39 protein-coding genes and 1 pseudogene are annotated in these 48,395 nt (G+C 64.4%); 21 read left to right on the top strand and 19 right to left on the bottom strand.

Annotated features, from left to right (window positions below; genetic code table 11):
- The first annotated feature begins 710 nt into the window (after positions 1-710).
- The 11 genes from ACVOMF_RS08335 to ACVOMF_RS08285 all read left to right on the top strand — a co-directional run bounded on the left by ACVOMF_RS08335 (position 711) and on the right by ACVOMF_RS08285 (position 16,685).
- On the top strand, positions 711-3,170 hold the full coding sequence (locus tag ACVOMF_RS08335) for a GH92 family glycosyl hydrolase (protein WP_481508865.1): 2,460 nt from the start codon (positions 711-713) through the stop codon (positions 3,168-3,170).
- A gap of 98 nt (positions 3,171-3,268) precedes the next feature.
- Positions 3,269-4,327 carry a LacI family DNA-binding transcriptional regulator gene (locus ACVOMF_RS08330; protein WP_481508864.1) on the top strand — a complete coding sequence of 353 codons (1,059 nt, stop codon included), beginning with the start codon at positions 3,269-3,271 and terminating at the stop codon, positions 4,325-4,327.
- A gap of 43 nt (positions 4,328-4,370) precedes the next feature.
- Positions 4,371-5,678 carry an L-fucose:H+ symporter permease gene (gene fucP / locus ACVOMF_RS08325; RefSeq protein ID WP_481508863.1) on the top strand — a complete coding sequence of 436 codons (1,308 nt, stop codon included), beginning with the start codon at positions 4,371-4,373 and terminating at the stop codon, positions 5,676-5,678.
- Positions 5,679-5,684: 6 nt separating this feature from the next.
- On the top strand, positions 5,685-6,680 hold the full coding sequence (locus tag ACVOMF_RS08320; protein WP_481508862.1) for a carbohydrate kinase family protein: 996 nt from the start codon (positions 5,685-5,687) through the stop codon (positions 6,678-6,680).
- On the top strand, positions 6,677-7,909 hold the full coding sequence (locus ACVOMF_RS08315; protein ID WP_481508861.1) for an AGE family epimerase/isomerase: 1,233 nt from the start codon (positions 6,677-6,679) through the stop codon (positions 7,907-7,909). Before ACVOMF_RS08320 ends, ACVOMF_RS08315 begins: the two co-directional genes overlap by 4 nt.
- Positions 7,910-8,085: 176 nt before the next feature.
- Entirely contained in the window at positions 8,086-10,797 is a 2,712-nt protein-coding gene (locus ACVOMF_RS08310) for a beta-mannosidase (RefSeq protein WP_481508860.1), read from the top strand.
- On the top strand, positions 10,797-12,230 hold the full coding sequence (locus ACVOMF_RS08305; RefSeq protein ID WP_481508859.1) for a glycoside hydrolase family 47 protein: 1,434 nt from the start codon (positions 10,797-10,799) through the stop codon (positions 12,228-12,230). Before ACVOMF_RS08310 ends, ACVOMF_RS08305 begins: the two co-directional genes overlap by 1 nt.
- 298 nt (positions 12,231-12,528) lie before the next feature.
- Positions 12,529-13,188 carry a response regulator gene (locus tag ACVOMF_RS08300; RefSeq protein WP_481508858.1) on the top strand — a complete coding sequence of 220 codons (660 nt, stop codon included), beginning with the start codon at positions 12,529-12,531 and terminating at the stop codon, positions 13,186-13,188.
- Positions 13,189-13,205: 17 nt separating this feature from the next.
- Positions 13,206-15,008, top strand: a complete 1,803-nt coding sequence (locus tag ACVOMF_RS08295; RefSeq protein ID WP_481508857.1) for a sensor histidine kinase — start codon at positions 13,206-13,208, stop codon at positions 15,006-15,008.
- 200 nt (positions 15,009-15,208) lie between these two features.
- Positions 15,209-15,433 (top strand): hypothetical protein, encoded by a 225-nt coding sequence (locus ACVOMF_RS08290; RefSeq protein WP_481508856.1) that lies wholly within the window; start codon positions 15,209-15,211, stop codon positions 15,431-15,433.
- Positions 15,434-15,632: 199 nt separating this feature from the next.
- Positions 15,633-16,685 carry a serine hydrolase domain-containing protein gene (locus ACVOMF_RS08285; RefSeq protein WP_481508855.1) on the top strand — a complete coding sequence of 351 codons (1,053 nt, stop codon included), beginning with the start codon at positions 15,633-15,635 and terminating at the stop codon, positions 16,683-16,685.
- 178 nt (positions 16,686-16,863) lie between these two features.
- Here the strand turns inward: ACVOMF_RS08285 and ACVOMF_RS08280 are convergent, their stop codons facing one another.
- Positions 16,864-19,059 (bottom strand): primosomal protein N', encoded by a 2,196-nt coding sequence (locus ACVOMF_RS08280; protein ID WP_481508854.1) that lies wholly within the window; start codon positions 19,057-19,059, stop codon positions 16,864-16,866.
- Positions 19,060-19,480: 421 nt separating this feature from the next.
- Here ACVOMF_RS08280 and ACVOMF_RS08275 point away from each other — a divergent pair, with 421 nt between their 5' ends.
- From ACVOMF_RS08275 to sppA, 4 genes are all read left to right on the top strand, one after another.
- Entirely contained in the window at positions 19,481-20,500 is a 1,020-nt protein-coding gene (locus ACVOMF_RS08275) for a hypothetical protein (RefSeq protein WP_481508853.1), read from the top strand.
- Positions 20,493-21,053, top strand: coding sequence for a DUF3106 domain-containing protein (locus ACVOMF_RS08270; RefSeq protein WP_481508852.1), 561 nt, complete (start codon positions 20,493-20,495; stop codon positions 21,051-21,053). The genes ACVOMF_RS08275 and ACVOMF_RS08270 overlap by 8 nt, the downstream gene beginning before the upstream one ends.
- Before the next feature lie 141 nt (positions 21,054-21,194).
- The gene (locus ACVOMF_RS08265; protein WP_481508851.1) at positions 21,195-22,559 is read left to right on the top strand and encodes an MATE family efflux transporter; all 1,365 of its coding nucleotides are present in this window, start codon (positions 21,195-21,197) and stop codon (positions 22,557-22,559) included.
- A 70-nt stretch (positions 22,560-22,629) separates the two neighbouring features.
- The gene (gene sppA / locus ACVOMF_RS08260; protein ID WP_481508850.1) at positions 22,630-24,537 is read left to right on the top strand and encodes a signal peptide peptidase SppA; all 1,908 of its coding nucleotides are present in this window, start codon (positions 22,630-22,632) and stop codon (positions 24,535-24,537) included.
- Positions 24,538-24,768: 231 nt separating this feature from the next.
- On the opposite strand, the gene ACVOMF_RS08255 is transcribed toward sppA, so the two are convergent.
- Complete coding sequence (locus tag ACVOMF_RS08255; protein ID WP_481508849.1) at positions 24,769-24,999, bottom strand: hypothetical protein; 231 nt, start codon at positions 24,997-24,999, stop codon at positions 24,769-24,771.
- A 95-nt stretch (positions 25,000-25,094) separates the two neighbouring features.
- On the opposite strand from ACVOMF_RS08255, the gene ACVOMF_RS08250 reads away from it, so the two are divergent.
- Entirely contained in the window at positions 25,095-25,871 is a 777-nt protein-coding gene (locus ACVOMF_RS08250) for an SDR family oxidoreductase (protein ID WP_481508848.1), read from the top strand.
- Here ACVOMF_RS08250 and ACVOMF_RS08245 read toward each other — a convergent pair.
- The 9 genes from ACVOMF_RS08245 to ACVOMF_RS08205 all read right to left on the bottom strand — a co-directional run bounded on the left by ACVOMF_RS08245 (position 25,859) and on the right by ACVOMF_RS08205 (position 35,441).
- Positions 25,859-26,485 carry a DUF4124 domain-containing protein gene (locus ACVOMF_RS08245; RefSeq protein WP_481508847.1) on the bottom strand — a complete coding sequence of 209 codons (627 nt, stop codon included), beginning with the start codon at positions 26,483-26,485 and terminating at the stop codon, positions 25,859-25,861. The genes ACVOMF_RS08250 and ACVOMF_RS08245 overlap by 13 nt on opposite strands.
- On the bottom strand, positions 26,485-27,153 hold the full coding sequence (locus ACVOMF_RS08240) for a DUF4124 domain-containing protein (protein WP_481508846.1): 669 nt from the start codon (positions 27,151-27,153) through the stop codon (positions 26,485-26,487). Before ACVOMF_RS08240 ends, ACVOMF_RS08245 begins: the two co-directional genes overlap by 1 nt.
- A gap of 219 nt (positions 27,154-27,372) precedes the next feature.
- The gene (tsaC, locus tag ACVOMF_RS08235) at positions 27,373-27,933 is read right to left on the bottom strand and encodes an L-threonylcarbamoyladenylate synthase type 1 TsaC (RefSeq protein ID WP_481508845.1); all 561 of its coding nucleotides are present in this window, start codon (positions 27,931-27,933) and stop codon (positions 27,373-27,375) included.
- A gap of 231 nt (positions 27,934-28,164) precedes the next feature.
- A complete protein-coding gene (locus ACVOMF_RS08230; RefSeq protein ID WP_481508844.1) occupies positions 28,165-30,666 on the bottom strand; it encodes a DNA topoisomerase I in 2,502 nt (833 codons plus the stop codon).
- 188 nt (positions 30,667-30,854) lie between these two features.
- A complete protein-coding gene (locus ACVOMF_RS08225; RefSeq protein WP_481508843.1) occupies positions 30,855-31,778 on the bottom strand; it encodes an RDD family protein in 924 nt (307 codons plus the stop codon).
- 33 nt (positions 31,779-31,811) lie between these two features.
- Entirely contained in the window at positions 31,812-32,546 is a 735-nt protein-coding gene (locus ACVOMF_RS08220; RefSeq protein WP_481508842.1) for a pilin, read from the bottom strand.
- Positions 32,547-32,567: 21 nt separating this feature from the next.
- On the bottom strand, positions 32,568-33,041 hold the full coding sequence (locus tag ACVOMF_RS08215; protein WP_481508841.1) for a DUF494 family protein: 474 nt from the start codon (positions 33,039-33,041) through the stop codon (positions 32,568-32,570).
- A gap of 45 nt (positions 33,042-33,086) precedes the next feature.
- A complete protein-coding gene (dprA, locus tag ACVOMF_RS08210) occupies positions 33,087-34,238 on the bottom strand; it encodes a DNA-processing protein DprA (protein ID WP_481508840.1) in 1,152 nt (383 codons plus the stop codon).
- A gap of 78 nt (positions 34,239-34,316) precedes the next feature.
- Positions 34,317-35,441, bottom strand: coding sequence for a LysM peptidoglycan-binding domain-containing protein (locus ACVOMF_RS08205; protein ID WP_481508839.1), 1,125 nt, complete (start codon positions 35,439-35,441; stop codon positions 34,317-34,319).
- Between the two features lie 128 nt (positions 35,442-35,569).
- On the opposite strand from ACVOMF_RS08205, the gene def reads away from it, so the two are divergent.
- The 4 genes from def (at position 35,570) to ACVOMF_RS08185 (ending at position 39,516) form a co-directional block, all read left to right on the top strand.
- Positions 35,570-36,085: a peptide deformylase gene (gene def / locus ACVOMF_RS08200; RefSeq protein WP_481508838.1), complete on the top strand. Its 516-nt coding sequence runs from the start codon at positions 35,570-35,572 to the stop codon at positions 36,083-36,085.
- Positions 36,086-36,274: 189 nt separating this feature from the next.
- Positions 36,275-37,198, top strand: a complete 924-nt coding sequence (gene fmt, locus ACVOMF_RS08195; RefSeq protein WP_481508837.1) for a methionyl-tRNA formyltransferase — start codon at positions 36,275-36,277, stop codon at positions 37,196-37,198.
- A 4-nt stretch (positions 37,199-37,202) separates the two neighbouring features.
- Entirely contained in the window at positions 37,203-38,540 is a 1,338-nt protein-coding gene (gene rsmB / locus ACVOMF_RS08190; protein ID WP_481508836.1) for a 16S rRNA (cytosine(967)-C(5))-methyltransferase RsmB, read from the top strand.
- Between the two features lie 208 nt (positions 38,541-38,748).
- The gene (locus ACVOMF_RS08185) at positions 38,749-39,516 is read left to right on the top strand and encodes a glycosyltransferase family 25 protein (RefSeq protein WP_481508835.1); all 768 of its coding nucleotides are present in this window, start codon (positions 38,749-38,751) and stop codon (positions 39,514-39,516) included.
- A 22-nt stretch (positions 39,517-39,538) separates the two neighbouring features.
- Here the strand turns inward: ACVOMF_RS08185 and ACVOMF_RS08180 are convergent, their stop codons facing one another.
- The 5 genes from ACVOMF_RS08180 to ACVOMF_RS08160 all read right to left on the bottom strand — a co-directional run bounded on the left by ACVOMF_RS08180 (position 39,539) and on the right by ACVOMF_RS08160 (position 44,747).
- Positions 39,539-40,456 carry a glycosyltransferase family 2 protein gene (locus ACVOMF_RS08180; RefSeq protein ID WP_481508834.1) on the bottom strand — a complete coding sequence of 306 codons (918 nt, stop codon included), beginning with the start codon at positions 40,454-40,456 and terminating at the stop codon, positions 39,539-39,541.
- On the bottom strand, positions 40,453-41,400 hold the full coding sequence (locus ACVOMF_RS08175; protein WP_481508833.1) for a UDP-glucuronic acid decarboxylase family protein: 948 nt from the start codon (positions 41,398-41,400) through the stop codon (positions 40,453-40,455). Before ACVOMF_RS08175 ends, ACVOMF_RS08180 begins: the two co-directional genes overlap by 4 nt.
- Before the next feature lie 114 nt (positions 41,401-41,514).
- A complete protein-coding gene (locus ACVOMF_RS08170; protein WP_481508832.1) occupies positions 41,515-42,429 on the bottom strand; it encodes a glycosyltransferase family 2 protein in 915 nt (304 codons plus the stop codon).
- A complete protein-coding gene (locus ACVOMF_RS08165) occupies positions 42,426-43,631 on the bottom strand; it encodes an O-antigen ligase family protein (RefSeq protein ID WP_481508831.1) in 1,206 nt (401 codons plus the stop codon). The genes ACVOMF_RS08170 and ACVOMF_RS08165 overlap by 4 nt, the downstream gene beginning before the upstream one ends.
- A 279-nt stretch (positions 43,632-43,910) precedes the next feature.
- Positions 43,911-44,747, bottom strand: a complete 837-nt coding sequence (locus tag ACVOMF_RS08160; protein ID WP_481508830.1) for a glycosyltransferase family 2 protein — start codon at positions 44,745-44,747, stop codon at positions 43,911-43,913.
- Positions 44,748-44,849: 102 nt separating this feature from the next.
- Here ACVOMF_RS08160 and ACVOMF_RS08155 point away from each other — a divergent pair, with 102 nt between their 5' ends.
- The gene (locus ACVOMF_RS08155; protein ID WP_282268078.1) at positions 44,850-45,881 is read left to right on the top strand and encodes a CDP-glycerol glycerophosphotransferase family protein; all 1,032 of its coding nucleotides are present in this window, start codon (positions 44,850-44,852) and stop codon (positions 45,879-45,881) included.
- 44 nt (positions 45,882-45,925) lie between these two features.
- Here the strand turns inward: ACVOMF_RS08155 and ACVOMF_RS08150 are convergent, their stop codons facing one another.
- The 3 genes and pseudogenes from ACVOMF_RS08150 to ACVOMF_RS08140 form a co-directional block, all read right to left on the bottom strand.
- Entirely contained in the window at positions 45,926-47,440 is a 1,515-nt protein-coding gene (locus ACVOMF_RS08150) for a PH domain-containing protein (protein WP_481508829.1), read from the bottom strand.
- The gene (locus ACVOMF_RS08145) at positions 47,437-47,943 is read right to left on the bottom strand and encodes a PH domain-containing protein (RefSeq protein WP_481508828.1); all 507 of its coding nucleotides are present in this window, start codon (positions 47,941-47,943) and stop codon (positions 47,437-47,439) included. The genes ACVOMF_RS08150 and ACVOMF_RS08145 overlap by 4 nt, the downstream gene beginning before the upstream one ends.
- Before the next feature lie 100 nt (positions 47,944-48,043).
- Positions 48,044-48,395, bottom strand: a pseudogene (locus ACVOMF_RS08140) (transposase); the annotation flags it as partial.

Genomic DNA, 48,395 nt, shown 5'->3' with positions numbered 1-48,395 from the left:
CGCGTGGCGGGGCGGGCCCCCCCGCCCTCCGCGGCGCCGTGCCCACCGCCCCGCCCCGCCCCCCCCCCCCCCCCCCCCACCACCACGGGGATATCGGGGGAGCCACTGCCGAGCATGGCTCAGCACTACGCTTGGCTCCCTCCCTTTGGCCGCAGGCCAAGGGGAGGGCCGGGGAGGGGTTGGCTGTTGAGGCTTTACCGGGAAGTCCTCTGCCGAGCATGGCTCGGCACTACAGGCCGCTCTCCCTTTTACGGGAGAGGGGTTGGGGTGAGGGCTGCTTTTGGGGCTTTACCGGTAAGGCCTCTGCCGAGCATGGCTCGGCACTACAGGCCGGATTTTTCTGCCGATGTTGCGCCGCAGAATGCGCTGGGCGAAATGCCCATGCTTTACTTGGATCGATCTAAATTTTCGGCAAAGTACTTCCGGGGATGCAGGTGGGGCCGCGCAGGGCGGGGCCATGCTGGCTGCAAACCACTGAAAACACTGCCGAGTAGCGCTTTCCACGGCCCAATGTTTGTTGCTTTTGTCCCGCTGGCTGCCGTCGTGACGGCTGTCGGGGCAGGTGCGGGGGCCAACCTGTTTTGCTGATGCCTGGCATCTCTCCCCCATCCCGTTCCCGGATGGGCTGGACATCAGCGGCCCGGCTTGTCCGGGCCAACTTCTGCCGTAGCTACATCGCCGCCGTACCGACCGACCCAAGGATCCAATGCATGAGCCGATCGCCATCCACTGCCCCTTCCCGCCGCCGCCCGTTGGCAACGGCTGCCTGCCTGCTGGCGCTGAGTTTCGCGCCGTTGCTGCAGGCAGCGCCGTCGGCTGCGCTGGAGCGCGAGGTCAATACCTTCATCGGCAGCAAGGATGACGGCAATACCTTCCCGGGCGCGTCGGCACCCTTCGGCCTGATCCAGGTCAGCCCGATCGGCAGCCATTACTCGGGCTGGCGCTATGACGATGAAAAGATCCGCGGCTTCGGTCATTCCTTCATCTCCGGTGCGGGCTGCTGGGAGCAGGGCGGTCAGGTCTCGGTATTGCCAGTGACCGGCAGCATCGGTCCCGGTGGTGACTTCGACACCAAGGACCCCAAGCGCTTCGACCACAAGAACTATGCCTCGGCCTATAGCCACGATGGCGAAGTCGGCCAGGCCGGCTACTACAAAGTCCGCCTGACCGATTACCGCGGCATCGACGTGGAAACCACCGCGCTGACCCGCGCCGCCGCCGAGCGCTACACCTTCAGCGCGGGCGTCCGCGAAGGCCAGGTGCTGGTCAACGTGGCCCAGGCCAACGAGCGCCATTCGGTGATCGGCAGCGTGATCGATGTTGTTGGCGATCGCGCGGTGGAAGGCAAGCTGGTCACCAAGAGTTTCTGCGGCGGCCACCAGTACACCACCTGGTTCCGCATCGAATTCGACCGCCCGTTCAAGGCGCACGGCACTTGGGGCGAAGCAGGCGGCCTGCCCGGCGCGCGCCACAGCATGGAAGGCGAGGCCAAGCCCAATGGTGCGTGGCTGAGCTTTGACCTGGCCGATGGCCGCAGCGTCACCGCCACCAGTGCGATCTCGCATGTGGATGCCGAAGGTGCGCGCAACAATTTGCGCAGCGATGGCATGCAGGGCGGCAAGCTGCTGGGCTTCGATCGCATGCGCGCGCTGTCGCAGGCGCAGTGGCGCGAACAGCTGGGCAGCGTCAAGGTTGAAGGTGCGAATGCCGATGACCGCACCGTGCTGTATACCGCGCTGTATCACGCGCTGCTGCAGCCGATGACTGGCAGCGATGCCGATGGCCGCTATCGTGGCTACGACGACGTCATCCACCGTGCCGATGGCTGGACCTACTACGAGTATTTCTCGCTGTGGGATACCTACCGCACGCAGAACCAGTGGTTGGCCCTGACCCGTCCGGAAGTTGCACGTGATATCGGCCGCAGCTTGTTGGCGATCAATGAGCAGGGCGGTTGGTTGCCGCGCTGGGGCTATGCGAATTTCGAAACCAATGTGATGACCGGTGACCCGGTGACGCCGTTCATGGTCGACCTGTGGCGCTTCGGTGCGCTCAAGGGCCGCGAGGCGGAAGCCTGGGGCGCGTTGCGCCGCAATGCCTTCGAGATGCCGCCGATCAATTCGCGCATGGCTGGCCGTTCCGGCAATGCCAGCTATCTCGCCAACGGTTATGTGGCCTATGACCGTGCCTTCCCGTCCAAGGGAATGGACGTTGATCCGCACCACGGCGGCTCGGCCACGTTGGAATACGCATTGGCCGATTGCGCGCTGGCGCAGATGGCTGATGGCCTGGGCCACGCCGACGATGCAGCAACCCTGCGCGCACGTGGTGGCAACTGGCACAAGGTGTGGGATGCGGATGTGCGCGATGCCGAAACCGGCTTCACTGGTTTCCCGCGTCCGCGCGACGAGAACGGCAAGTGGTATACGCCGGCCGATGGTCATTACAGCCCGCGTTCGCAACACGGCTTCCATGAAGGCACCGGCTGGCAGTACCAGTGGCTGGTCCAGCAGGACGTGCCCGGCATGCTGCAGGCCATGCATGGCCGCGAACAGGCCGGCAAGCGTCTGGATGCGTTCTTCGCCTATGACGCGCTGCTGCAGTCACCGCTGACCGCTGCACGCAAGGAATGGGTGGTTGGCCCGTACAGCTACTACAACCAGTACCGCTACAACCCGAACAACGAGCCTGACCTGCATTCGCCGTGGATGTATACGCTGATCGGCCAGCCCTGGAAGACCGCCACCGTGGTTCGCGCGGCGCAGCAGCTGTTCACCAATGCGCCAAACGGCGTCACCGGCAATGACGATCTTGGCACGATGTCGGCCTGGTACCTGTTCAGTGCGCTGGGCCTGTACCCGGCAGTGCCGGGCAGTGGCCAGTTCCTGCTGCATGCGCCGCGCTACAGCAAGGCCGAGATCACTCTGGGCAATGGCCGCACGCTGCGCCTGCAGGCGCCGGGCGCCGATCCGCGCAGCCTGCAGTACATCCAGAGCGTGCAGGTTGATGGCAAGCCGCAGCCGGCGGTGTGGCTGGATTGGCAGCGCCTGCAGCAGGGCGGCGATGTGCGCTTCACCCTCGGTGCGCAGGCACCGGAGCAGGGCTGGGGCACCGCACAGGCGGACCTGCCGGTGTCGTACTGCGCCACCCCGGGCAGCGCCCAGCCGTGAGCTCGGGCAGCGCCAAGGCCGGTAAGAAGGACACGGGCAGCGCAAGCGCTGGCTGTGATCCTTTAGGCTTGGCGCATCCCGGAACCGCAGCGGAAATGATGAAAGACACTTCTACCGGCGCCAAGGGCGCACGCAAGGCCGGCCAACGCGCGGTCACCGTCACCGACATCGCACAGGCGGTGGGCGTGTCGCGGGCGACTGTGTCGCTGGTGCTGCGCGGCAGCCCCCTGGTCAATGTTGACACCCGCGCCAAGGTCGAGGCGGAGCTGCGCAAGCAGCGTTATGTGTACAACCGCACCGCTGCCAACCTGCGTCGGCGTACTTCATCGTCGATCGCGCTGGTGATCAATGATCTGTCCAACCCGTTCTTCGCCGAGTTTGCTTCCGGCGTGGACGAAGCATTGGGTGGCAAGGGCTTCGTGACCCTGCTTGGCAGCACCGGCGAATCACCGCAGCGACAGCAGGCGGTGTTGAGCACGCTGATGGAGCACACGCCGACCGGCTTCATCCTGTCGCCGGCCGAAGGCAGCGATGCCGAAGAGCTGCGCCATGTATTGGGCGCGCACGCCAACGTGCTGCTGTTCAACCGTGAATTGGCCGGCGCGGACTGGGATTTTCTCACCCTCGACAACCAGCACGGCGCGTACATGGCGACCCGTCACCTGATCGAACGCGGCCATCGTGATATCGCCTTCTTTGGCGGGCATGGGGCATCCAGTTCCTGCGCGCAGCGTCGTTTGGGTTACCAGCAGGCATTGAGTGAAGCGGGCTTGCCCATCCATGCGGACTGGTTGATCGAGTCCGCACCCAATCGTCTGGAAGCCGCTGCACGTACCGGCGAATTGTTCGAAAGCGCACAGCGTCCCAGCGCGGCGGTCTGTTACAACGACACGGTTGCATTGGGCCTGATGCTTGGCCTGACCTCGCGTGGCATACGCCCGGGTGGTGACTTCGCCGTTACCGGCTTCGACGATATCTCCGAGGCTGCGGTCGCGGTGCCGCCGTTGACCACGCTGACCGCAGATCCACGCGAACGTGGCCGGCAGGCTGCAGCCTTGTTGCTGCAGCGCCTGGACAACCCCGACGCAGCACCGATGCGTACCGTCGCACCGGTGCAGCTGCGGATCCGCGAAAGCAGTGCAGCAAGACCAAGCTGACTCCTCAACCCCATATCCCGATTACCGTATCCAGGCAGCCCACATGCACATACCAACATCGCCGTCATCTACATCAAGCCAGTCGGCGCCCGTGGTCAATACGCGTGTGGCGATGGCGGTGGCGACCACCATCTTCTTCATGTGGGGCTTCCTGACCTGCCTCAACGACATCCTGATTCCGCACCTGAAGTCGGTATTCGAACTGAACTACACCCAGGCGATGCTGGTGCAGTTCACCTTCTTCGGTGCCTACTTCCTGATGTCCTTGCCAGCCGGTCGGCTGGTTGCGCGGCTGGGTTACAAGCAGGGCATCGTCGCCGGTCTGGTCATTGCCGGCATCGGTGCGCTTGGCTTCTGGCCGGCGGCTGAGCTGCGCGTCTATGGCGCCTTCCTGGCCGCCCTGTTCGTGCTGGCTACCGGCATCACCGTGCTGCAGGTAGCGGCCAATCCCTATGTCGCGCTGCTTGGCCCGGAGCGCACCAGTTCCAGCCGCTTGACGCTGGCACAGGCCTTGAACTCGCTGGGCACCGCGATCGCGCCGATCTTTGGCGGCATGTTGATCCTGGGCAACACGGTGAAGAGTGCCGAAGAGCTGACCGCGTTGCCGCTGGCTGACCAGTTGGCCTACCGCGCGCAGGAAGCGCAGTCGGTGCAGGGGCCGTATCTCGGCCTGGCAGTGGCCCTGTTCCTGCTGGCGCTGTTCGTGTTCCTGTTCCGGCTGCCGTCGCTGAGCGAGAACAGCGAACAGGCCGACAGCGCACGCCACAGCTATGGCGATGCGCTGCGCCACAAGCACCTGCTGTTCGGCGTGCTGGGCATCTTCTTCTATGTGGGTGCCGAGGTCTCGATCGGCAGCTTCCTGGTCAACTACCTGTCGCAGCCCAACATCGGCGGCTTCAGTGAGCAGCAGGCCACGCACTACGTGTCGCTGTACTGGACCATGGCGATGATCGGCCGCTTTGCCGGGTCGCTGCTGCTGGTGCGCTTTTCGCCGCGCAAGCTGCTGGCACTGTTCGCGTTGATCAATGTGGGCTTGCTGGCACTGACCATGGCCAGCGAAGGCCAGGTGGCCTTGTACTCGATCGTGGCGATCGGCCTGTTCAACTCGATCATGTTCCCGACCATCTTCGCGCTCGGCATCGAACGCCTGGGGCCGTTGACCAACAAGGCATCCAGTCTGCTGATCATGGCCATTGTCGGCGGCGCGGTGGTGCCGTTCCTGCAGGGCGTGCTGGCCGACCGCATCGGCGTCCACCATTCATTCGTACTGCCGTTGCTGTGCTACGGCTACATCATTTTCTACGGGCTGGTCGGTTCGCGTACCAGCACCGGCGTCACCCAACAGGACTAAGGCCAGATGGGCAAGATTGTTTGTTTCGGCGAGATTTTGATCGATCTATTAGCGCAGCCACCGGCCTCGGCGGAGACCCCGCGCGCCTTCCTGCAGTACGCTGGCGGTGCCCCCGCCAACGTCGCAGTGGCGGCCGCGCGGTTGGGTGCCAGCAGCCATTTCGCCGGCATGCTGGGCCGCGACATGTTCGGTGACTTCCTGTTGGAGAGCCTGCAGCAGGCCGGGGTCGAGACCGACTGCATCGTGCGTACCGACGCAGCCAAGACCGCGCTGGCCTTCGTCGCGCTGGACGCGCATGGCGAGCGCAGCTTCAGCTTCTACCGGCCGCCGGCGGCTGACCTGCTGTTCCGCGCCGAGCACTACCTGCCGGCCTGCTTCGACGGCACGGCCTGCTTCCACGTCTGCTCCAACAGCCTGACCGAAGCGGACATCGCTGCGGCGACCTTCGCCGGCATGGAGCGCGCGCGCGCTGCTGGCGCGGTGGTCAGCCTGGATCTGAACCTGCGCCCGGCGCTGTGGCCGGCGGGTGTCGATCCCTCGCCGCGCCTGTGGCAGGCCTTGGAGCGCGCCGACCTGATCAAGCTCTCGCGCGAAGAGCTCGATTACCTGGCCGCGCCACTGGGCGCCGACGGTGATGCGCAGGTACTGCGCCGTCTGTTGGCTGCGCAGGCACGCTGGGTGATCGTCACCGACGGTGCAGGCACGCTGCGCTGGTATACCCGGCATGGGGAGGGCGAGGTGCCGAGCTTCCGTGTTCAGGCGGTGGATACCACCGCTGCCGGTGACGCCTTTGTCGGCGGCGTGCTGGTCGGGCTGGTTGAGCGTGGTGGCGCAGGCGCCGGTTTTGTCGCGTTCTGCCAGACCCCGAATGCAATCAATGGCACGCTGCGCTTTGCTGCCGCGGTAGGTGCCCTGGCGGTAACCCGCAAGGGTGCATTCGCGGCAATGCCCGCCTTGAGTGAAGTACAGCAGCTGCTGCAGCAACAGGAAGCCATCGCATGACCACTACGCCCGATTTCCGTTCCCCGGCCTTCCTGCGCGCGCATATCGCCGACACGATGGCCTTCTATCATCCGCATTGCATCGATGCGGATGGCGGTTTCTTCCACTACTACCGGGACGACGGCAGCATCTACGATCGCAGCCATCGCCACCTGGTCAGCAGCACCCGCTTCGTCTTCAACTACGCGATGGCTTATCGCGAGTACGGCAATGCGGAGTATCTGGATGCGGTGAAGCACGGCGTGCGCTACCTGCGCGAGGTGCACCGCAATCCGGCCACCGGCGGCTACGCCTGGACCCTGTGCGATGGCAAGGTCGAGGACGACATGAACCACTGCTATGGCGTGGCCTTCGTGCTGCTGGCCTACAGCTGTGCGCTGAAGGCCGGCATCGAGCAGGGTCGGGAGTGGATGGACGAGACCTGGCAGCTGCTCGAGCGCCACTTCTGGGAGCCGCAGCACGGCCTGTACCGCGACGAAGCCGACGCCAACTGGAACTTCACTGGTTACCGCGGCCAGAACGCCAACATGCATATGTGCGAAGCCATGCTGGCCGCGTTCGAGGCCAGTGGCGAACAGCGTTACCTGCAGCGCGCCTTGCAGCTGGCCGACAACATGACCCGCCGGCAGGCGGCCAAGGCTGGTGGCCTGGTCTGGGAACACTACGACATCGATTGGAACATCGATTGGAACTACAACCTGGACAATCCCAAGCACCTGTTCCGTCCGTGGGGGTTCCAGCCCGGTCACCAGACCGAATGGGCCAAGTTGCTGATGATCCTCGATCGCCACGTCGATGCCGATTGGCTGGTGCCGACTGCGCGGCATCTGTTCGATACCTCGATGGCGCGCTCCTGGGACGAAGCGCGCGGCGGCCTGTATTACGGCTTTGCACCGGAATCGCGCCGTCAGCCCAACATGGATGGCGCGGCGATTGGTGGCGACAGCTTCGTCTGCGACGACGACAAGTATTTCTGGGTGCAGGCCGAGTCGTTGGCCGCAGCCGCACTGCTGGCCAAGCGCACCGGTGATGCCGGCTACTGGGAGTGGTACGACCGGCTGTGGGCGTACTCGTGGCAGTACTTCGTCGATCATCGTTTCGGCGCGTGGTTCCGCATCCTCGACGCCGACAACCGCAAATACGACGACGAGAAGAGCCCGGCCGGCAAGACCGATTACCACACGATGGGTGCCTGCCACGAAGTGTTGAATGTGGTGCGCGAAAGCTGATCAACAGCATTCGTGTCGCTTCAGTCGTCATCCCCGCCAAGGCGGGGACCGCTCCGGCGCTTGGCTTCAGTAGCGAATTGCAGGGCAAGCGTAGTTTCGGATTTTTGTTGATGGTGGTTTGATCGCCAGTGGTACTCGGTAAGGCAAACCGGAAGCAGCACCAGGGAGGAGATGGCATGCAGCAAGCGCATTCGAAGTTTGGATCGATACAAATTCTCGCTCAACGCGCATGCCGTGGCCTGTTGCTGTGCGCGTTGTCGCTGGCTACCAGTGCAGCCGTGGCCGCGCCATTGCAGGCGCAATGGAGCTTCCGTCTGCTGCCGGGCGATTCGCAGCTACAGGCACATCCGGGCATGGATGCGTGGAAGCCAGCGACGGTGCCGGGCAGCGTGCATACCGATCTGATGGCTGCTGGCTTGATCAGCGATCCCTACGTGGGCGCGGCCGAGGCGGGTCTGCAGTGGATCGGACTCGCTGACTGGGAATACCGCGCCCGCTTCGACGTGGATGCAGCAAGTCTGGCACGGCCGCATGCGGAGCTGCGCTTCGATGGCCTGGACACCTTCGCCGAAGTCCGCCTCAACGGCGAGCCGCTGCTGAAGGCCGACAACGCGCACCGCACCTGGCGTGCACGCGTGGATGGCCGCCTGCGCGCGCAGGGCAATGAGCTGCAGATCGTGTTCCGCTCGCCCATCCGCACCTTGCTGCCGCAGGTGCAGGCGATGCCGCACAAGATCGCCGGCAACTATCCGTCGCCCTACGGGGATGAGCCCAAGGACGCGATGGTGGGCAACTTCGTACGCAAGCCGGCCTACCACTTCGGTTGGGATTGGGGTCCGCGCTATGTCACTGCCGGTGTATGGCGACAGGTGCACCTGGACAGCTGGGATCAGCAGCGCATCACCGATCTGGCAGTACGCACTGATGCGTTGGATGCGGACAAGGCACGCTTGAGCGTGCTGCTGCAGGTGGAGCAGGCGGACAAGGCCGGCACCCAGCAGGTCGTCATCGACGTGCGTGACCCGGACGGAAAGACGGTTGCACAGATCAAGCGCGATGTCGCATTGGCGCCTGGCGAGAACAACCTGTCGCTGCCACTGCAGATCGACAAGCCGCGGCGCTGGTGGCCGGTGGGCTACGGCGCGCAGGATCGTTACACCGTGCAGGCGCGGCTGGGTGAGGGCAAGCAGGACGCGCTGACGTCCAGCATCCGCATCGGCCTGCGCACCGTGCAGCTGCAGCGCGAACAGGACAAGGATGGCGGGCAGGGCTTCGGCTTTGTCATCAACGGCGTGCCGGTATTCGCCAAGGGGGCGAATGTCATTCCGTTTGATGCCTTCCCGGCACGGGTGACGCGCGAGCGTCTACGCCGCGACCTGCAGGCCGCACGCGATGCCAACATGAACATGCTGCGCAACTGGGGCGGCGGCTACTACGAAGACGATGCCTTCTTCGACATCGCCGATGAGCTCGGTTTGCTGGTGTGGCAGGACTTCATGTTCGGCGGCGGCATGCAACCGGGCTATGACCCTGCGTTCCGCGCCAACGTCGTTGCCGAAGCACGCGACAACATCCGTCGCCTGCGGCACCACCCCAGCATCGTGCTGTGGTGTGGCAACAACGAAGAAGAAACCGCGTGGAAGGATTGGGGCCACGGCAAGACCCTGAAGGAGGCCGACCCGGTGTTCGCCGAGAAGGTCTGGCAGGGCTATGTGGACCTGTTCGGCAAGGACCTGCGCAGCGTCGTCGCCGAGGAAGGCCTGGGCGTGCCGTACTGGGCCAGTTCGCCCAGCAATGACCTGGACACAAAGGCCAATGACTCGCGTCGTGGTGACAAGCACTACTGGGAAGTCTGGGGCAACCCGGCGTTGCCGCCGACGGCCTACCTGAAGGAAACCCCGCGCTTCATGTCCGAGTATGGCCTGCAGGCCTGGCCGCAGCTGTCGACCATCAACGCCTTCGCCACGCCGGAAGAACAGCGGGTGGATGGGCCGGTGATCGAGGCGCACCAGAAGTTCCTGGATGGCAAGGGCAATGAGCGTCTGCTGCACTACATCGAGATGGAATTCGGCACGCCGAGCTCGTTCCCTGATTTCGTCTACCTGAGCCAGATGATGCAGGCCGAGGGCATCGAGCTGGCCGCGTTGCACCATCGCGCCTCGCGGCCGTACACGATGGGTTCGCTGTACTGGCAGCTCAACGACGTGTGGCCGGGTGCCTCCTGGTCCAGCGTCGATTACTTCGGCAACTGGAAAGCACTGAACTTCCATGCGCGGCGCTTCTTCGCCGAGGTGGCGGTGGCCGCGTTGCGCGATGAAGGCAGTACCCGGTTCAGTCTGCTCAACGACGGCCGTGCAGCACTGCAGGGGCAGTGGCGTGTGCGCCTGCTGGATTTCGATGGGCGGGAGCTGCAGCAGCAGCGCAGGCCGATCAGCTTGCCCGCACTGTCGGCCACCGAGGCCGCACGCTTCAGCGACGCCGAGCTGCTGCAGGGCGCAGACCCCAGTCGCAGCGTCGCTGTCTTCGAGCTGCTGCGTGGCGATGCAGTAGTGGCACAGCGCCTCGTCTATTTCGTCGCCGCCAAGCAGCAAGCCTTGCAGCCGGCACAGCTGCACAGTGAGCTGCGCGCTGAAGGCAATCACTACCTGCTGCAGCTGCATGCCGAAAAACTGGTCCGCGGCATCTGGATCGGCTTCAACAATGCCGATGCCAGCGTCGAGGACAACGCCTTTGACCTGCTGCCCGGCCAGACCCGCACGCTGGTCGTGCGCAGCACCGCACCGCTTTCCACCCTGCGCACAGCCCTGCACCTGCAGACGCTGGGCGACACCCTGCAGTCCCGTCCCGTTGCATCGCAAGACAACGCTTCCGTCGAGAGGATCCACTGATGACCCGTTCCCTGCGCACCGCCCCCCTGGTCGCCGCGCTGATGCTGGCGCTTTCCGCCTGCAGCCAGCAGGCCGCTGCTCCCGCCACTACCCCGGCTGCACCGGCCGCAGCTGCTGCACCAGCCGACGCCGCGCTTCCGACCGTCGATGACGCCGAAGCCGCACGCATGGCCGAGCAGGTCCGTGAAGCCACCCGCCACGCCTGGCAGGGTTACATGCAGTACGCCAAGGGCCACGACGATCTGAAGCCGCTCAGCGGCCAGCCGCGCGACTGGTATCCCAAGCCGCTGCTGATGTCGCCGGTCGACGCACTGGACACGCTGCTGCTGCTCGGCCTGGACAAGGAAGCCAACGAAGCACGTGAGCTGATCGTCACCCAGCTGTCCTTTGACCAGGACATGGACGTGCAGAACTTCGAGGTCACCATCCGCCTGCTCGGTGGCCTGTTGTCGGCCTACCAGATGACCAACGACGAGCGCCTGCTCAAGCTCGCCGATGACCTGGGTACGCGCCTGTCGCCGGTGTTCGACAGCCCGACCGGCCTGCCGTACACCCACGTCAACCTGCACACCGGCAAGACCAGCGGCAAGATCAGCAACCCGGCCGAAACCGGCACGCTGCTGCTGGAGTTCGGCACCCTGGCCAAGCTCACCGGCAAGCAGGCGTACTACGACAAGGCCAAGCGCGCGCTGGTGGAGACCCACAAGCGTCGCTCCAAGATCGGCCTGGTCGGCCTGAACATCAACGTCGAGACCGGCGAGTGGACCAACAAGGACGCCTCGATCGCCGGTGGCATCGACTCGTACTACGAGTACCTGCTCAAGTGCTGGAAGCTGTTCGGCGACGAAGACTGCAAGAAGATGTGGGACGAGAGCATCGGCCCGATCAATCAGTACCTGGCCGACGAAGTGCGTGAAGGCGAGCTGTGGTACGGCCACGCCGACATGGACACCGGTGCCCGCACCTCTACCACGTATGGTGCGCTGGACGCGTTCATGCCGGGCCTGCTGGCCCTGGGCGGCGACCTGGACCGCGCCAAGCGCCTGCAGGAATCCAACCTGAAGATGTGGCGCCTGCATGACATCGAGCCGGAGTCGCTGGACTACGCCAAGATGGAAGTGCGCTCGCCGAGCTACGCGCTGCGCCCGGAGATCGTCGAGTCGGCTTACTACCTGCACCACTACACCGGTGACGCGCGCTACCGCGGCATGGGCAAGGAGTTCTTCGATGACTTCGTGCGTTACACCCGCACCGATCATGGCTTCGCCGCGCTGAAGGATGTCCGCAGCAAGGAGAAGGACGACTCGATGGAGAGCTTCCTGTTCGCCGAGACGTTCAAGTACTACTACCTGCTGTTCGCCCCGGCCAAGACCCTGGACTTCGAAGGCGTGGTCTTCAACACCGAAGCCCACCCGCTGCGCCGTACCTGGTAAGGCCAATCAGTTGCAATGCTTGAGCCCCTCTCCCGCACGCGGGGTAAGAGGGGCAGTTTGCGAACCACCGGTTCGCTGCTCCCTCGAACGCCCATGCGCCGGCGCCAGGGCCGGGGCGCGGAGCGGGGGGTGGGGTGAGGGGGGCTGGGGGCCTTGGGCGTCCTCCCCCTTGGTTGCCACGGCGGAAAGGCTAGGCGTCGCCAGACTGCCCCAATCCGCTCAATCGCCCGCAGCCCATCACAAGCCAACCGTAAGACCACGCTAAACTCCGCCACAACACGGACCATGGCGGGGGCCGATGGAGCTGTCTTCCATCCTGATCATCGACGACGACGCAGCTTCGCTGGCGAGGCTGGCCCGGCTCGTGTCTGAATTACTGGTCGAGCAAGCGCCGCAGATCCACACGGCCGACAATCTCGGCAACGCCCGTGAACTGTTGCAGACCCGTCACGTCGACCTGGCCCTGGTGGACATGCAACTGCCCGACGGCACCGGCGTCGAACTGATCGGCTGGATGCAGCAGCACGTGCCGCAGCTGCAGGCGGTGATTGTGTCCGCGTTCGCCGAAGAGGAAGCCATTTTCGCCGCGCTGCGCGCAGGCGCCGTCGGCTACCTGCTCAAAGACCGCGACGACATCGAGCTGAGCATCGCGCTGCGCAGCCTGCAACGTGGTGGCGCACCGATCGACCCGATGATCGCCCGGCGCATTCTGGCCTTGCTACCGCCTGTGCAGGCACCGGTCGTTGCACCAGCAGCGCCAAGCGTGCACCTGTCCGAGCGCGAACTCGGCATTCTCACTCACGTCGCACAGGGCTATGGCAATCGCGAGATCGCCGAGCTTCTGGGGCTGTCACGGCTGACCATCGACGCGCACACCCGCAACATCTATCGCAAGCTTGCGGTAGGTTCGCGGACTGCGGCGGTCTACGAAGCGCGTGCGATGGGACTGCTGCCTTGATTCGCTGGTTGCTGCTGGTGTTGTTATTCACATGCATGGCCAGCGCCAACGCGCAGACAGTGGACATCACCCGCATCACTGACGCCGAGGCGGTGCGCGCCGACTGGCAATCGGCAGCGCCTCCCGCGCAGGGCTGGGTGCCGGTTTCTCTGGCTGACCAGTGGCAGACCCGCTGGCCCGATCACGATGGCGTGGTCTGGTATCGGTTGCGTTGGCAGCAAGGCGATGCCAATCAAGCGACGGGTCTGTTGCTGGACTACACCTGCATGGCAGCTGCGGTCTATCTCAACGGCAGCCTGATCGATCGTGATCCATCCCTGGTCGAGCCGCTCTCACGCAGCTGGCATGTGCCGCGCTATTTTCTGTTGCAGTCGCCGTTGCTGAAACAGGGCGAGAACGAACTGCTGGTGCGGGTGTCGGGCCTGGCTGCATACCAACCTTCGCTGGGTGTGGTGGACGTGGGCGATCCGCAGGCCTTGCAGGCACGCTTCAGCAAGGAGGTTTTCGTCCGCCATGACCTGCAGGTTCTGGACAGCGCGATCGGCTTCGTGCTGGCGGCGGTGATCGGCCTGTTCTGGCTGCTGCGGCGCAAGGAGTCGATGTACGGTTGGTACGCCTTGAGCGCGGTGTTCGGACGCTTGTACGACAGCAATTTCTTTGCCAGCAGCCCCTGGCCGTTCGCCACCACCGATGGTTGGCAGGCCTTTATCGGTGCCTGCTACGTCGCAGCGGCTGCAGCGCACACGATTTTCCTGCTGCGCTTCTGCGAGCGCCGCTGGCCGCGACTGGAGCGTGTGCTGGTTGCCATTGCTATGCTGGTGATGGCGGGCGCCTTGTTGGTGCCGCAGTGGATGGGGCCGAACCGCAACTTCTATCTGGTGCCGACCATCGCCTTCCTGTACGTGGTGTCGTTCACCTTCATGGGCTATGCGCTGCGTAGTGGTCGTCGCGACTATCAGGTGCTGGCGCTGTGCATCATCCTGCCGATTGCGGTGTCGCTACACGACCTGGGTGTGTACATGGGTTGGTATGGCGGCGTCAGCTACCTCGGTTCATTCACCTCGCCGCTGATGTTGCTCGGCATGGGCTTCGTGCTCGCGTACCGTTTCGCCAACACCATGCAACGGGTCGAAGGCTTCAACGAAGAGCTGCGTCATGAGGTGCAACAGGCGACCGCGCAGCTCGCCGATACCCTGCAGCAACAGCATGCGCTGGAACTTGCCCACAGCCGTGCTGGCGAGCGTCTGCAGTTGGTACGAGACCTGCACGATGGTTTCGGTGGCACCTTGGTGGGTGCCATCGCACGCTTGGAGCAGGCGCCGGAAGACATGCCGCGACAGAAGGTAATCGGCGTGCTGCGCGAAATGCGTGATGACCTGCGTCTGGTCATCGACAGCACTGCGCGTGAGCACGGCGATCTTGCCGAGTTGCTGGTGCCGCTACGGCACCGTGCAAGCGGTCTGCTGGACGCGGCCGATATCCAGGCATATTGGCACCTGCATGATATCCAGGGCGTGGAGCTTGGAGCCTCGCGCAGCCTGGATCTGCTGCGGCTGCTGCAGGAAGGTTTGACCAATGTGTTCAAGCACAGCCGTGCACAGCGTGTGGATGTCCATCTGCAACGACATGGCGAGCAGCTTCAGCTGCATATCGATGACGATGGCATCGGTATTGGCGATGTTGGCGTGGGTGCTGCCAGCGGCGCAGGGCTGATCAGCATGCAACTGCGTGCACACCGGCTGGGCGGGGTGCTGCACATCGGTCAGCGTGAGGGCGCCCCTGGCACCCGTATGGCGCTAGTGCTGCCGCTGCGGGGTTAGCTGCCGCAACGCCGCAGGCAGAGGCCTTTGTCGGTGCCTACCTGATTTCGTGGATAGGCGGGATGTCATGGTCCGGCCTAGCGTGTGCTCTTGGCGGGATCGGGGCAGCAATCACATGCGTGGCGGCGCGCTATCTGTGTTCAATTCTTGGTCTTTGCGGGCAGCGATGGCTGGCTTGCCCGTGTCGCCGGATGTATAGCGTGGCAGCCGTCGCGGTGCGGATCGAGAAGCGGTGGGACGCGCCAGTACTTGGTGCCAGCGTGACCGCGAAATCCTGGCGTTGCGGTGTCTGCAATGGAGCATGGATCGTGCATGACGCTGGGCTGCGTCGCGAGGTTGAACTATCCATTGCCAGTTCGGCGTGGCATGTCGTCATCCGCGAGCAGCAGATAATGCAGGTGCAGGTGCTGCATATGGTGCGCTGAGTGGTTGAAGGGCAGGCTCAACCCCGCGATGGCGCCAACGAATGCCGGGCGCTGGTGATCGTGGTTTAAACCTTTTCGTCGTTTCGAGCATCCAAGACTGGAGTCGGTAATCGCGGTGGTCGCGATTCGACCTACCCAAGCCAGTCACGACCGGAGCGAGACGATGCGATGTGCAAGCCCCCGAAACCTGCTGTGCCTGGTGGCGTTTCTGTGTGTACTTCCCTTCCAGTTGGCTGCAGCCACGCTGGATGCTGCCAATGATGCGACGCGTCGTTTCATTGCCAGCACGATGGTGGAGAGAGGCATTCCGGGGCTGCAGGTTGCGGTGATCAAGGACGGCAAGGTGGTGTTCTCCGAGGCGCAGGGCCTGGCCAATCTGGAATACAAGGTTGCAGCTACTCGCACCACCTTATTTCCGATCAACTCGGCGACCAAGGCGTTTACCGGTGTAGCAGTGATGCAGCTGGTCGAAGCCGGGAAGGTCGATCTGGATGCACCCATCTCAACCTATCTGCAGCAACTGCCCGCTGCATGGAGGGGGATTCGGGTACGTCAGCTGCTTGCGCATACCTCCGGCTTGCCGGATATCGTCAATGCTCAGGGGCTGATTGGTGGTGGCTCCGAGGCGCAGGCCTGGAAGCTGGTTGAGCAACTTCCGATGCAGGCCCTGCCGGGTGAGCAGTTCGCCTACAACCAGACCAACTACGGCTTGCTCGCCAGAATCATTGGCCAGCGCAGTGGCAAGCCCTACGAGGATCATCTGGTGGACAGTCAGTTCAATGTTCTGGGCATGAACCATGTTGGTTTCGGTGGCAGCTACGATGTGCTACCGAATGCGGCCACCATGTACAGCTTCTTCCCCCGCAGCAGCGATGCCGCCGATGCACCAAAGCGCCTGTCACGTTGGTTTTACGACATGCCGCAAGGCCTGTGGGCTGGTGGCGGTATCCAGACCACCGCTGATGATCTGGCACAGTGGTTGGCAGCCTTGTTGCAGCAGCGCGTGCTGCGCGCAGATAGTCTTGCGCGAATGTGGACGCCAGAGCGTTTGAATAATGGCAACGAAGGTGATTGGGCCGCAGGCTGGCCAGTATCCGGTCCGGTGGGGAAGCGACAGGTCAGCAGCTTTGGTGGCGCACGTGCGGCGTTCGTGGTCTATCCGGACGAAGGCCTGGCGGTGGTCGTGTTGACCAATCTTGTCGGTGCCAACCCGCAGCAGTTCACCGGTCAGATTGCCGATTTCTACCGTTAGCAGCGTAGTGCCGAGCCATGCTCGGCAGAGGCTTTCCAAGCAATGCCCTGTAATACCGAGCCATGCTCGGCAGGAGGCTTTGCCGGTAACGCTCCAGCCGAGCATGGCTCGGCTCTACCGGGATCATGTGCACTGTCAGTTTCGCGGCTTACGCCGCTCCCACAAACCCCAACAGCCCTCAATACAGATCCATCGGGTCCACATCCAGCGACCAGCGCACACGGCGCGCCTGCGGCAGACCATAGGCCTGCGCCATCAAGCCATCCAGCGCTGAATGCAACGGACGCCGTTGCCCAGCCGACAACAACAACTGCGTGCGTTGGAAACCTGCACGGCGCGGCATCGGTGCCGGCATCGGTCCAAAGCGCTCAAGGTCGTTCTGTTTGGGAAGCAGTTGCTTGAGCGCGGCGAGGAATTCATTGGCCTGCTCCACCTGCTTTGCCTCGGCACGCAGCATGGCCATGTGTGCGAATGGGGGAAACCCAGCAGCCTCACGCTGCAGCAGTTCGGCGTCGGCAAAGGCGTGGTAGCCGCCGTTGACCAGCGTATGCAGCAGCGCATTGTCCGGATGATGCGTCTGCAGCCAGACCTCGCCGGTGCGCTCGGCGCGACCGGCTCGGCCGGCGACCTGGATCAACTGCTGCGCCAGTTTTTCACTGGCGCGGAAGTCGGCCGAAAACAGGCCTTCATCGATGCCGACCACGACCACCAGGGTCAACTTCGGCAGATCGTGGCCCTTGGCCAGGATCTGCGTGCCGACCAGGATGCCGGGTTGATCGCCCAGCGTCGCCAGTGTCTGTTCCAGTGCATCGCGGCGAGCGGTGGTGCTGCGGTCGATGCGCAGCACCGGGTAATCCGGGAACAACTGCAGCAGGCGTTCTTCCAGGCGCTCGGTGCCAATGCCTTGTGGTTGCAGTGCAAGACTGGCGCAGTCCGGACAAGCCAATGGAACCGGTTGGCGCGCGCCGCAATGATGGCACTGCAGGCGGCGGCCCCCACCGTGCACGGTCATCGGTGTCTTGTGCAGCGGTGTGCTGCAGCGGTTGCACGGAGCGGTCCAGCCGCAGTCATGGCAGAGCAGCACCGGCGCATAGCCGCGCCGGTTCTTGAACACCAGGACCTGACTGCCGGCTTTCAGATGCTGCTCGATACCAACCAGCACTTCCGGTGATAAACCGTCCTGCAGCGGCCGCTTGCGTACGTCGAATACGCGCACGCCCGGTGGCTTGGCATCACCGGCACGTTGCTGCAGGCGCAGGTGCGTGTAGCGACCGCTGCGTGCGTTGTGCAGGGATTCCAATGATGGCGTCGCACTGCCCAGCACCACCGGCACATTCAGTGCCTTGCCGCGCACCATCGCGAAATCCCTTGCGTGGTAACGGATGCCGTCCTGCTGCTTGTAGCTGCCGTCGTGCTCTTCGTCGATGACGATCAAGCCGGCCTGCGGCAGTGGCGTGAAGATTGCCGAACGGGTACCGACGATCACCCGTGCTTCACCGCGCGAGGCGGCGGCCCAGACGCGTGCACGTTCGTTGTCGTTCAAGCCCGAATGCAGCGCATGCACCGGAATCCCCAAGCGGCTGCGGAAGCGGTGCAGGGTCTGCGGGGTCAGGCCGATTTCCGGTACCAGCACCAGCGCCTGCTTGCCCTGTTGCAGGCAATGGCAGATGGCCTGCAGGTAGACCTCGGTCTTGCCGCTGCCGGTGACGCCGTCGAGCAGGAAGGGCTGGAAACCCGCGGCTGCCTGCAGCGCGTCGATCGCTTCTTGCTGCTGCGGGTTCGGTACCGGGCCGGCGACGATGCGCGGTTGCGGAATCACCGCCGCCACTTCGATGCGCTGCGCATGCTCGCGCTTGAGCAGCGCGCGGGCGGCGCTGCGCCAGTCGTCCAGCTGATCGTCCAGCAGGTCTTCATTGACCGTGCCCTCCAGCAGCAGCGTGGCCAGACGTTGCGGGCGGGTACCGCTGCGCAGGCGGTCGTAACCGGCGCGACCGGCCTCGGTCAGTTCCCAGGCCCAGCCGTGGGTGTCGGGCAGCGGCTCGCCGCGCCGCAGCGGTGCCGGCAACGCGGTGGCGATCACCTCGCCCAGTGGGGCATGGGTATAGCGCGCCAGCCAGCGCAGCGAGGCGCTGAGTTCGCCCTGCAGCAGCGCGGCCTCATCCAGCCATTGCAGGGCCGGACGCAAGGCCGCCGGGTCATCGCTGTGGCCGATGGCCTCGACCACCCCGACCAGCTCGCGTGGACCGAATGGCACCCGCAACCGACGTCCCACATCGCTGGCCTCGGGCGCGGGGGCGCCGGCCGGGGGCAGGTAGTCGAACAGCTGTGGCAGGGGCACCGGTAGGGCGAGGCGCAGGGTGGGGCAGTCAGGCATGGGCCAAGTTTAGCCGCAGCCGAAGGTTTGGCTGTCGCCATTCACCCGCGTCCAGATGCTGTGAAGTCCTGCATAAATGCGGCGTAAACGCTGGCTGCGCTTGGAGATTTATTGTTATCCACACATCCTGTGGATAACTCTGTGGGTGAGTAAAGTGCTCCACGCGTTCAGGGCGATGGAGCAAGCCTTTGGGTCAACTTGGTCAAAAAATAGCCACATCAATTATTCAATCAAAATCAATAAGTTATCCGTGAAACAAAAAAGAAATACAGTCTCACGGCGGCTTGCTTGAGTCGCTTGTCATAGCGTATTGACGCTGTGCACAAGTTGTTGCAGAGGCTTGCAGAATCGGTCCAGTGATGACTTGGGGCGTCGGCAGCAGGGTGTGCGCTCGGTATCATCACGGCATGACGGAGTTCACATGATGGCTGCACCAGCCCCTCTTTCGCCGGCCGCAGCCAATGCTCTGTCCGCCTTTTTGCGCGGGGTGGAACGCCGCGCCCTGGTCGTTGCTGAATTGCAGGCCGGCGATGCCGCCGTCGGCGAGCGTGCGGTGGCCGTGGCCATGCGTGCCTTTGCCGGGCATGCCGCGCAACTGCTGATGGTCGAATGGCCGGCCCGCTTCTGGGGCCTGCTGTGCAGCACCCCGCAGTTGCTGAAGCCAACCAGCCCAGGCAACTGGGAGCCAGCCTTGGCCCATCTGGGCACGCTGGCAGCGGGCGAGCGCCTGGCGCTGCTGCTGCGGATTGGCGCCGGCCTGGATGAAGCACCCGCCGCGGCGGTGCTGGGGGGGGACGCCAATGCCTACCGGCAAGCGCTGGCGGGCGCCTGTCCGATGGATGCCGGTGGCCGCCCGGATGCCGCCAGCTGGCGCGCCTTGGCCGAGCAGGTGCAGACGCTGATCCGCGACCTGTCGCCGCCGCGCCTGCAGCAGCTTGAACAGCTGCGTGATTCGGTGATTACCGGCGCCTTGCCCGCTGCGGCCGCTCCGCCTGCTGCCACTGGCAACAGCCCGCGCGAGGAAGAGGGCAGTCGCCGCAAGCCTGCACAGCGGCGCAAACAGGCCAAACCCTGGACGCTGCGCACCTGGCTGCTGCTATGTCTGCCGCTGTTGCTGCTGGCAGTGGTGGCGCTGTGGTGGTGGCGTTCGCATACGGCGCCGAGTGCCGACCCGAATGGTGGCAATGGGCTGGCTGACAATGGCCCGGTACAGGTGGAATCGCTGCCCGACGACAGCACCCCGGCCGGACCAGGCGCTGACCCGCACGCGGCTGCCGATGCGGCGATGTTGGCCGATCCGGCGTTGGACACGGCCCGTGATACCGATTTCCATGCCTGGTATGCAGCCGGTGGTCCGATCCCGGTGGATGAATCACAGCCGCAACCCAGCCGTCCGGAACCGGCCGGTGCAGCGCTGGAGACGAGCGATGCCGATGAATAAGTCTTTTCTGGCGGGGCTGATCCTGTTCGTTGCGCTGCCGCTGCAGGCTGCCGTACCGGCCGCTTTGCCCGAACTGTCGGCAGCGCCTGGCAGTGCCGGCGTGATCAGCACCCGGAGTGCCTGGGCCTCGATGAGCCCGGAGCAGAAGCGCGAGGTGCGCAGTCGCTATGCAGCCTGGCAGGCACTGCCGGCCAGCGAACAGCAGCGCATCCGCCAGGCGGCAGCAGCAATCGCCGCGTTGCCGGATGCACAGCGCCAGGCCCTGCGTGCGCGCTATACGGCTATCGACCAGATGCACCGCGATGGTTGGTTGCTGGGCCCGCAGCTGGGTGTGTTGTATCCGCGCCTGCAGCCCCTGTTCGGCTACCTGCCGGCGGCCGAGCGCGAGCCGGTGATTGCGCTGCTGCGGCAACTCGATGCCGCCCAGCTGGAACAGTTGAGCCTGATTTCGCAGCGCACTCCGCCGCAGCAACGTGAGGAACTGCGCACCCAGTTGCTGGCCTTGGCGCCGGCACAACGTGATGCCTGGCTGCGCGAGAAAGTCGGGCACTGAGTACCGCGCTGTGCGGCAGCACGCCATCCGTTCATCCGCGGTGCGGGGCCGTAACAGCCTTGCCACGGTAGAATAGGCACACTCCGCGACCCGGCATCTGTGCGCTTCCTGCGCCGGCCGTAGTCCGCGTCCCTGTGTTTTATGTCCATGTCTCCCGCCACGCCGCGCTTCATGCAAGAAGTGCGGACGACCGGACTGCTCGCCCTGCCGTTGGTGCTGGGCCACGTTTCCACCGGTCTTATTGCCTTTGTCGACAACACCATCGCCGGCCACCATGGCACCGATACCTTTGCTGCGGTCAGCATCGGTACGGCCCTGCTATGGCTGCCGATGCTGGTGCCGATCGGCACCTTGATCTCGCTCACCGCCTCGGTGTCGCAGTTGCACGGCGCAGGCCGTGACCGTGAAATCGGCCCGCTGTTCCGCCAGGCACTGTGGTTGGGCGTGGGCCTGAGCGCGTTGATGTTCCTGTTCCTGAGCGTGGTGCCGGCGTTCCTGCCAGCGTTTGGTATCGCGCCGGAAATCGTGCCCGGTGCCACTGACTTCCTGCATGCCATCCGTTGGGGCGTGCCTGCGCTGACCCTGTACTTCTGCATGCGCTACCTCAGTGAAGGCATGCATTGGACCTTGCCGACCATGCTGATTGGTTTCGGTGGCCTGCTGGTGCTCGGTCCTTTGGGCTACGCACTTTGCAACGGCAAGTTCGGCTTCCCCGAGCTCGGCGCCGAAGGTCTGGGCATCGCCTCCTCGGTGACCATGTGGGTACAGGCCATCGCCTTTGCCACCTACCTGTGGACCACCAAGCGCTTCGCCCACCTGCAGTTGTTCAGTCATTTCGAACTGCCGCGCCTGCGCGCGATCTGGGACCTGCTGCGTACCGGCCTGCCGATCGGCATCACCGTGCTGATGGAGGGTGGTCTGTTCATCATCACCGCGCTGCTGATCGGCCGTATCGGTGCCACCGAGGCCAGTGCCCACCAGATCGCGATCAACGTGGCACAGCTGTGCTTCATGATCCCGATGGGCGTGGCCGAGGCCACCACCGTGCGCGTCGGCCATGCGGTCGGCAGCAACGATCCGCTGGGCGTGCGCCGCGCCACCTGGGCCGGCTACGCGATCGTGCTGGTGACCCAGATGGTGTCGATCACCGCCTTGTTGCTGGGCCATGACGTGGTGGTGGGTCTGTACACCGACGACCTTGCGGTGGCCGCGTTGGCCTCCACCTTGTTGTTGTATGCGGCCACCTTCCAGATCCCCGATGGCATCCAGGTGCTGTCCGCTGGCGCGCTGCGTGGGCTCAAGGACACCCGCGTGCCGATGTTCATTGCCATGTTCGCCTATTGGGGCGTGGGCATGCCGGTCGGTGCCGGGCTTGGACTGGGTCTGGGCTGGGGCCCGCAGGGCATGTGGATCGGCCTGATCATTGGTTTGACCGTGGCCGCGGTGCTGTTGGGCTGGCGACTGCGGGTCAGCAGTGGCCGGCTCATCGCCCAGGCTGCCCCCTGACTTAAAGGCCATGCCGGCGGCGTCCGGTTATGCGTATCCTGACTTGCAACCAGCCCCCAACGGAGCGTCCATGAATCCCCCTCCAGTGCCACGCCGCAATCCCGTTGCCAGCTTCTTCATCGGCATCTGGGACGTGATGAACTTCACCCGCCGGTTGATCCTCAACCTGCTGTTCTTCGGCTTGCTGTTCCTGATCCTGATCGGCTTGATGGTCGCCGTGGGCAAGGGCACTTCGTCGACGACCGTGCTGCAGGAAGGCACCACCCTGGTGATCGCGCCGGAAGGCCGTCTGGTCGAGCAGTACAGCACCGACCCGCTCAGCCGCGCGCTGGGCAAGGCGCTGGGCGAGACCAATGCCGAAGAGCTGCAGCTGCGCGATCTGATCCGCGCCATCGAAGCGGCCAAGGACGACAAGAAGATCAACCGCGTGGTGCTGCAGCTGGACAAGCTGCAGCCCAGTGGCTTTGCCTCGATGCGTGAAGTAACCGCCGCGCTGCAGGATCTGCGTGCGGCCAACAAGCAGGTCGTGGCCTTCAGCGAGAACATGGGCCAGTCGCAGTACCTGCTGGCCGCGCAGGCCGATGAGGTCTACCTCGACCCGATGGGCGGCCTGTTGCTGGAAGGCCTGGGTCGCTATCGCCAGTACTTCCGCAGCGGTCTGCAGGACAAGCTGGGCGTGGACGTGCACCTGTTCAAGGTGGGCGAGTTCAAGTCTGCCGCTGAGCCCTATGTGCTCGACGCCGCCTCGCCGCAGGCCAAGGAAGCCGACCTGTTCTGGATGAACGACGTGTGGCAGCGCTACCTCGGCGACATTGCCAAGGCACGCAAGCTCGACGCCGCACAGCTGGCCGCCGGCATCGACACGCTGCCGGAAGGTGTTGCCGCAGCCGAAGGCGATCTGGCCCGTTTCGCCCTGCAGCAGAAGCTGGTGGATGGCCTGAAGACCCGCGAAGAAGTGGACGCCCTGCTCACCGAACGCGGCGTTGCCGACGGCGATGCTGACGGTGGCTATCGCCAGATCGGCCTGGGCGACTACCTGACCCAGCTCGATGCTCGCCGCTCGCCGATGGATTCGCGTCCGCAAGTTGCCGTGGTGGTGGCCGAAGGCGAGATCGCCGGCGGCGACCTGCCGGCTGGCCGTATCGGTGGCGTCTCGACCTCGGCGCTGCTGCGCGAGGCACGCGACGACGACGACGTGAAGGCGGTGGTGCTGCGCGTGGACTCGCCGGGCGGTGAAGTATTCGCCTCCGAGCAGATCCGTCGTGAAGTGGATGCGCTCAAGGCCGCCGGCAAGCCGGTGGTGGTATCGATGGGTGACATGGCCGCATCCGGTGGTTACTGGATCAGCATGAACGCCGACCGCATCTATGCCGACGAATCCACCATCACCGGCTCGATCGGCATCTTCGGCATGATCCCGAACTTCGCCCGCAGCCTGGACAAGATCGGCGTGCACACCGACGGTGTCGGCACCACCCGGTTTGCAGGTGCGTTCGACGTGACCCGGCCGATGGACCCGGCGGTGGGCCAGGTGATCCAGTCGGTGATCAACAAGGGTTATGCCGATTTCACCGGCAAGGTGGCAGCGGCACGCAACAAGCCGGTTGAAGCGGTGGATGAAGTCGCACGTGGTCGCGTGTGGAGCGGCGCGCAGGCCAAGGAGCGCGGCCTGGTGGATGCCTTCGGTGGTTTGAAGGCGGCCGTTGCCGATGCAGCGCAGCGCGCCAAGCTTGGTGAAAGCGACAAGTTCCGCGTGCGTTACATCGAGAAGGCCGCCACCCCGTTCGCGCAGTTCATGACCGGCTTCGCCGGCAGCCGCGCCGGCGCCTGGATGCTGGCCGACTCGGGCGTCGCGCGCATGCTGATCGCCAAGCAGATGCCGGAGCTGGACACCCAGCTGCGCTTCGTCGAAGACGCAGTGAAGGACCGCAATGGTGCACCGGTGAAGTCGCTGGCATATTGCTTCTGCGGCTTGTAAGCGCCCTGTGTGATGTGCAGCAACAACGCCGCCCAAGGGCGGCGTTGTTGTTTCTGCCCTGTAGTGCCGAGCCATGCTCGGCAGGGGCTTTCCAGACAATGCTGTAGTACCGAGCCATGCTCGGCAGAGACGTTCCCGGTAAGGCCCCTTGCCGAGCATGGCTCGGCACTACATGTGGGTTTTCGTGGTAATGCCCAATGCCGAGCATGGCTCGGCACTACAAGTGACGCGCTATTTGGCGGTATCGGCTGCTCCAACCGCCGCATCCAACTCGGCTTTCTGCGCCTTGCTGGCCTGCTCGGCCGCCGCAGCTGTCGCCTTGGCCTGATCCAGATCCTTCTTCATGGCATCACGCAGCGCGGTGGCTTGCGGATCAGGACGGCGTTCGGTGTCCGGCGCTTGTGGCTTGCACGCTGCCAGTGCAAGCAGCAACGGCACCATCAACAGTGAAAGACGCTTCATCGGCATGCTCCGCTGGGCTCAGGCAGCTATCCTAGCCCCAACTTCCTGCAGCGTCCCTTCACAGGCGCCGCACCCCGCATCGATGAGGAAACACAATGAACCCGCAGCGTTGGCGCCTGGATGGGCAAACCGCCTTGGTCACCGGTGCCAGTGCCGGCATTGGCCTGGCAATCGCACGTGAACTGCTGGGTTTCGGTGCCGATGTGCTGATCGTCGGGCGCGATACCGATGCGCTGGAAACCGCGCGCGATGAATTGGCCGATGCGTATCCGGAGCGCGCCATCCACGCGCTCTCGGCCGATGTCAGTGATGACCAGGATCGGCAGGAAATCCTCGACTGGGTCGAAGACCACAGCGATGGCCTGAACATCCTGGTCAACAACGCCGGTGGCAACACCACCAAGCCGGCAACCGAGTATTCCGAAGACGAATGGCGCGGGATCTTCGAGACCAACCTGTTCTCGGCATTCGAGCTATGCCGCTACGCGCACCCGTTGCTGACCCGGCACGCATCCTCGGCGATCGTCAATGTTGGCAGTGTTTCCGGCATCACCCATGTGCGCAGCGGCGTGGTCTACGGCATGACCAAGGCGGCGATGCAGCAGATGACCCGCAACCTGGCCTGCGAGTGGGCCGAGGACGGCATCCGCGTCAACTCGGTGGCGCCGTGGTACATCCGCACCCGCCGCACTTCCGGGCCGTTGTCCGATGCCGACTACTACGATGAAGTGATCGCGCGCACGCCGATGCGGCGCATCGGTGAACCGGAAGAAGTAGCCGCTGCAGTGAGCTTCCTGTGCCTGCCGGCATCAAGCTATGTCACCGGTGAGTGCATCGCGGTGGACGGCGGCTTTCTGCGCTACGGGTTCTGAGTGTTGCAGTCGCTGCCAGCCAGCAGTGACTGCAGACGCTGATGTTTTTTCTGTAGCGCTTCGGCTTGGCTGGCCGCTGCAAAACGCCATTCCGATTCGGCTTCGTTTACCCATTGCTGCCAGGTAGCGCATAGCTGCGCCGGGTCGACTGCGGCGCAGGTATCGCGCACCACTTCGCAGGCGTCGCCTGCGCCGGTATTGGGGTTGCCGTCCAGGCCGGTGACCTGCATCGTCACGCAGCGTGACGGCGGCTCGCTGGTTTCGCTGAAGTAGTTCTGGCCTTCGCGTGTGCGGCACTGGAACAGCTCGGGCAACGGCACCGGTGGTGCCGTCGCAACGGCGGTGGCTCTCGGCGGCTCGGGGATCGCAGCAGCAGGAGCGGGTGCCGCGATCAGTTGCGGTAGCGCTGCAGGTGCCGGGCTTGCAAGCGGTGGCGGAGGTGGCAGGCTCTGCACCGCCTGCATGACTTTCTTGCTCTGCAGTTGCGTGCCCTTTGGGCAGGGCATGTTCTGCACGGTGAGCGCGCCGGCGGCATCAGTGCAGCGGTAGAACACGATCTCGCCGGCCTGTGCACTGGCGCTGGCCAAAAGCAGGATCAGGATCAGGCAACGCATCAGGTTCCCCCGCAATCCTGTTCAAGTCGTGCGTCTATGCCGCGCTGTTCGCGGGTCAATTCCTGGCGCTCGCTCTGCAGCGCGCTGTTGTAGCGGCGGATCAGTTCCCAGCGCCGATCGCGCAGCCGCGCGCATACTTCCTGTGGTGGCAGGGCATGGCAGCTGTCGCGCACCAGCACCGAGCCCATCGGAACCGCGACACCTGCTCGCCACGGGATACCGCCGCCGGGAGGGCGCGGCGGGCGTGGGCCACCATGGCCGGGACCGTGATGGGTCGGGTAGGCATAGCCCCAGGTTGGCACCCAGCGCGGATTGCCTTCGTTGTTGTCGCTGGTATAGCGCTCGCCTTCGCTGGTGACGCACTCGTACATCGGCTGTGGTGGCTGCACCGTGACCACCCGCACCTCGCGCTGAATCACAGGTGCGGTAGTTGGTGTTGGTGCTGTGGATGCCTGCCGCGGTGGTGGGTCCTTCGGTCGCGTCATTTCCAGCACCTGTTGCTGATGCGCCTTGGTGCAGGGGGCATCCTGCAGCGACACCGCGCCGTTGCTGCCGACGCAGCGGTAGATGCGGACATTGTCCGCCGAGCCGGCGGGAGGCGGATCAACCGCCAGGGCCACGGCTGGCAACCAGACCAGGCAACCGAGCAGGGGCAGGCGAGCGCGCATGCCGGCAGTGTGCCACGACGGCTTCGTTGTTGTTGTGGGAGCGGCGTAAGCCGCGAAGCTGGCAATCTTGCCGGCCGCGTTCCTGTGTAGTGCCGGGCCATGCTCGGCTGAGGCGCTACCGGTGAAGCCCCTGCCGAGCATGGCTCGGCACTACGCCGTTGCCCCCTCCCTTTGGCGTAGCCAAGGGGAGGGCTGGGGAGGGGTTGGCTTTTCAGCTTTTCAGTCGCGCAGGACCGCGCCGGTGGCGGCCACGCGGATGCGGGTCGGTTGGGCCAGGCCGCCGGTGGCGCCGTCCAGCAGACCATCCAGCAGGGCCAGCAGGGCAGGGTCCAGCTGCTCAGGGGAGCGCGCCGGGGGCTCACCGGCGAGGTTGGCACTGGTCGAGACCAGCGGGCCGCCCCAGGCCTTGCACAGGGCCTGTACCAGCGGATGCGCGCTGACCCGTACGGCGATGCCGGTGTGCTCGCCGGTGATCCAGCGTGGGGCGCGTGGGCCGGCTGGGACGATCCACGTGTTGGCGCCGGGCCAGCTTTCCAACACCGCTTGCCGTCGATCGGCAGGCAAGGCATCCAGCTGCACCCAACCTTCCAACTGCGCCGGGCTGGCGGCGATCAGGATCATGCCTTTCTCGACCGGGCGCTGTTTCAGCGCCAGCAACTTCATAACGGCAGTTTCGTTGGAGGGATCACAGCCCAGGCCCCAGACCGCTTCGGTCGGGTAGGCGATCACGCCACCGGCCTTGAGGGCCGGGACGACGTTGTGCAGGTCGAGTTCGAGCATGGTCAGCACCGTTGGAGGGCCAGTGCGTTCGATGGCGCTGGTCCGCGAAAGGGACGCAAAGCAAAGGCCGCCCGGTGGGCGGCCTGCTGCGGGTGGTGCTGATTATCCGCTTGTTGGCGGGGGAGGGGATGAAAGCCGGGGTAGTGCTGTTTCCTGATTCCGGGTGGTAAAGCCGACCCTCTTCCGCCCTTCGGGCACCTTCTCCCTGAGGGAGAAGGGAAAAGCCGTTGGTCAGAACGGCGGTGCGTCGTCGGTGGCCGACTTCTTCACAGCCTTCTTGGCGACGGTCTTCTTGGTGGCCTTCTTCGCTGCGGTCTTCTTGGTCGCGGCTTTCTTGGTTGCCGCCTTCTTGGCCGGGGCCTTCTTGGCGGCGGCCTTCTTCGGCGCGGCTTCCTTCTTGACCGTGGTCTTCTTGGCCGCCTTCTTGCCGAAGCCCTTGCGCACGGGCTTGCCGGTTTCGGCCATTAGCTGCTCGACTTCGGCCAGGGTCAGCGAGGCCGGCTCGCGGTCCTTGGGGATCTTGCCGTTCATCTTGCCGTCGCTGATATACGGGCCGAAGCGACCGTTCAACACCTGGATGTCCGAACCCTCGAACTCCTTGATGATGCGGTTGCGTGCGATCTCTTCCTTCTCTTCGATCAGGAACACGGCGCGGGCCAGGTCGATCTTGTAGGGGTCGTCTTCCTTGGTCAGCGAGGCATAGGTGCTGCCGCGCTTGGCGAAAGGTCCGAAGCGGCCGATGCCGACGGTGACTTCCTCGCCATTGGCGTCGGCGCCGAGCTTGCGCGGCATGTCGAACAGCTTCAGTGCTTCTTCCAGCGAGATCGAGTAGATGCTCTGGCCTGGTTGCAGCGAGGCGAACTTGGGCTTCTCTTCGTCTTCGACGGTGCCGATCTGCACCATCGGGCCGAAACGGCCGATACGGGCGGTGACGTCCTTGCCGCTGACCGGGTCCGGGCCCAGCACGCGCGCGCTGCCGGCGTCGGTGCGGTCCAGTGATTCGCTCTTGTCGGTGACCAGTTCCTTGAACGGGCCCCAGAAGCGCTCCATCAGCGGCACCCACTCTTCCTCGCCACGCGACACTGCATCCAGCTCGTCTTCGAGCTTGGCGGTGAAGTCGTAATCGACGTACTGGGTGAAGTGGCTGGACAGGAACTTGCTGACCGCGCGGCCGACGTCGGTCGGCTTGAAGCTGCGGCCTTCCATCTCGGTGTACTTGCGGAACAGCAGGGTCTGGATGATCGAGGCGTAGGTGGACGGACGGCCGATGCCGTATTCCTCAAGCGCCTTGACCAGTGCCGCTTCGGTGTAGCGCGGCGGCGGCTGGGTGAAGTGCTGGTCGGCGACGATGCGGTCCAGTGGCACGCGGTCGCCGGGCTTCATCAGCGGCAGCTTGCGGCCTTCGTCCTCGTCCTCGGCGCTCTTGCTGTCCTTGCCTTCCTCGTACACGGCGAGGAAGCCGGGCACCACCACGGTGGTACCGCTGGCGCGGAACACGTGCTCGCTGCCGGCCGACAGGTCGACGCTGACGGTGTTCAAGGTGGCCGGGATCATCTGGCAGGCGACGGCGCGCTTCCAGATCAACTCATACAGCTTGCGCTCGTCATCGGTGAGGTACTTGCCCACCTGCGCCGGGGTGCGCAGCGCGGAGGTCGGGCGCACGGCTTCGTGGGCTTCCTGCGCGTTCTTGGATTTGGTGGTGTAGGTGTTGGGCTTGTCCGGCAGCGAACTGATGCCGTAATCGCGGGCGATCACGTCGCGGATCTCGGCCAGGGCATCCTGCGACAGGCTCACCGAGTCGGTACGCATATACGAGATCAGGCCGACGGTGCCTTCGTCGCCGATGTTCACACCTTCATAGAGCTTCTGCGCCACCTGCATGGTCTTGCGGGTGGTGAAGCCGAGCTTGCGCGAGGCTTCCTGCTGCAGCGTGGAGGTGGTGAAGGGCGCGGCCGGGCGGCGCTTGCGCTCCTTGCTGGCGACGTCGGTGACGTGCAACGCACCCTGCGCGGCCTGCTGGATACGCAGGCGCGCGGCCTCGGCGGTATCGCCATCGGTGATGGTGAACTGCTCGAACTTCTGCCCGTCCAGCTTGATCAGGCGCGCGTTGAAGTGCTGCGAGGGATGCGCGCAGGCGGCTTCGATGCTCCAGTGCTCGCGCGAGATGAAGGCTTCGATCTCTTCCTCGCGCTCAACGATCATGCGCAGTGCCGGACTCTGCACGCGGCCGGCGGACAGGCCGCGCTGCACCTTGCGCCACAACACCGGCGACAGGTTGAAGCCGACCAGGTAGTCCAGCGCGCGGCGTGCCTGCTGGGCATCGACCAGGTCCGAGGCGATCTCACGCGGCTGGGCAATCGCCTCCTTGATCGCGCGCGGGGTGATTTCAGTGAACACCACACGCTGCATCGGCTTGCCGTCGGACAGGCCGCGCTGCTTCAGGATCTCGGCGATATGCCAGCTGATTGCTTCACCCTCGCGATCCGGGTCGGTCGCCAGCAGGATGTCATCGGCGCCCTTTGCGGCTTTGGCGATGGCTTCGACGTGCTTTTCGTTCTTTTCGATCAGGTCGTAACGCATGGCGAACCCGTTCTCGGGATCAACCGCGCCTTCCTTGGGAACCAGATCACGCACATGCCCATACGAGGCCAGGACCGTGTAGTCCTTGCCGAGGTATTTATTGATCGTCTTGGCCTTGGCCGGTGATTCGACGATGAGCAGGTGCTTGGGCATGTCAGTACATTCTTGGGGCGGAACGCCCTTGTGGGGGCGCTAGGGTGGCTTAAACCGGGACGATAGTGAAGCCGATGTTTGGGTTGTGCATAAGCCGACGCCCGGGTTGCGGCCCGGGCGTTCAGCTTTGTTCCTTATTAGAGGAATCATGCCAGAGGGGGCTGTGTCAAGCAGCCCCCGGCAATTTGTCAGTTGAAGCCTGCTGCGGCAACACCGAGAAGCACGAACAGCCCGATCAGGCAAAGGATGCCCAGGCCGGCCAGCGACAGGATCACGATGGTGACCGTGCCCAGGCCCTGCTGCTGCCACTCCGGGTGATCGGTGAAGGCGTATTTGTCCACCACCAGGGTGTCGCAGATGATGTCGTGCAGGGCTTGCTTGCGCTCAGTGAAGGCGGCCATCACAAAGCCGATGCACAGGGTGATGCTGCTCAGGATATAGGCGAAGAAGCGGCCCACCGCGCGGCCCAGGGTCAGGCGCTCGCCGTTGCTGCGTACCACCTTGATGCCCACTGCCATCTTGCCCAACGTGGCTTGGTACTTGGACGAGTGCATCCATGCCGGATACATCAGGTTGCCGGCGAAGATGATCAGGTAGCCGATACCCAGGGTCAGGAACATGCCGATCGAGCCAGCGGCGGAGTCCGTGCTGCCCGATACGCCGCCTACAATCGCGCCGAGGATGCTCAGCGGGATCAGCACGATGTAGGTGAACACGGTCATGATCACGTAGTCGATGAAGTACGCGGCTACGCGCTTCCAGAATCCAGCCTGCACCACCAGCCCACCCTGCACGGCAGCGGGGTCGACATCCTGCGGACGGCTGGCCGGCGCGGCGTACGGTGAGTTGGCTTCGGCGGCGGTGCGTGCGGCGACGGCTTCGCCACTTTCGATGGCAGCGTAATCCTGGCGCAGGTCGATGCCGGTGCTGGCCTGGCTGATCAACTGCAGTTCGTCGGCGATGGCCGAGAGCGGCTGCCACTGCTGCATGCCTTCACGCCAGACCAAGGTGCCCAGGTCGATCTCGCCTGCGCGGAATTTTTCGCGGAGGGCGTCCGCTTCAATCGGACCATGCCGCTCGCGCTGGGCATCAGCGTAGTACCACTGGCTCATCGTTTTCCCCGTAAAAGTTCTGGCCGCTACCAATCAGCCGCGACAGCTGATTGGCAGGTATTTGTCCTCGACATCGGAACTGCATTCCCAAGTGTCGGCCTGCATATCGTAGTCGAGCCAGAGGCTTTTGCCGTCAAGTTGCGTGTGCTTCGGGACATGCAGGCGTGCTTCCAGCCCGCAATGCCCGTTCTCGAAGCGGCCGATATTGATTTCGGCGACATCGCCATCGGCGTAGCTGTCCGGGCTGCCAAAGCCTTCGTCATCATTGACCGGGCAGCGTTCATTGGTGGCGACAAACTCGGTCACCTGCTGCTTCAGGGCAGTCATTTGCCCATTTGCCATGGTGACCTTGGAGCGCAGCACATAATCCTGATAAGCGGGCAGGGCGATGGCCGCCAGGATGCCGACGATGGCAATCAGGATCACCCCGACCACGGCGGCGATGATGCCGGCGATCGCGCAGCCGGACAGGCCCTGCCGGGGAGCCGCGGCAGGGGGCGTGTGGATGGTTTGCGGCCCGGGAGGCAGTGACGGCGGGCCGATTGGCGCCTTCGTCGAGGCTGCCTGCGCCATGTCCAGGCCGAGCTCGCTGGCAAACTCGCGCAGCGGCCGCCAATCGCCGGCACCTTCGCGCCAGACCAGGGTGTCCTCGTCGATGCGGCGGGACTGGAACAACTCGACGATGTTGTCATCGGTGATTGGGCCGCGACGTTCGCGGTTGCCCTCGGCGTAGAACCATTGGCTCACGTGGGTATTGTCCTTATGCATCCATGCACGCCGGTGTTGGGCTTAGTGCAGTGGTTCGGGTTCGTCGACGAACATCTGGGTTTCCATCCACGCATAGGCGGCTTCTGCGCCGGGCTGGTTGAACAGCACCATCAGTACCACCCACTTCAGGTCGTCCAGATCCAGTTCGTCCTGGTCCAGGGCCATGGCGCGGTCTAGCACCAGCTCGCGCTGGTCGGCATCGAGCACGCGCTGTTGTTCCAGGAACAGCAAGAAGCCGCGGCCTTCCACGTCCAGCTTGTCGAGCTCGGGCCCGTGGAATACGCGTACCGGCCCGTCAACGCGTGGCTGCGCCACGGCTGGGCGTTGTTCGGCCAAGGCATCGAGCCAATCGAAGGCCTTGTTGATTTCGGCGGGACTGAAACCGGCCTGGATCAGGCCGTTCTGTAGCGAGTCGCGGTCTCGGATGAGATCAGCGTCTTCGCTGAAATAGTGTTCAAACAGGTACAGCAGGACGTCCAGGATGCTCTCTTTCATTGCCCCTCGGCCTGCGCCATTGGCGCTGTGGAGGTGAAGAAACCTTCAGGTGCGGGTGTAGCGGCCGTGCGCCGACGACACCCTGCCTTCCAATTCCATGAGCAGCAGCATGGAGGACAGGCTGGCGGCCGTCAATCCAGTGCGCTCGATCAGTAAATCCATACCGGTTGGGTCATAACCCAAGGCATCCCACAATCGCTGGTAGTCTGGGTCCGGTGGCGTGACGGCCGGGTGCTGGCCGGACGGTATACGGGAGATGGGGGTCTGAAGCCGGGTTTGCAAGGCACAGGCCAGTTCGCCGGCCAGATTGGCCACGCCTTCAAGAATGTCGGCGCTGTGTGTCACCAATGTTGCACCTTCGCGTATCAGCCGGTGGCAGCCGCGGGCCATCGGATTGTGGATGGAGCCGGGTACGGCAAATATCTCGCGGCCCGCCTCGCTGGCCAGGCGCGCGGTGATCAATGCGCCGGAGCGCTCGGCAGCCTCGATGACCACGGTGCCCAGAGCCAGTGCCGCCAACAGGCGGTTGCGGGCCGGGAACTGGCCGCTGCGCGGCGCTGTACCGGGCGGATACTCACTGACCACCGCGCCTTCGGCGGCGATCTGTGTCTGCAGCTGGCGATGGTGGCGCGGGTAGGCCAGATCCGGCCCCGTCCCGATCACTGCATACGTGCTGCCGCTGCAGGCCAGCGCAGCCCGGTGAGCGGTCGCATCGATGCCGGCGGCCAGGCCGCTGGCGATGGTCAAGCCGTGGCTGGCCAATGTGGTGGCGAAGTCGCGGGCGATCTCGCGCCCGCCGGCACTGGGTATGCGGCTGCCAACGATGGCGATCGCTGGTTGCCAGAGCCGGGTTGGGTCGCCGGCAATGAACAATGCCAATGGTGGGTTCGGGCTGTCGCGCAGTAGCGTTGGGTAGTCCGCATCACCCCAGCCAACAAGATGATGGCTATCGAACTCCAGCCAGGCAGTGGCGCGCGCCCAGGCAGCCGCATCGGGCTTTGCCAGTGCTTGGCGTTGTGCTGGCGTGCAGCCTGCCGCTTGCCAGCCTGTGGGACCGGCGGCCAAGGCGTTCGCGCTGCTGCCGTGTTGATCGAGCAGGCGACGCAGTGTCTGCAGGGGGCCGCCGGCCAGCGTCAGGGTCAGCAAGGCCGGGCAGCAGGGTGGTATGGGCGTATTGGCAAGGGATGATCGAGGCATGGCCCAGCCTGCCGTCGCAAACAACAACGGCGCCCTCAGGCGCCGTTGTTGTACATCGTAAGGCTAGACCGCAGGCGCTTACTGCGCGTCCGGGTGCTTCAGTTCATAGCCCACGCGGGTCGGCTTGGTGCCTTCCATGATCAAGGCATAGCTGACCTTGTCGAAGGTGCGGAACACCATCGCATGCGCTGCGTACTCGTCAGGTAGTGTGACCCGGCCGGCGCCGGTCTTCAGTGCGTCATCCATGCGCGACGAGCCCGGGTACTGCATGCGATGGGCGACATGGCTGCCGCTGCGCCAGATCGAGAACACCGTGCCGTTGTTGATGCCCTCACGTGCGCCGCCGGAGATGGCGATCACATCGCGCGGGCCGCCACTGGTGAAGCTGTCGGCCACTGCAAGCACCCGCAGCTGGCCTGGCGCCGGGGCGTTGGCCGGGGCGTGCGGGATGAACTGCAGGTCGTACGGGTTCAGCTGTACCGGTAGCAGGCGATCACCTGCGCGCACTTCGCTGCCACTGGTTTCCAGTCGCAGGGTGGAGGCTTCGACGTTGCCGCTGGCTACCTGGGTAAGTGTGCCGATATTGACCTGGGCCAGTTCATAGCCGAGGAACTCGTTGCGGTCATTGGCCGCAACGAAGCTCTTCCACCGGTTGCCGCTGCCAGGAGTGGTATCGCCGCGGACGTCCAGGTCCTCGGTTGGCTTGGGCTGGGCAAAGCGTACGGTCGGGCGGACCACCATGTAGCGTTGGCCGGCCTGGGCAGCGTCCAGGCCACGGATATAGGCGTTCTGTCCGGCGCTGGCGCGCAGGCGGTTGTCTTCCAGGCCGACCACATAGGGCAGGTCCTCGAAGCTGTCGACAACGTTCAGGTTCTTAAGGAAGGGCTCAACGTCCGCCAGCGGCACGCCGGTGATCGGTGCTTCCTGGCGCGGACCGGCCTGGGCCGTCACCCGGTCCAGATAGGCCAGGCTCAGGACGTCACCCGGGTAGATCAGGTGCGGGTTCTTGACCTGTGGGTTGGCCTGCCAGATTTCCGGCCAAAGCCACGGCTTCTTCAGGAAACGTGCCGATATGTCCCACAAAGTATCGCCCTTGCGCACCACGTAGGTGTCAGGGTGCGTACCGTTCATTTCGACGGCCACGGCATAGGTCGTGACGGTCAGCATCGCCACGGCGGCGACCGTACGTAATTGTTTCAACATGGTTGCGATCTGCCTGATTCCCCAACAGGTTGTCGCACTATATTGCAGAAACGGGCGCGCCGGGCAAGCACAAGCGGTAGAATTGGGACATCTTGCCGAAATAAGCGGCATCCCAGATTGGTATTGCCATGGCCCTCCTGCCTATTCTTGAGTTCCCAGACCCGCGCCTGCGCACCAAGGCGGCCCTTGTCGAGGCGGCCGAAGTGACCACGCCGGCCTTCCAGCAGTTGCTCGACGACATGCTGCAGACCATGTATGACGCTCCCGGTATCGGCTTGGCCGCCAGCCAGGTGGATGTGCACAAGCGTTTCATGGTCATCGACGTCAGCGAAGAGCACAACGAGCCGCAGGTGTTCATCAACCCGCAGATCGTCAGCGCCAGTGAAGGCGGCCGTGTCTACCAGGAAGGCTGTCTGTCGGTGCCGGGCATCTATGCTGATGTCACCCGCGCCGATTCCATCGTGGTGCGCTACCTTGATCGTGAGGGCAAGCAGCAGGAACTGGCTGCCGACGACCTGCTAGCCACCTGCATCCAGCACGAGATGGATCACCTGGACGGCAAACTGTTCATCGACTATCTGTCGCCGCTCAAGCGCGAGATGGTGCGCAAGAAGCTGGCCAAGTCGCGCAAGCACGTAGCTTGATTTGAGGTCGGGATCGGGGAGCCGGGATCGGGGATTGGCAGGCGCAGGCCGTGCCGTACCTCTCAGCTGTCCCGGCGCTCTGCTCTGGATCCCTGATCGGCACACTCTTTTTTTCGATTCGCGATCGGTGTCGGCCGCCGTTGGGCCGCTTTTGCCAATCCCGGATCCCGACTAGCGAATCCCCGCCCAATGAAAATCATCTTCGCCGGTACGCCGGAATTCGCCGTTGCTTCCCTGGGCGCCGCCGCGCGCCAGCATGAAGTGGTGGCGGTCTACACCCAGCCGGATCGCCCGGCCGGTCGCGGTCGGGGCATGATGCCTTCGCCGGTGAAGCTTGACGCGATCGCGCGAGGTATCCCGGTATTCCAGCCGGAAAGCCTGAAGACACCCGAAGCCCAGCAGCAGCTGCGCGAACTGCAGCCGGATCTGATGATCGTGGTGGCCTACGGCCTGATCCTGCCGAAGGCGGTGTTGGCCATCCCGACCCACGGCTGCTGGAACGTGCATGCTTCCTTGCTGCCGCGTTGGCGCGGCGCGGCGCCGATCCAGCGCGCGATCGAGGCTGGCGATGCCGAAACCGGCGTCTGCCTGATGCAGATGGAAGCGGGTCTGGATACCGGCCCGGTGCTGCTGAGCCAGCACACCCCGATCAGCGATACCGATACCGGCGGTCAGTTGCATGATCGTCTGGCACAGATGGGTGCGCAGGTGCTGTCTGATGGCCTGGGCCTGTTGCGCGCAGGGCTGAAGCCGGTGCCGCAGCGTCAGCCGGAAGCCGGCGTCACCTATGCACACAAGCTGGACAAGGCCGAGGCCAAGCTCGATTGGGCTGAGTCGGCGGCCGCGCTGGCGCGCCGTGTGCGCGCCTTCAATCCGTGGCCGGTGGCCGAGGCCAGCCTGGCCGGCGAGCGCGTGCGCATCCACGGCGCGGTGGCTATTGATGACAATCATGGCAAGGCACCGGGCACGGTGATCGGTGCTGCCCGTGAAGGTATCGACATCGCCTGCGGACAGGGCGCGTTGCGCCTGCGCGTGGTGCAGCGCGAGGGCGGCAAGGCGATTACCGCTGCTGATTATCTGAACGCACGCCGCGATCTGCGGGTCGAGGGCTGAGCGGATGACGGCTGCTACTTCCTCGCCGTGGGGCAAGTCCGCGGCGGCACAGCCCGGCGTGCAGACCCGCGCGCTGGCGGCCAAGGTGTTGGCGGCGGTGATCGGCAAGGGCCGCTCGCTGAAAGCCGAACTCGGCGCGGCCCTGCCCAAGCTCGACGACAGCCGCGACCGCGCGCTGCTGGAAGCCATTTGTTTTGCCGCGCTGCGGCGCCGCGTGGTCTACGACCAGGCACTGCGGCATTGGCTGCAGAAGCCATTGGGCGCGCGTGACAGTGATCTGCGTGCGTTGCTGATGGCCGGTTTCGCACAGTTGGACGTGTTGCAGCTGCCAGCCCATGCGGCGCTGTCAGCGACCGTGGAGGCAGCGCGCGCGCTGGGCCGCGAGCGTCAGGCCGGCATGGTCAATGCATTGCTGCGCCGTGCCCAGCGCGAGGGCTTTGCCGAGGCGCGCGCTGAAGACGCCTGGCCGCAGTGGCTGCTGGCCCAGGTGCAGCACGACTGGCCGGAGCAGGCTGCGGAAATCATCGCGCAGAGTCTGCAGCCGGCGCCGATGTGGCTGCGGGTGAACCGTCAGCAGCATTCGCGCGAAGCGTATCTGGCGGTGTTGGCCGGAGCCGGTATCGATGCCGTCGCCGAGCCTTTGTCGGCCGACGCGGTGCGCTTGCCGGTTGCGGTGCCGGTGAGCGGCTTGCCTGGCTTTGCGCAGGGCGCGGTGTCGGTGCAGGACCTGTCAGCGCAACAAGTAGCCGATGCCCTGCAGGCACCACCCGGCGCTCGGGTGCTGGACGCTTGCGCCGCGCCGGGCGGCAAGTCCGCGCATCTGCTGGAGCGCGACCCGTCCCTGCAGTTGCTGGCACTGGACGTCGATGCACGACGTCTGCAGCGTATCCGTGAAACCTTTGCGCGCACGGGTGTTGGCGCACAAGCGCAGGTGTTGGCGGTCGATGCCACCGATACCGCCGCGTGGTGGGACGGCAAGCCGTTTGATGCGGTGTTGTTGGATGCGCCGTGCTCGGCCACCGGCATCATCCGTCGTCAGCCCGATGTGCTGCTGCACCGCCGTGCCGAAGACGTTGTTGCGTTGGCAGCTTTGCAGGCGCGCTTGCTGTATGCACTATGGACGGTGCTGCGCCCGGGTGGGGTGCTGCTGTACTCGACCTGCTCGATCCTGCGGCAGGAGAACGGTCAGCAGATAGCTGCCTTCCTCGCTCGCACGCCGGATGCACAGCTGCAACCGTTGCCGGAGGCCTTTGGCCATGATGATGCGGGCAATCGCCAACGCCTGCCGGGTGAGCAAGGGGGTGATGGCTTCTTCTATGCGCGGTTGGTGAAGGCTGCGTAGGCCTGAGCGGACGTTCTTCGTTCCTCGGATCAAACGTGCGGCTGCGGTGCCGAAGAAATCAAGCACCTGCCCCGCGTTGCTTGCGGGTGCCATCGCTAGGAGGCAGCTAATTGCTGATCAGGTACTATCATGACTCGTTGTTGTGTCCAGGATGGCTTCCGGAAAATGGGGAGCCCGGGTGGATTCTTTTCCAGGATTGCGTCGCGCAATGACTCGACCGTCTGCTGATTTGCCCCTTTATGTGATCAACCTGCCTGCATCGGCGGATCGTCGTGCCTCGATCCAGCGGCAGGCAGAAGCTTTGGGCATCGAGGTGACGATGTGGGAGGCGGTCAATGGCAGCATTCCGCATCCCTTGTTCACCAAGGTTGATGAAAAGCGGCGCCTGGCCTGCAAGGGCCGCCCTTTCCGTCCCGGCGAAATCGGCTGCTGGGCCAGCCACTATCTGTTGTGGCAGCAGTGCGTGGACAGCGGCCGGCCGATGATCGTGTTTGAAGACGACATCACCATCGATCCGCGCTTCCTGGACGTATTGCGTGACCTGCCGTCATTGCCGGAGTCGGTGGGCTACTTCCGCCTGCATGCTGCGGACCGCCCCAGCTCGCCCTGGATAAAGTTCGGCGACTTCGTCCTGCACCGCTACTGGCGCAGCCCCTTGTGTGCGTTTGGCTATTACCTGACGCCAGAGGCGGCGGCGAAGTTCCTGCGCCACGCCGAGCACTGGGTGCTGCCGGTTGATGACTATATGGACCTGGCCTGGCTGCACGGGGTGGAATGCCTCGGCCTCAAGCCAGGGGTGGTGCGCAGTGGTGATCTGTTCGCCTCGGTGATCCAGGCCGGGCGAAGGGCCAAACCCAGCGTTGGGCCACTGGGTTGGCTGCAGCGTGAGGCTTACCGTGCTGGTTTGAGCATGCGCTGGTTTGCCTACAATCTGGCCTCGCGACTGCGCGGGCGTACACCCGCAAGCAACGGTTGATGCGCTGCGATGGCGCCGCCGTTCAACGGCGGCGTGACTGGCGTCCGGACAGGATGCTGATGGCTCTTTCGTAGCGCTTCCACCAGGGCGCCTCGCCGCGCAATGCGATGCTGGCGTAGCGATGCCGTTCTTTGCGGCTGGGCTTGGGTTTGGTGCGGTACTCCTGTTTGCCCAAGCTGCAGCAGCCATCGTCCAGGCCGCTACGCGCGGCGTATACACGAACAATGCCGTAATTGCGCAGCGCGTTGCGGTACAAGCTTGTCGGCTCACGGCGGGTTGCCCACCAGCCATTGTTGCCATGGGTGCGGTATTCCACGCAGCCGGTGGGCAGGTAGTACTTGCGTGCGCCGAGGATGCTGGCGCCGTGCACCACGCAGGCATCAGCGCATAGCTTCCACTGACGGCGGAAGCTGTGCGGCAGGTCGAGTACGTTCTCGGCCCAGGCCCGACGCAGACTCAGCGCCGAGGTGGGAGCGCCGTACCAAGGCACCAGGAAGTAGGTGCTTACCGCGGTATAGCCCAGATCGATGGGCTGCTGGCTGTCTTCGTAGCGGATGTCCAGGTTGTCGATGCCGAAGGTCTGCAGGTCGCTGAAGACGAAGTCGATATCGCGACGGGCGTCATACACCGCGCCGATCTTTTCCAGGTATTCCGGCTTCCAGCGGTCATCGGCGTCCAGGAAGCAGATCACATCGGCGTTGGCAGCGGCCACGCCGCGTTGAAATGCGGCCAGCTGGCCTTCGTTCTCGCCAAACAACAGTGTCACCCGGGCATCGTCACCATAGCGCTGGCGCAGCAGTTCTGGAGAGCCATCGGTTGAGCCGTCGTCCACCACCAGGATCTGTGCGGCCGCGCGGGTCTGGGCCAGCGCGCTATCGATCGTCTCGCAGACGAACTTGGCGTAATTGTAGTTGGTGATGACGACGGCGAAGGTGGTCACGCCTGATCCTCGGCCAACAACTTGCGGAAGTAGGCGATGGTTTCCTTCAGGCCATCTTCCAAGGCGACCTTTGGCTCCCAGCCCAGCTTTTCACGGGCCAGCGAGATGTCCGGCTGGCGCTGGCGCGGGTCATCCGAGGGTAGTGGCCGATACACCAGGCGCGAGCGCCCGCCGACCAGTCGCAGGACCATTTCGGCCAACTCCAGCATGGTGAACTCGCCGGGGTTGCCAATATTGATCGGCCCGGTGAAGCCGCGCTCGGTGTCCATTGTCCGCAGCATGGCTTCAATCAGATCATCCACGTAGCAGAAACTACGGGTCTGGCTGCCATCGCCGAAAATGGTGATGTCTTCGCCGCGCAAGGCCTGCACGATGAAGTTGCTCACCACGCGGCCATCGTTGGGATGCATGCGCGGGCCGTAGGTGTTGAAGATACGCACAACCTTGATATCCAGCGCGTGCTGGCGGTGGTAGTCGAAGAACAGCGTTTCGGCACAGCGCTTGCCTTCGTCATAGCAGCTGCGGATGCCGATCGGATTGACCCGGCCCCAATAGCCTTCCTGCTGCGGGTGCACTTCCGGGTCGCCATAGACCTCGCTGGTGGACGCCTGCAGGATGCGCGCGTTCACACGCTTGGCCAGGCCGAGCATGTTGATCGCGCCGTGCACCGAGGTCTTGGTGGTCTGTACCGGATCGTGCTGGTAATGCACGGGAGAGGCCGGGCAGGCCAGATTGAAGATGCGTTGCACTTCCACATACAGCGGGAAGGTGACGTCGTGCCGCATCAGCTCGAAATTGGGCAGGTTCAGCAGGTGCGCGATATTGCGCTTGCTGCCGGTGAAGTAGTTGTCCACGCACAGGACATCATGCCCCTGCTGGATCAGCCGGTCGCATAAATGGGAACCAAGAAACCCCGCACCACCTGTGACCAGGACGCGTTGCATGAAAAATTCTCGTAAGGAAGGGTAGGGCGGGCATGGGCGTTCGGTGCCCGGCTAGCGAAGCCATTCTGCCACGATCTGTGCCCTTAGTTGGGGTGTGCTGGTGTGGAAAAGGTGCTAGCCGTCGTTGGGCATTGCCGCGGGCTTGCCCCGACCGGGTACCAGGTCCAGTCCCAAGGTGGCGGAAAATGCAGCTGTTCCCCAGGCGGCCCACTTGATTACATCGCGCCGACGCAGCAGCAGGCTGTATACCACCACCGCCGGGAGCATGGCGGCCATCAGCTTGGCAAGATGCATGCGCCCTGCACCATTGCCCATATAGCGGCGTATGGCGATCTGGCGCGAGCGTGCATAGTGGAAGCGCTTGATGAAGTCGGTGCGCATGCTGGGAGCGGAGGATGCTCCGCCTTTGTGGAAGGCGCGCGCCGCTGGCTGCAGCAGGCATTGATGGCCGGCCTGGGCCATCCGCAGGCACAGGTCGTCGTCCTCGTAGTACAGGAAAAATGCTTCGTCAAAGCCGCCGATTTCGCGGAACGCACCGGTTCGCAGCAGCTGGCAGCAGCCATGGATCCATTCGGCGGCGGTGACCTTGTCCGGCACCGTGCAGGAGCTGTCCGCGCCGGGTCTGAAGAAGGCCTGGCGATGCGATATCTGTGGGACCGTTTCGCTGCGCCAGTTCTGCGGACCAATCACACCAGCTTGGGGGTGTTGCTGCATGCAGTCCAGCAGGCACTGCAGGTCATCGGGGGCGATGGAGCAATCGGGATTGAGCAGCAATGCGAACGGCGTCTGCACCGCCGCCATCGCCTGGTTGTTGGCCGCGCCATAACCTGCGTTGGTGCTACGGCTGATGGCGTGCGCATGCGGGATATGCCTGGCGATGCCTGCTGCGCTGTCGTCACTGCTGCCATTGTCGATGATGATGACATGAGGGAACGGGGCCAAGGTGTTGGCCATCGTCTCCATCAGAGTCGAACTGTTGTAGGTGACGCAGACAATGGTCACCTCATCAAACGACGTGCTGGGCTTCATGACGAGGATTCGCGCTCTCTAGCCAGGCCGTACCAGGGGAAGCTGCCCATTGGGATGCAGGCCATCAACAGGATGAAGACATGGCGATGGGTGAAGTTGCTCCAGAGCCCATTTGCCAGGCCGGCGGCGACATAGATGATGAGGATGCTGGTAAAGATACCCTTTTGCGGATCAGGCAGCTTGCTTGTGTGGGCTGCGAAAGCCAGCAGCAAGGCGGCGAAAAGCAGCAGGCCCACCATGCCCTCCTCAGCCAGGATCAGTAGTGCTTCCTGGTGTGGGTGGCCGGTGATGAACGGTTCCGAGCCCGGGATGCTGCGCATCCGCTCCAGGTAGATGGGTTCCCACTGATTCAGGCCATGCCCGAACACGGGGGCATCGGCGATGATCGGCAGGGTTTGTTGCCACAGCCACAGGCGGATGCCGCTGGACGTGGGTTCCTGGGTGACCAGGTAGCTGTCCACTTCCTCGGTGATCGAGCTCAGCATGCGTTCGCGGATGCTGGGTGTCGACCACAACGCGCCGATGGTGACGATGACCAGGCCGCTACTGACCATCAGCATGCGCCAGCCGCTGAAGCGGTGCGCAACCAGTCGGTAGATCCAATAGCCGAGCAACGGTAGCAAGACGATGTAGGTGGTGCGGCTCTGGATCAACAGCACCGCATTGCAGAGTACGACAGCAGCTGCGATCAGTGCGGCGATGCGCAGACCCCGCTCGTTGCTGTTGAAGGCCACAGCCACCAGCATCGACATCAGGATCAGGCTGGCCAGCCCCTGCTGTGTGTATTCCTTGAAGACGGTGTTGCGCATGGACGGCTGGATTTCTGCCACCGCCCGCTGTGGTACCAAGCCGAACTGCATCAGGTAGGAGATCAGCACCACCAGCCCGGCGGCGACAGCAAACGCTGCCAGCGCACGCCAGCGCCAGCGCGAGTCGCGCAGCAGGCTGGCAATGAGCAGCGGGTATAGGCAGCCCCACATCGAGGCTTCGCCAAACGCAGGGGCGTCTGATCCGATCCAGGCATGCAGTGCGCTGGCGAACAAAGCGCTGAACCAGACCAGGAAGCCGATGACCACTGGCTCACGTAGCGCGGCGCGCCAGCGTGCAACCAGGTCCGCGCCAGCCAGTGAACACAACAGGCTCAAGCCCAGCAGGATGTTGGTGGCGGGCTTGTTGAGGGGGGCAGCGAACAGCGTAAGCACCGCGCACCATTGGCCAACCGTCAGCAGCCTGCTGCGGAGTGCCTGTAACAGCGGGGGAGATTGGGCCGCAGACAACTGATTCACGTGATGGATCACACCGGTTGGGCGTGGATACGCCGCTGGGAAAGTGGCAGTGACAGCAGAACGGCCACCGTGCAACCAGTCTGATTTTCAGTCGGTACAACGATCAATTCTAGCGGTGCCAACCTGCATCTTCAACGAACCCAGTCACGTGTTCATGGTGGATGCTGCTGCACGTTCAGCAAGGTCGGCTATCGTTCAGTCAAGCGCTTTGTCGATGCCGGCGTTGGTTGATGTCGTGACCAATGGCTGCCCGTTCTGCAGCAGCCACAGCATGATGGTCTTCTGCCGAACGTAGTTTGCGCTGACGAAGGCTTCGATCAAGCCCGGCCAACCATCCAGGAAGCCGCGCTTGACCACGTAGCTGCGGATGAAGCGCCAGCTCGGGGCGATGATCAGCTTGCCCAGGCTGGCGTGCTTGCCCTTGGCGAACTCATGCTCGGCCATCATCCGCGCGTATTTCTGCTTCTTGTCCAGCAACTGCAGGAAACTGCGGTAGGGGTGGTGCAACAGGTCACCCTTGAGCAGGGCGGCGGGGCCATCCAGTGTGACGGCTTCGTGGATTTCGCGATCACCGCGCCAGCCGCCGTGACGGCGGTCGAACAGGCGCAGCACCCGGTCCGGATAGGCGGTGCCATGGCGCAGGAAACGGCCGAAGTACTCCGAGCAGCGCGCGAAACGGTAGCCAACCGCGCGGGGGAAGCCGGCGTCACGCTCGGCCTCGATGGCCGCGCGCAGTTCCGGGTTGACCCGCTCATCGGCGTCCAGGCACAGCACCCAGTCGTGGCTGGCCTGTTCCACGCAGAACGCCTTCTGGCTGCGAAAGCCGGTGAACGCACGTTGCACCACGCGGGCGCCAGCGGCTTCGGCCACGGCGACGGTGGCGTCGCTGGAGAAGGAGTCGACCACCACGATCTCGTCGCAGAACGCCAGCGAGGCCAGGCAGTCGCCGATGCGGTCGGCTTCGTTGAAGGCGATGATGCAGGCCGACAGGCGCGGACGCTGGGCGGGCAGGGTGGTGCTTGGGCTGGGCATGCGGGGTCTGGCACGGGGGAACGGGCCAAAGCCTAGCAGCGACGGCTTCCACTGGCGATGCGATAATTTCGGCATATCCGGGTTATTCAGGAGTTCCCCAGCGTGCCACGCCACTATCTGCTGTACGGGTCCGAGCGCTATGCGCTGGCCATCCTCCGCCCGCTGCAGGCGGCGATCCGCGCACGTGGTGATGAGGCGGCGTGGTTCTTCGATGGCCCCGGCGCCAGTGATCTGACCGCCGACGAGACCTTGTTGACGGTAGAGCAGGTGCGTGCGTGGAACCCCTGCGCGGTGATCACCTCGTCCAACGCGGTGCCGCACTTTTTCCCCGGGGTGAAGGTCGAGACCTTCCACGGCTTCGATGCCGGCAAGCCGCGCCACATCTATATCCGTGGCTTCTTCGACCTGTACTGCACCACCGGCCCGCGTGATACCGCCGCGTTCTCGGAGCTGGCACAAAAGACCGGACATTTTTCGGTGGTTGAGACCGGGTTCCCGAAGATCGACCCGTTCATGAGCCAGCTCAAGGACGAGCCCGATCCCGTGCGCGAGCCACCGGTGATCCTGTACCACTCCACTTTCTCGCCGTCCTGGAGCGCCGCCGGCATCCTGTACGACGAGATCAAGCGGCTGTCGCAGACCGGCGAATGGCGCTGGATCGTCACCTTCCATCCGAAGATGGACCCGGAGATCACTGCCAAGTACCGCGCGCTGGAAGGCCCGTACCTGCGTTTCGCAGACGACGACAACATCCTGGACCTGTTCCCGCAGGTGGACATGATGTGTTCGGACACGTCTTCGGCACTCAACGAGTTCCTGCTGACCTACAAGCCGGTGGTGACCTTCAAGAACCGCCGGCCCGGGCCGCAGCTGCTGGACATCGATGACCCTGCACAGTTCGAGGGTGCGATCCGTACCGCCTTGTCGCGGCCGCCGGAGCTGATGGCGGCGGTGCGCCAGTTTGCCGACCAGTTGCATCCCTACCGCGATGGCCAGTCCAGTGAGCGCATCCTGCAGGCGATCGATGACTTCATCGCCAAGGGCGGGCGCAATCGCAAGCCCAAGCCGCGCAACTGGTGGCGCAAGATCAAGCTGCGCAAGCGCATTGGTTATTGGGGCCCGGCGCGGGTTTGATTGCGCGAAGTGTTCACCTCTTCCCTTGCGGGAGAGGTGATGCCTCACCAGCGCAACTTGCGCCGCACCATCTCCTGCTCAAGCTGCGCCATCAGCGCACGCGCCTGCGCTTCCTCAAGAAAACGCAGCTGCAAAGCGGGCGAACCACCTGCACCTGCGGTATCCAGCGTCAGTGTCGCGGTGCCGAATCGCCGGTCCAGCGGTGAGCGATCCAGTCGCAGGGCCTGCAACTTGTCCAACTCGGCTACCCGCCACCAGCGGTTCCACCAGCCGCCACGAATGGCCACGCGCTGCGCGTCGATGTTGTAGCCGATGCGGCTTACCTGGCGATGCGCCTTCAACGCCGACCATGGCAGCCAGAGCAGCGGCAGCAGGCCCCATGCACTGCCGGTTTCGTATACCAGCAGTGCAGCCAGCAGGCTCATCAACAGCAGCGCCGGCAGGCACAAGCGCCACCAGCCGCGGGTGCTTACCGGCAGCCATTGGGTGGGCGGCCACTGCAGCTGCGGCAGCAGGTGCTGCAACAGGCCATCGCAGGCAGCAGGCGTTGCCAGTGGCGCCAGTTCCTTCAGCGCGCGCCCGTCCTGCTCCTGTTGCTGGCCGCCACTGGCGATATCCACCCGCAGCTGGCGGCGCTTGAACAGCCGGTGCAGCGCGCCTTCGCGCAGGGTCCAGGCCTGGATGCGACGGCGTGCCACGCTGCTGCGCACGCGGGTGAAAAGGCCGCGTTCGACGGTGAGGCGGCGGTCGGCCTCGCTCAGGCGGAAGCCGTAGTACTGCACGATAGCCAAGCCCACCGATAGAAGCCGCATCAGGACCAGCGCGAAGGCCAGCAGCAGGGTGCCGGTAGCAACCATGGTCAGCGTGCCCAGCTGCAACTGGCTGGCATAGCCGAAGGCGTGGCGGCCCTGTTCTTCGATGAAATCGGAGGTGGTCCGGCGCGGGAACAGTTGGTAGGCCGCACCGATTGCTGCCGCCACAACGACCATTGCGCGGTTGGAAATAAGCCCCTGCCGCACCAGTTCGGACAGCGGCAGGCTCAGCAATACACCATCGGTGGGAGTGTCAGCTTGATCGCCGGTTGGCGCTGCTTCGCTGCCGCCCTGGCGGATCAGCCGCTCCAGCTCCAGCGCTTGCGCCAGCTTGAGTACACGCATTTCCGCTTCGGGCTTGTCGCCGCCAGCCGATTCCAGGCGCAGCTCGGCCACGCCGAACATGCGGTGCAACAGGTTCTGGTGCACGACCACGTTGTGGATGCGTGCGAACGGGATCTCGCGACGGGTGCGCTCGAAGATGCCGCTGCGGATGCTCAGCGCATCGTTGCCGATGCGATAGCGGTAACTCAGGTATTGCAGCACCGCGCTGGCGACCAGCGCCACCACGATCGCGCCACTGATCCAGTGGTGGTAAGGCAGGTCGTCATCGCGGCGGCTGCCGAACACCAGCAAGGCAACCAGCGGTAGCAGGAACTGCTGCACCTGCTGCTGCAGGGCGAACAGCCACGACCACGGATGCAGCCGTTGTTCGTCGCTGGGCACGGGGGGCGGAAGTTCGCTCACAGCGCGTCGTCGTGATCGAGCTGCCGCGCCAGGCGATCACGCAGGCGTTCGGCATCGGCGTGCGCCAGTCCGGCCACGGCGACGGTGTTCATGCGGGTACCGGCGGTATGCACGATCAAGGTCGCCAGGCCGGCCATGCGTTCCAGCGGGCCGCGACGCAGGTCCAGGTGCTGCACGCGCGATACCGGTACGTGGCTTTCGCTCTGCCACATATGGCCACGGCGCACGCCCAGCGATTGTGCGTCCAGCCGCCAGAAGGTGAGCCGATGCCGGCGCCAGCCGAACCATGCGCCAAGCAGTGCGCCCACTGCGGCTGCAGCCAGGGGAATCAGCAACCAGCTCGATTGGTCGGTAGCCAACACCAGCAACACGCTGGCGGCGCCAAACAGCAGGGCCATGCTCAGTGCCGAACCGGTGGCGGCGAACAGCGCGCCGCGCGGTGGCAACGGTTGCCACTGGATGTCGTCCGGCAGCGGCGTATCGAAGGCAGAAGGTTCAGTCATGCGCAGACGATATAACGCCGGGACCGTACAGCGGTAGGTGCGATGCCGATGGCTGTTGTAGGAGTAAACTGTCTTGAGCGCCTTCGGCTATACCGGCTGCCCAAGGTGCGTTGTCACGCTTCATGGCATTGAGCCTGGTCAGGTATTTGCGCATACAGGCGGTGACAGCCAGCTTTTTGGGCTTACCTGCAGCCACTAGATGTTGGTAGCACGATGCCAGCGCCTGATCGCCTCGGATCGCCGACCAAGTGGCCATGTACAGCACCCGCCGGACATCAGCCCTTCCGCCAGCTATGCGGCGCTGGCCTCGCCAGCGTCCGCTGTCACGGTTGTACGGGGCTAGACCCACCAAGGCCGCGATCTGCCTGCGATCCAGCCGTCCCAGTTCGGGTAACCGCGCCGCCAAGGTGGCACGCAGGATTGGGCCCAGCCCCGGTGCCTTAGCCAGCGAT

This window comes from Stenotrophomonas sp. STEN022 (assembly GCF_056760155.1).
Note: the sequence above shows the minus strand (reverse complement) of the source record. Positions and strands in the feature narration are given on the sequence as shown.

What these genes read in the sequence shown, in the direction of transcription:
- ACVOMF_RS08185 (WP_481508835.1), top strand. Translation starts at nt 38,749, where the DNA reads ATGACTCGACCGTCTGCTGATTTGCCCCTTTATGTGATCAACCTGCCT.
- ACVOMF_RS08170 (WP_481508832.1), bottom strand. Translation starts at nt 42,429, where the DNA reads ATGAAGCCCAGCACGTCGTTTGATGAGGTGACCATTGTCTGCGTCACC.
- ACVOMF_RS08145 (WP_481508828.1), bottom strand. Translation starts at nt 47,943, where the DNA reads ATGACTGAACCTTCTGCCTTCGATACGCCGCTGCCGGACGACATCCAG.
- ACVOMF_RS08320 (WP_481508862.1), top strand. Translation starts at nt 5,685, where the DNA reads ATGGGCAAGATTGTTTGTTTCGGCGAGATTTTGATCGATCTATTAGCG.
- tsaC (WP_481508845.1), bottom strand. Translation starts at nt 27,933, where the DNA reads ATGCTCGAACTCGACCTGCACAACGTCGTCCCGGCCCTCAAGGCCGGT.
- def (WP_481508838.1), top strand. Translation starts at nt 35,570, where the DNA reads ATGGCCCTCCTGCCTATTCTTGAGTTCCCAGACCCGCGCCTGCGCACC.
- ACVOMF_RS08250 (WP_481508848.1), top strand. Translation starts at nt 25,095, where the DNA reads ATGAACCCGCAGCGTTGGCGCCTGGATGGGCAAACCGCCTTGGTCACC.
- ACVOMF_RS08265 (WP_481508851.1), top strand. Translation starts at nt 21,195, where the DNA reads ATGTCCATGTCTCCCGCCACGCCGCGCTTCATGCAAGAAGTGCGGACG.
- ACVOMF_RS08225 (WP_481508843.1), bottom strand. Translation starts at nt 31,778, where the DNA reads ATGAGCCAGTGGTACTACGCTGATGCCCAGCGCGAGCGGCATGGTCCG.
- ACVOMF_RS08215 (WP_481508841.1), bottom strand. Translation starts at nt 33,041, where the DNA reads ATGAAAGAGAGCATCCTGGACGTCCTGCTGTACCTGTTTGAACACTAT.
- ACVOMF_RS08205 (WP_481508839.1), bottom strand. Translation starts at nt 35,441, where the DNA reads ATGTTGAAACAATTACGTACGGTCGCCGCCGTGGCGATGCTGACCGTC.
- ACVOMF_RS08330 (WP_481508864.1), top strand. Translation starts at nt 3,269, where the DNA reads ATGAAAGACACTTCTACCGGCGCCAAGGGCGCACGCAAGGCCGGCCAA.
- ACVOMF_RS08310 (WP_481508860.1), top strand. Translation starts at nt 8,086, where the DNA reads ATGCAGCAAGCGCATTCGAAGTTTGGATCGATACAAATTCTCGCTCAA.
- ACVOMF_RS08255 (WP_481508849.1), bottom strand. Translation starts at nt 24,999, where the DNA reads ATGAAGCGTCTTTCACTGTTGATGGTGCCGTTGCTGCTTGCACTGGCA.
- rsmB (WP_481508836.1), top strand. Translation starts at nt 37,203, where the DNA reads ATGACGGCTGCTACTTCCTCGCCGTGGGGCAAGTCCGCGGCGGCACAG.
- ACVOMF_RS08230 (WP_481508844.1), bottom strand. Translation starts at nt 30,666, where the DNA reads ATGCCCAAGCACCTGCTCATCGTCGAATCACCGGCCAAGGCCAAGACG.
- ACVOMF_RS08315 (WP_481508861.1), top strand. Translation starts at nt 6,677, where the DNA reads ATGACCACTACGCCCGATTTCCGTTCCCCGGCCTTCCTGCGCGCGCAT.
- ACVOMF_RS08300 (WP_481508858.1), top strand. Translation starts at nt 12,529, where the DNA reads ATGGAGCTGTCTTCCATCCTGATCATCGACGACGACGCAGCTTCGCTG.
- fmt (WP_481508837.1), top strand. Translation starts at nt 36,275, where the DNA reads ATGAAAATCATCTTCGCCGGTACGCCGGAATTCGCCGTTGCTTCCCTG.
- ACVOMF_RS08175 (WP_481508833.1), bottom strand. Translation starts at nt 41,400, where the DNA reads ATGCAACGCGTCCTGGTCACAGGTGGTGCGGGGTTTCTTGGTTCCCAT.
- sppA (WP_481508850.1), top strand. Translation starts at nt 22,630, where the DNA reads ATGAATCCCCCTCCAGTGCCACGCCGCAATCCCGTTGCCAGCTTCTTC.
- ACVOMF_RS08245 (WP_481508847.1), bottom strand. Translation starts at nt 26,485, where the DNA reads ATGCGTTGCCTGATCCTGATCCTGCTTTTGGCCAGCGCCAGTGCACAG.
- ACVOMF_RS08220 (WP_481508842.1), bottom strand. Translation starts at nt 32,546, where the DNA reads ATGCATAAGGACAATACCCACGTGAGCCAATGGTTCTACGCCGAGGGC.
- ACVOMF_RS08240 (WP_481508846.1), bottom strand. Translation starts at nt 27,153, where the DNA reads ATGCGCGCTCGCCTGCCCCTGCTCGGTTGCCTGGTCTGGTTGCCAGCC.
- dprA (WP_481508840.1), bottom strand. Translation starts at nt 34,238, where the DNA reads ATGCCTCGATCATCCCTTGCCAATACGCCCATACCACCCTGCTGCCCG.
- ACVOMF_RS08160 (WP_481508830.1), bottom strand. Translation starts at nt 44,747, where the DNA reads ATGCCCAGCCCAAGCACCACCCTGCCCGCCCAGCGTCCGCGCCTGTCG.
- ACVOMF_RS08335 (WP_481508865.1), top strand. Translation starts at nt 711, where the DNA reads ATGAGCCGATCGCCATCCACTGCCCCTTCCCGCCGCCGCCCGTTGGCA.
- ACVOMF_RS08270 (WP_481508852.1), top strand. Translation starts at nt 20,493, where the DNA reads ATGAATAAGTCTTTTCTGGCGGGGCTGATCCTGTTCGTTGCGCTGCCG.
- fucP (WP_481508863.1), top strand. Translation starts at nt 4,371, where the DNA reads ATGCACATACCAACATCGCCGTCATCTACATCAAGCCAGTCGGCGCCC.
- ACVOMF_RS08275 (WP_481508853.1), top strand. Translation starts at nt 19,481, where the DNA reads ATGATGGCTGCACCAGCCCCTCTTTCGCCGGCCGCAGCCAATGCTCTG.
- ACVOMF_RS08305 (WP_481508859.1), top strand. Translation starts at nt 10,797, where the DNA reads ATGACCCGTTCCCTGCGCACCGCCCCCCTGGTCGCCGCGCTGATGCTG.
- ACVOMF_RS08280 (WP_481508854.1), bottom strand. Translation starts at nt 19,059, where the DNA reads ATGCCTGACTGCCCCACCCTGCGCCTCGCCCTACCGGTGCCCCTGCCA.